Source organism: Streptomyces sp. NBC_01166 (assembly GCF_045039765.1).
Lineage (GTDB): Bacteria > Actinomycetota > Actinomycetes > Streptomycetales > Streptomycetaceae > Streptomyces.
In genome coordinates, this window is the sequence record NZ_CP108613.1 from 2,454,199 (window position 1) to 2,510,376 (window position 56,178).

General features: G+C 71.3%; 48 protein-coding genes and 2 pseudogenes (2 of these 50 cut by a window edge). 24 read left to right on the top strand and 26 right to left on the bottom strand.

The genetic code is table 11. The annotated features are described in order from the left end of the window. On the top strand, nucleotides 1–609 hold the 3' portion of the coding sequence (locus tag OG379_RS11315; protein WP_405661713.1) for a LuxR C-terminal-related transcriptional regulator. The gene continues 39 nt to the left of window position 1, outside the view; the window shows 609 of its 648 coding nt (coding positions 40–648); its start codon lies off the left edge, out of view; its stop codon occupies nucleotides 607–609. Nucleotides 610–626: 17 nt separating this feature from the next. Here OG379_RS11315 and OG379_RS11320 read toward each other — a convergent pair whose 3' ends face one another. Beyond that, nucleotides 627–1,109: a MarR family winged helix-turn-helix transcriptional regulator gene (locus OG379_RS11320; RefSeq protein WP_393766249.1), complete on the bottom strand. Its 483-nt coding sequence runs from the start codon at nucleotides 1,107–1,109 to the stop codon at nucleotides 627–629. Nucleotides 1,110–1,178: 69 nt separating this feature from the next. Here OG379_RS11320 and OG379_RS11325 point away from each other — a divergent pair, with 69 nt between their 5' ends. Further along, nucleotides 1,179–1,724: a carboxymuconolactone decarboxylase family protein gene (locus tag OG379_RS11325; protein ID WP_405661715.1), complete on the top strand. Its 546-nt coding sequence runs from the start codon at nucleotides 1,179–1,181 to the stop codon at nucleotides 1,722–1,724. Nucleotides 1,725–1,823: 99 nt separating this feature from the next. Next, complete coding sequence (locus tag OG379_RS11330) at nucleotides 1,824–3,317, top strand: DUF1996 domain-containing protein (RefSeq protein ID WP_405661717.1); 1,494 nt, start codon at nucleotides 1,824–1,826, stop codon at nucleotides 3,315–3,317. 36 nt (nucleotides 3,318–3,353) lie between these two features. On the opposite strand, the gene OG379_RS11335 is transcribed toward OG379_RS11330, so the two are convergent. Continuing rightward, complete coding sequence (locus OG379_RS11335; protein ID WP_405661719.1) at nucleotides 3,354–3,830, bottom strand: hypothetical protein; 477 nt, start codon at nucleotides 3,828–3,830, stop codon at nucleotides 3,354–3,356. Between the two features lie 108 nt (nucleotides 3,831–3,938). On the opposite strand from OG379_RS11335, the gene OG379_RS11340 reads away from it, so the two are divergent. Together OG379_RS11340 and OG379_RS11345 are read left to right on the top strand one after the other, a co-directional pair. Beyond that, nucleotides 3,939–5,864 carry a hypothetical protein gene (locus tag OG379_RS11340; RefSeq protein ID WP_405661722.1) on the top strand — a complete coding sequence of 642 codons (1,926 nt, stop codon included), beginning with the start codon at nucleotides 3,939–3,941 and terminating at the stop codon, nucleotides 5,862–5,864. Nucleotides 5,865–5,918: 54 nt separating this feature from the next. Then, on the top strand, nucleotides 5,919–6,653 hold the full coding sequence (locus OG379_RS11345) for a TetR/AcrR family transcriptional regulator (protein ID WP_405661725.1): 735 nt from the start codon (nucleotides 5,919–5,921) through the stop codon (nucleotides 6,651–6,653). Here the strand turns inward: OG379_RS11345 and OG379_RS11350 are convergent. Continuing rightward, complete coding sequence (locus OG379_RS11350) at nucleotides 6,638–6,988, bottom strand: 5-carboxymethyl-2-hydroxymuconate Delta-isomerase (RefSeq protein ID WP_405661727.1); 351 nt, start codon at nucleotides 6,986–6,988, stop codon at nucleotides 6,638–6,640. The two genes, OG379_RS11345 and OG379_RS11350, sit on opposite strands and share 16 nt — an antisense overlap. Nucleotides 6,989–7,102: 114 nt before the next feature. Here OG379_RS11350 and OG379_RS11355 point away from each other — a divergent pair, with 114 nt between their 5' ends. After that, complete coding sequence (locus tag OG379_RS11355; RefSeq protein WP_405661729.1) at nucleotides 7,103–7,648, top strand: YciI family protein; 546 nt, start codon at nucleotides 7,103–7,105, stop codon at nucleotides 7,646–7,648. 137 nt (nucleotides 7,649–7,785) lie between these two features. Here the strand turns inward: OG379_RS11355 and pulA are convergent, their stop codons facing one another. Both pulA and OG379_RS11365 read right to left on the bottom strand, forming a co-directional pair. After that, nucleotides 7,786–13,092 (bottom strand): pullulanase-type alpha-1,6-glucosidase, encoded by a 5,307-nt coding sequence (gene pulA / locus OG379_RS11360; protein ID WP_405661732.1) that lies wholly within the window; start codon nucleotides 13,090–13,092, stop codon nucleotides 7,786–7,788. 91 nt (nucleotides 13,093–13,183) lie between these two features. Next, nucleotides 13,184–14,902: a carbohydrate-binding module family 20 domain-containing protein gene (locus OG379_RS11365; RefSeq protein WP_405661735.1), complete on the bottom strand. Its 1,719-nt coding sequence runs from the start codon at nucleotides 14,900–14,902 to the stop codon at nucleotides 13,184–13,186. A 530-nt stretch (nucleotides 14,903–15,432) separates the two neighbouring features. Between OG379_RS11365 and OG379_RS11370 the strand changes: the two genes are divergently transcribed. Then, nucleotides 15,433–16,206 (top strand): alpha/beta fold hydrolase, encoded by a 774-nt coding sequence (locus OG379_RS11370; protein ID WP_405661738.1) that lies wholly within the window; start codon nucleotides 15,433–15,435, stop codon nucleotides 16,204–16,206. A gap of 27 nt (nucleotides 16,207–16,233) precedes the next feature. Here OG379_RS11370 and OG379_RS11375 read toward each other — a convergent pair whose 3' ends face one another. Beyond that, a complete protein-coding gene (locus tag OG379_RS11375; protein WP_405661740.1) occupies nucleotides 16,234–17,226 on the bottom strand; it encodes a GlxA family transcriptional regulator in 993 nt (330 codons plus the stop codon). A 144-nt stretch (nucleotides 17,227–17,370) separates the two neighbouring features. On the opposite strand from OG379_RS11375, the gene OG379_RS11380 reads away from it, so the two are divergent. The 3 genes from OG379_RS11380 to OG379_RS11390 all read left to right on the top strand — a co-directional run bounded on the left by OG379_RS11380 (nucleotide 17,371) and on the right by OG379_RS11390 (nucleotide 19,029). Beyond that, on the top strand, nucleotides 17,371–17,961 hold the full coding sequence (locus OG379_RS11380) for a cysteine hydrolase family protein (RefSeq protein WP_393765101.1): 591 nt from the start codon (nucleotides 17,371–17,373) through the stop codon (nucleotides 17,959–17,961). Nucleotides 17,962–18,085: 124 nt separating this feature from the next. Further along, a complete protein-coding gene (locus OG379_RS11385; RefSeq protein ID WP_405661743.1) occupies nucleotides 18,086–18,580 on the top strand; it encodes a MarR family winged helix-turn-helix transcriptional regulator in 495 nt (164 codons plus the stop codon). After that, the gene (locus OG379_RS11390) at nucleotides 18,577–19,029 is read left to right on the top strand and encodes a MarR family transcriptional regulator (RefSeq protein ID WP_405661746.1); all 453 of its coding nucleotides are present in this window, start codon (nucleotides 18,577–18,579) and stop codon (nucleotides 19,027–19,029) included. The genes OG379_RS11385 and OG379_RS11390 overlap by 4 nt, the downstream gene beginning before the upstream one ends. A 14-nt stretch (nucleotides 19,030–19,043) precedes the next feature. On the opposite strand, the gene OG379_RS11395 is transcribed toward OG379_RS11390, so the two are convergent. The 7 genes and pseudogenes from OG379_RS11395 to OG379_RS11425 form a co-directional block, all read right to left on the bottom strand. Further along, nucleotides 19,044–19,415: a hypothetical protein gene (locus OG379_RS11395; protein WP_405661748.1), complete on the bottom strand. Its 372-nt coding sequence runs from the start codon at nucleotides 19,413–19,415 to the stop codon at nucleotides 19,044–19,046. 71 nt (nucleotides 19,416–19,486) lie between these two features. Beyond that, nucleotides 19,487–19,858, bottom strand: a pseudogene (locus OG379_RS11400) (hypothetical protein); the annotation flags it as partial. A gap of 204 nt (nucleotides 19,859–20,062) precedes the next feature. Next, nucleotides 20,063–21,121 (bottom strand): LacI family DNA-binding transcriptional regulator, encoded by a 1,059-nt coding sequence (locus OG379_RS11405; RefSeq protein WP_405661751.1) that lies wholly within the window; start codon nucleotides 21,119–21,121, stop codon nucleotides 20,063–20,065. Beyond that, the gene (locus tag OG379_RS11410) at nucleotides 21,106–22,782 is read right to left on the bottom strand and encodes a glycoside hydrolase family 13 protein (RefSeq protein ID WP_405661754.1); all 1,677 of its coding nucleotides are present in this window, start codon (nucleotides 22,780–22,782) and stop codon (nucleotides 21,106–21,108) included. The genes OG379_RS11405 and OG379_RS11410 overlap by 16 nt, the downstream gene beginning before the upstream one ends. A gap of 101 nt (nucleotides 22,783–22,883) precedes the next feature. Continuing rightward, entirely contained in the window at nucleotides 22,884–23,777 is an 894-nt protein-coding gene (locus OG379_RS11415; protein WP_405661756.1) for a sugar ABC transporter permease, read from the bottom strand. Further along, entirely contained in the window at nucleotides 23,774–24,790 is a 1,017-nt protein-coding gene (locus tag OG379_RS11420) for a carbohydrate ABC transporter permease (RefSeq protein ID WP_104785003.1), read from the bottom strand. Before OG379_RS11420 ends, OG379_RS11415 begins: the two co-directional genes overlap by 4 nt. A 21-nt stretch (nucleotides 24,791–24,811) precedes the next feature. After that, complete coding sequence (locus tag OG379_RS11425; RefSeq protein WP_405661758.1) at nucleotides 24,812–26,083, bottom strand: extracellular solute-binding protein; 1,272 nt, start codon at nucleotides 26,081–26,083, stop codon at nucleotides 24,812–24,814. 360 nt (nucleotides 26,084–26,443) lie between these two features. Between OG379_RS11425 and OG379_RS11430 the strand changes: the two genes are divergently transcribed. Together OG379_RS11430 and OG379_RS11435 are read left to right on the top strand one after the other, a co-directional pair. Further along, nucleotides 26,444–27,484: a LacI family DNA-binding transcriptional regulator gene (locus tag OG379_RS11430; protein WP_401510637.1), complete on the top strand. Its 1,041-nt coding sequence runs from the start codon at nucleotides 26,444–26,446 to the stop codon at nucleotides 27,482–27,484. A 91-nt stretch (nucleotides 27,485–27,575) separates the two neighbouring features. After that, nucleotides 27,576–28,556, top strand: coding sequence for a phosphatase PAP2 family protein (locus OG379_RS11435; RefSeq protein WP_405661760.1), 981 nt, complete (start codon nucleotides 27,576–27,578; stop codon nucleotides 28,554–28,556). 81 nt (nucleotides 28,557–28,637) lie between these two features. On the opposite strand, the gene OG379_RS11440 is transcribed toward OG379_RS11435, so the two are convergent. After that, nucleotides 28,638–31,634, bottom strand: coding sequence for a bifunctional [glutamine synthetase] adenylyltransferase/[glutamine synthetase]-adenylyl-L-tyrosine phosphorylase (locus tag OG379_RS11440; RefSeq protein ID WP_405661762.1), 2,997 nt, complete (start codon nucleotides 31,632–31,634; stop codon nucleotides 28,638–28,640). Between the two features lie 148 nt (nucleotides 31,635–31,782). On the opposite strand from OG379_RS11440, the gene OG379_RS11445 reads away from it, so the two are divergent. Next, nucleotides 31,783–32,307 (top strand): pyridoxamine 5'-phosphate oxidase family protein, encoded by a 525-nt coding sequence (locus OG379_RS11445; protein WP_405661764.1) that lies wholly within the window; start codon nucleotides 31,783–31,785, stop codon nucleotides 32,305–32,307. Nucleotides 32,308–32,325: 18 nt separating this feature from the next. Here OG379_RS11445 and OG379_RS11450 read toward each other — a convergent pair whose 3' ends face one another. The 3 genes and pseudogenes from OG379_RS11450 to OG379_RS11460 form a co-directional block, all read right to left on the bottom strand. Then, complete coding sequence (locus tag OG379_RS11450; RefSeq protein ID WP_405661767.1) at nucleotides 32,326–33,114, bottom strand: putative protein N(5)-glutamine methyltransferase; 789 nt, start codon at nucleotides 33,112–33,114, stop codon at nucleotides 32,326–32,328. A gap of 171 nt (nucleotides 33,115–33,285) precedes the next feature. Then, nucleotides 33,286–33,435: pseudogene (locus OG379_RS11455) on the bottom strand (helix-turn-helix domain-containing protein); the annotation flags it as partial. A gap of 170 nt (nucleotides 33,436–33,605) precedes the next feature. Continuing rightward, nucleotides 33,606–34,343 (bottom strand): metallophosphoesterase, encoded by a 738-nt coding sequence (locus OG379_RS11460; protein WP_405668478.1) that lies wholly within the window; start codon nucleotides 34,341–34,343, stop codon nucleotides 33,606–33,608. Nucleotides 34,344–34,441: 98 nt separating this feature from the next. Between OG379_RS11460 and OG379_RS11465 the strand changes: the two genes are divergently transcribed. Then, nucleotides 34,442–35,059 (top strand): CGNR zinc finger domain-containing protein, encoded by a 618-nt coding sequence (locus tag OG379_RS11465; protein WP_405661770.1) that lies wholly within the window; start codon nucleotides 34,442–34,444, stop codon nucleotides 35,057–35,059. Nucleotides 35,060–35,075: 16 nt separating this feature from the next. Here OG379_RS11465 and OG379_RS11470 read toward each other — a convergent pair whose 3' ends face one another. The 3 genes from OG379_RS11470 to glnA form a co-directional block, all read right to left on the bottom strand. Further along, nucleotides 35,076–36,653 (bottom strand): hypothetical protein, encoded by a 1,578-nt coding sequence (locus OG379_RS11470; protein WP_405661773.1) that lies wholly within the window; start codon nucleotides 36,651–36,653, stop codon nucleotides 35,076–35,078. A 228-nt stretch (nucleotides 36,654–36,881) separates the two neighbouring features. Then, nucleotides 36,882–37,163, bottom strand: a complete 282-nt coding sequence (locus OG379_RS11475; protein WP_405661776.1) for a hypothetical protein — start codon at nucleotides 37,161–37,163, stop codon at nucleotides 36,882–36,884. A gap of 89 nt (nucleotides 37,164–37,252) precedes the next feature. Then, complete coding sequence (gene glnA / locus OG379_RS11480; protein WP_014156604.1) at nucleotides 37,253–38,614, bottom strand: type I glutamate--ammonia ligase; 1,362 nt, start codon at nucleotides 38,612–38,614, stop codon at nucleotides 37,253–37,255. A 244-nt stretch (nucleotides 38,615–38,858) separates the two neighbouring features. Between glnA and OG379_RS11485 the strand changes: the two genes are divergently transcribed. The 5 genes from OG379_RS11485 (at nucleotide 38,859) to OG379_RS11505 (ending at nucleotide 44,327) form a co-directional block, all read left to right on the top strand. Further along, nucleotides 38,859–39,533 carry a DUF3105 domain-containing protein gene (locus tag OG379_RS11485; RefSeq protein ID WP_393765140.1) on the top strand — a complete coding sequence of 225 codons (675 nt, stop codon included), beginning with the start codon at nucleotides 38,859–38,861 and terminating at the stop codon, nucleotides 39,531–39,533. Beyond that, nucleotides 39,530–40,210, top strand: coding sequence for a DUF305 domain-containing protein (locus OG379_RS11490; RefSeq protein WP_405661779.1), 681 nt, complete (start codon nucleotides 39,530–39,532; stop codon nucleotides 40,208–40,210). Before OG379_RS11485 ends, OG379_RS11490 begins: the two co-directional genes overlap by 4 nt. A 124-nt stretch (nucleotides 40,211–40,334) precedes the next feature. Further along, nucleotides 40,335–40,760: a CBS domain-containing protein gene (locus tag OG379_RS11495; RefSeq protein ID WP_401624266.1), complete on the top strand. Its 426-nt coding sequence runs from the start codon at nucleotides 40,335–40,337 to the stop codon at nucleotides 40,758–40,760. Between the two features lie 152 nt (nucleotides 40,761–40,912). Continuing rightward, on the top strand, nucleotides 40,913–42,481 hold the full coding sequence (locus OG379_RS11500) for a multicopper oxidase family protein (protein ID WP_405661781.1): 1,569 nt from the start codon (nucleotides 40,913–40,915) through the stop codon (nucleotides 42,479–42,481). A gap of 91 nt (nucleotides 42,482–42,572) precedes the next feature. Next, entirely contained in the window at nucleotides 42,573–44,327 is a 1,755-nt protein-coding gene (locus tag OG379_RS11505; RefSeq protein WP_405661783.1) for an NAD+ synthase, read from the top strand. Nucleotides 44,328–44,373: 46 nt separating this feature from the next. On the opposite strand, the gene OG379_RS11510 is transcribed toward OG379_RS11505, so the two are convergent. Further along, nucleotides 44,374–45,177, bottom strand: coding sequence for a hypothetical protein (locus tag OG379_RS11510; protein ID WP_405661785.1), 804 nt, complete (start codon nucleotides 45,175–45,177; stop codon nucleotides 44,374–44,376). Nucleotides 45,178–45,404: 227 nt separating this feature from the next. On the opposite strand from OG379_RS11510, the gene OG379_RS11515 reads away from it, so the two are divergent. Further along, nucleotides 45,405–46,604, top strand: coding sequence for an MFS transporter (locus OG379_RS11515; RefSeq protein WP_405661787.1), 1,200 nt, complete (start codon nucleotides 45,405–45,407; stop codon nucleotides 46,602–46,604). Between the two features lie 3 nt (nucleotides 46,605–46,607). On the opposite strand, the gene OG379_RS11520 is transcribed toward OG379_RS11515, so the two are convergent. Further along, nucleotides 46,608–47,822, bottom strand: a complete 1,215-nt coding sequence (locus OG379_RS11520) for an MFS transporter (protein ID WP_405661789.1) — start codon at nucleotides 47,820–47,822, stop codon at nucleotides 46,608–46,610. A gap of 232 nt (nucleotides 47,823–48,054) precedes the next feature. On the opposite strand from OG379_RS11520, the gene OG379_RS11525 reads away from it, so the two are divergent. Further along, on the top strand, nucleotides 48,055–48,630 hold the full coding sequence (locus OG379_RS11525) for a TetR family transcriptional regulator (protein ID WP_405661791.1): 576 nt from the start codon (nucleotides 48,055–48,057) through the stop codon (nucleotides 48,628–48,630). On the opposite strand, the gene OG379_RS11530 is transcribed toward OG379_RS11525, so the two are convergent. The 4 genes from OG379_RS11530 to OG379_RS11545 form a co-directional block, all read right to left on the bottom strand. After that, nucleotides 48,596–49,792, bottom strand: a complete 1,197-nt coding sequence (locus OG379_RS11530) for a Cmx/CmrA family chloramphenicol efflux MFS transporter (RefSeq protein ID WP_405661793.1) — start codon at nucleotides 49,790–49,792, stop codon at nucleotides 48,596–48,598. The two genes, OG379_RS11525 and OG379_RS11530, sit on opposite strands and share 35 nt — an antisense overlap. Before the next feature lie 318 nt (nucleotides 49,793–50,110). Beyond that, nucleotides 50,111–51,133: an endonuclease/exonuclease/phosphatase family protein gene (locus OG379_RS11535; protein WP_405661795.1), complete on the bottom strand. Its 1,023-nt coding sequence runs from the start codon at nucleotides 51,131–51,133 to the stop codon at nucleotides 50,111–50,113. Nucleotides 51,134–51,300: 167 nt separating this feature from the next. Beyond that, nucleotides 51,301–52,002, bottom strand: a complete 702-nt coding sequence (locus OG379_RS11540; RefSeq protein WP_405661797.1) for a TetR/AcrR family transcriptional regulator — start codon at nucleotides 52,000–52,002, stop codon at nucleotides 51,301–51,303. 106 nt (nucleotides 52,003–52,108) lie between these two features. Beyond that, entirely contained in the window at nucleotides 52,109–53,731 is a 1,623-nt protein-coding gene (locus tag OG379_RS11545; protein ID WP_405661798.1) for an MFS transporter, read from the bottom strand. A gap of 184 nt (nucleotides 53,732–53,915) precedes the next feature. Here OG379_RS11545 and panB point away from each other — a divergent pair, with 184 nt between their 5' ends. From panB to OG379_RS11560, 3 genes are all read left to right on the top strand, one after another. Further along, nucleotides 53,916–54,803 (top strand): 3-methyl-2-oxobutanoate hydroxymethyltransferase, encoded by an 888-nt coding sequence (gene panB, locus OG379_RS11550; RefSeq protein WP_393765166.1) that lies wholly within the window; start codon nucleotides 53,916–53,918, stop codon nucleotides 54,801–54,803. A gap of 121 nt (nucleotides 54,804–54,924) precedes the next feature. Then, on the top strand, nucleotides 54,925–55,944 hold the full coding sequence (locus OG379_RS11555) for an ATP-binding cassette domain-containing protein (protein WP_393765168.1): 1,020 nt from the start codon (nucleotides 54,925–54,927) through the stop codon (nucleotides 55,942–55,944). After that, on the top strand, nucleotides 55,941–56,178 hold the 5' end (the start) of the coding sequence (locus OG379_RS11560; RefSeq protein ID WP_405661801.1) for an ABC transporter permease. The gene runs 620 nt beyond the window's last position; 238 of the gene's 858 nt are visible here — the first part of the coding sequence; it begins with the start codon at nucleotides 55,941–55,943; its stop codon lies off the right edge, out of view. The genes OG379_RS11555 and OG379_RS11560 overlap by 4 nt, the downstream gene beginning before the upstream one ends.

Consider the following 56,178-nt stretch of genomic DNA (forward strand, 5'->3'; position numbering starts at 1 on the left):
GACGGCCTCGTGCGCATGCTGGAAGCCTACGATTTCGAGATCGCGGCGGCAGTCGAGTCCGGGCCCGAACTGACCAAGGCCCTGGTTGAGTTGGAGCCGGACGTCGCCGTCGTCGACGTCCGGCTCCCGCCGTCCCACACGGACGAGGGCCTCCAGTGCGCGCTGGCCGCCCGCCGCCGCAGACCCGGGCTTCCGGTGCTCGTCCTGTCGCAGCACGTGGAGCAGCTGTACGCCCGGGAGCTGCTGGCCGACGGCAACGGCGGCATCGGCTATCTCCTGAAGGACCGGGTGTTCGACGCCGACCAGTTCATCGACGCCGTGCGCCGGGTCGCCGCGGGGGGTACGGCGATGGATCCGCAGGTCATCTCGCAGCTGCTGTCGCGGCGTTCGGCGGACGAGCCGATGGGCGGCCTGACGCCCCGGGAGCGTGAGGTCATGGAGCTGGTGGCGCAGGGCCGTTCGAACGTGGCGATCGCGTCGCAGCTGGTGGTCACGGAGCGGGCGGTGGCCAAGCACACCTCGAACATCTTCGGCAAGCTCGGCCTGCCCGTCTCGGACGACGACAACCGGCGCGTGCTCGCGGTCCTGACCTACCTCGACCGGGGCTGACCGCACGGCCGGCTCGCTCAGCCGGCGAACCAGCGCTCCGCGTCCAGTCGGAAGGCGGCTGCGGGTGCCATCCTCCGCAGGTCCGCCTCCATGGCCCCGACCCGCTCCGCGCCGAGCTCCTCGGCCCACTCCGCGCGGAGCCGGTCGAAGCCCTCGGCGGATCTGACCAGCATGTCGACGCCGCGGGCGGTGAGCCTGACCAGTTTGCGCCGGCCGTCGCCGGGATCATCGACCCGTTCCACGTAGCCGAGGCCCTCCAGCTTGTCGACCGTCTTCCCCGCCGCCTGCTTGGAGACGCCCAGCCGACGGCCGATCTCACTGGCACTCGCGCCCTCCCGCCCCACCGCCTGAAGGGCGAAGCCGTATGCCGGGCGCACGTCCGGGTGGCCGTGGGCGGCCAGGTCGCGGTGCAGGGCGTCGATGATCGACCGGAAGCCCGCGAACAGCAGCAGGGGCAGCTCGAATCCCGCCTCTTCTCCTCCGCTCCTCTCCTCAGCCATTGCACATCTCGACAACCTGGTTTACTTTTTCGACAATCACGTTGTCGAGTTTACCGCGAGGGGACCGCCATGTCCGGTACGCACTTCCCCGATCACACCATCGGCTCGGCGCCGCAGGCGTCCCGCCGCACCATGGAGGCCATGGCCGGCAAGCAGGGGGGCCGTGTCCCGTCCGCCGTGGCCCGGCTCGCCACGTCGCCGGAGACGCTCAACGGCTTCCTCCAGGCGAGCGCGGCCTTCGAGTCGAGCACGCTGGACCCGCTGTCCCGCGAGGTCGTCGTCATGACGATGGCCACCCGCAACGACTGCCACATCTGCGTGGAGATGCACACGGGGAGACTGCGGTCGCTCGGCGCGGCACCCGAGCTCGTCGCGGCGCTGCGGGCCTCCGAGGAGCAGCCTCTGCCGGACGAACGGCTGGAGGGCGTGAGGCGGTTCACCCTCGCGGTCCTGGAGACGGCCGGTGCGGTCGAGGACGCGCGCCTCCAGGATTTCCTGTCGCTCGGCTACACCTCGCGCAACGCCCTGGAGGTGGTTCTCGGCATCGGCGCCTACACGATGTCGACGCTGGCCAACCGGATGACGGGAGCGCCGGTGGAGGCCGTGCCGGTGTAGGCCGCCCCTACGAATTCCGCGGTGTGCTGAACGGGCGGGGCTGCCGGTCCGTATGGGACGTCACGCTTCTGACTCGAAGCACCGAAGCGGAGGAGTTCCATGGGACGCACATCGCGCAAGAAACGTTCGACGCTCGCCGGCCGGGCCGTGGCCGCCGCGGCCGCACTGGCTCTGGGCGGAGGTGGGCTGGTCGCCGTCAATGTCTACGCGAGCGCCGGAGAGGGCGGGTCCGGTCCGCCTCCGGCGCAGACCCGGGACACGGCTCGCCAGATGTCCACCATCGACTGTCCCGACGCGGGGATCGCCCTTCCCGACGTGCCGGACGGGGCGCGGCCGGAGGTCGACCGCGAACTGGCCGCCATGGATACGCAGATCACCGACGCGTACCGGGAGTTCGCGGACCGCAGGGAGCGGATCGCCCGGGATCCGGCTCTCGCCGGGAACGCGGTGCTCGGTCCACTGAGGAGCAGGCGGGCGGCCAGCCTCGAACGGATCCGGATCGCCGTCGAGCGGGCCCGGGGCGAACAGCCGCAGGGCCTGGAGGGGCTCGCGGGATGCAGCCTGCGCGCCGACGACGAGCAGGGCCAGGACGGCGGGGGCGGGGACGGCGACCAGGGCGGCGAGGACGAAGGGCAGGAGGGCGGCCAGGGTGGAGGCCAGGACCAGGGTGACGGCCAGGACCAGGGCGGCGAACAGGACCAGGAGGGCAACGGCCCCGAGGCGTCCGACTTCGTCGACATCCGGTCCGTCCAGCCCGGCACCGACCGCCCCCGTGATCGCAGGGGCGCCTCCCGCGGTACGTTCACCACCGACTGCGGCCGCAACGAGAACGGCAAGTTCAACCCGGACAACGTCATCGCCGCCCCGGGCGTGAGCAACGGCGCCCACCACATGCACGACTACGTCGGCAATCAGGCCACCGACGCGTTCGCCGGCGACGACGACCTGGCCGCCGGGGAGACGACCTGCCGCAACCAGGGCGACCGGTCCACGTACTACTGGCCCGTGCTCCGTCTCCAGAACGGCCAGGACGAGGACGATGTGGACGCGGACGGCGGGGGCAAGGACCAGAACACCGGGGAGATCCAGACCCCGTCCCAGGTCACGCTGAAGTTCACCGGCTCCCCCGCCGGGAAGGTCACCGCCATGCCGCGCTTCCTGCGGATCATCACCGGGGACGCCAAGGCCTTCACCAACGGCGACGCCAATGCCAACGCGTCCTGGAGCTGCACCGGTTTCGAGGACAGGCAGCTGAAGGACAAGTACCCGATCTGTCCGGAGGGCAGTCAGGTGGTGCGGTCCTTCGCCTTCCAGAGCTGCTGGGACGGGCGGAACACCGACAGCGCCAACCACCGCACCCATGTGGCGTTCGCCCAGGACGACGGGCGGTGCCCGGACGGCTTCAGGGCCATCCCGCAGCTGGTCCAGCGCATCGTGTACGACGTCCCGCCGGGCCCGGGCTTCGCCGTCGACTCCTTCCCGGAGCAGCTGCACAAGCCCGTGACCGATCACGGCGACTTCATCAACGTCTTCGACGACGCCTTGATGAAGAAGGTGGTGAGCTGCGTCAACGGCGGGCGTAGGTGCCGCTGACCCTGCGGCCCCTCCCTGCCCCCTCTGCCTGCGCGGTCAGCTCCCGTGGTGACCGGAGTGCCCTTCCTCGCTCCCCCCACTGCCACTGCTCCCCGAGTGGTGCGGCGAGGCGGTCTCCACCGTCCCCCCGAGCCGGCCGCGCAGCGCCGTGACCACGTCCGCGTCACCGACCGCGACCCACTTACGCCCGACCAGATACGAGCCGCCGTAGTCGTTGGCCTCGTTGATCCACTCCCGCTGGCCGCGGTCGGTGGCGAAGGTCGCCAGCACGTAACGCCCGTCGCCCGTCGTGCAGTTGGCTTGCCTGAGCTCCTCGGCATCGGTCTGCATGTCCGGCTCGCAGCGCGCCTTCGACGCGAGCTGCTCCAGGGTCCCGCTCGCGGTGGGCGGCACGGCGGGCTTGTCGTCCCCGTCCGCTCCCCCGCCGCACGCGGTGAGCAGTCCGATCCCCGCCAGCACGGCCACGGACATCCGGCCGGCTCGCCGTAGTCGCCACTCCCGCTGTTCCGCCATGCGGCCATCGTGCCCCGGGGCCCCGGGCTTCCGGGGGGAAACCGCACAACCCGCTCCGGAGCGCGCACGCCGGAGTGACCATCGCACCATTCGCTCGTTCAGCTGAATATGCCCCCACTGCGAGCAGTACCGCCGTCCGCCGGCCGCCCGTATGCGGAGCAGGCCGCCGGGCAGCGGGCCGAGGCCACGCCGGCCGAGCACTACGCCCGGCTGGTGCGGCTCGCGTATCTCGTGCTGGCCCCCTCCCTCGGCCGTAACCGGCGGGTGTTGTCGGCCCACTGGCTGGTCCAGCGGGCCCTGGCCGGAGCGCGGACCGGAGATCCGGGGAGCGCGTACGCGTACGTACGTCTCCGGGTGCTGCGTTCCGCGCTGGAGGCGGGGCTGCCGTTGCTCCGGTTCGGCCGGCCGCGGCGGGCGCAGTTCCCGCCGCTGGTGCCGCAGGTGTGGGGGCTGCGGCTGTTCCCGCACTCCTGCGGCGCGGACGAGCTGGCTCTGGAGCAGGCGCTGGCCGACACGTCGGGGCCCTGCCGGGCCGCACATGTGCTGCGGGGGCTCGAAGGGCTCGACGACGCCGAGGTGTGCCGGGTCCTGGAGGCGGCGGATGTCGACGACCCCCGGGCGGCGCTGCTGGAGGCCGACTCGCTCACGGCGCCCCACGCCCTGCTGGCCTCACCGGAGTTCGACCCGTGCTCGCTGCAGGCCAGGCCGACCGATCCGGTCCGCCGCCGGCGGCGCGGACGGGCCCTTCTGGCCGGTGCCGGCGCCCTGCTGGTCTGCGGGACTCTCGTGCTGATGCCGGGGGACGGCCTGGGCGGACCCGGCGCCTCTTCCGCCCCGCTCTACTCACGCAACCACGCCGCCCAGCAGGCCCTGGACCCGGCCGAGGTTCGCCGGGTGCCCGGCGGGCTCTGGCGGGGCTCCACGCGCAGGGACTTCACCGTCTGGCCCACACGCGGCGACCGGGCCGGGGACACCGGCCTGCTGGGCCGCGCCCTCGCCGCGTGGGCACGGCCCGGCCCGGCGGTGGCCGCGACGGCGACGCCCGGGACGCCCGGCGGGCCGCCGATGGGACCGCCGCAGCTGCTGTACGCGGGCGAGGTGGGCCGGGCTGCCGTGGTGCTGTTCCACGACGGCCTGCGCGTCGTGCGCTACGCCGAGCCCCGCAACGCCGATCCGTCCGGGGGTGCCGCGCTGGACTTCGCCCGGGTGGACGGCGCGGACGCGGTGGCGGCGAGCGCCCTGGTGGTGGAGCGCCGTGCCGGCCGGATCCGCTATCTGACCGCGCCCTGGGTGCGGGACGTCGGCGTACGCGACCTGCTCGCGCCGCACGAGGCGGCCCGGCCGCTGGCCCGCGACCGTCACGGGGTGACGGACCCGCTGACGCTGCCGGAGACCGAGGAGGGCGGCCGGGCCGACTGCCGTTCCTGGCAGGCCCTGGAGTCGCGGGACGGCACCGCGGCGCGGCTGTTGACGGATCTCGGTGAGATCACTCCCGTACGCCTCACCTCCGGTGCGCCGTCGGCCCCGCACGACGTGGCGGGCCGGGCCGAGCGGGAGAGCTGGGCGCGCACGGCCTGTCTGCTGCCGGCGGTGCGGTCCAACGGCGTGCGGTCGGTGAACTCCTGGCAGTACGCGAAGCAGCGGCTGCCGGAGGGAGAGGGGGACGCCCTGTGGTTCTGCACCAGGGCGGACACCTGGCGGGGCACGGGCAGCAGGGTCCTGGCCCAGTTCCAGGCGCCGCCCGAGCTCTCGGGCGGCGCCGGGGCGCCGGCGGCGGTCGCGGCCCGTGCCGTGGACTCGCCGGACTGCGGGATACGCAGGCCCCGGGTGCTGGCGGGCGTGCTCTGGAAGTCGGACGGCGGCCGGTGGTACGTACTGGCGGCGGGCTCACGGCAGTTCGCCGTCCTGACCGCGACCGGAGGTGTGCGGGGCAAGGCGCACGGGCGGTTGCTGGCGCTGCCCGCCAGGGAGGGCGACCGGCCCCGGCTGGACGGGCTGCTGGCGGACGGCAGCCGGGTGGGCTCCCTGCGCTGAGGCCGGGGGCGGGCAGGCGCAGGTCACTTGCCCTGTCCCGTTAGGCTGTTCGGCATGACGACCGGGGTGCGACGCAGGATGGGCGTCGATGAGCGCAGGGCCCAGTTGATCGGTGTCGCGCTGGAGTTGTTCAGTCACCGCTCGCCCGACGATGTGTCCATCGACGAGATCGCGGCGGCGGCCGGCATCTCGCGCCCGCTCGTCTACCACTACTTCCCGGGGAAGCGCAGCCTGTACGAGGCGGCGCTGAAGAGGGCCGCCGACGAGCTTGCGGGCCGCTTCCTGGAGGCGCACGAAGGGCCCCTGGGGGCTCGCCTGATGCGGGTGATGCGCCGGTTCTTCGACTTCGTCGAGGAGCACGGTCCGGGCTTCGCCGCGCTGATGCGAGGCGGCCCGGTGGGCGGTTCCTCCACGGCCGACGCCCTGGTGGACGGGGTGCGGCAGGCGGCGTACGAGCAGATCGTCGCGCATCTCGGCGTCCCGCACCCGCCCGCCAGGCTGGAGCTCGTCGTGCGGTCCTGGGTGTCGCTGGCGGAGTCGACGGCGCTGCTCTGGCTCGACGGGAAGCGCATTCCGCGTGGAGAGCTGGAGTTGCAGCTGGTGCACGACTTCGCGGCGCTGGCGTCGGTGAGCGCCGCGTACGACCAGGAGATGGCCGGCATCATGCTGCGGGTCTTCGCGCAGGAGCCGGCGGACGGCCCGTTCGGTGAACTGCTCTCCAGGCTCTCGGTCCTGGCCCCCGCCGCCCCGGCCGTCCCGCCGCAGCGGCTTCCTCAGTTCTTGCGGTAGGACGCGTCCAGGTCCCGCACCTCGGCCGAGGCGTGGACGGTGATGCCGTCGACCGGCTTCAGGTGCCCGGACAGCAGCTCCAGGACGGCCTCCGTCAGCTGCGCCTTGATCTCGGGGGTCCGGCCGGGCAGCATCGCGATGGAGACGTTCACGATGGAGTCTCCGGCCGGGGCGTCACCGACGACGGAGTCCTCGGCCCTGCGGAAGCGGGTCTTGCAGGCGGGGACCTTGGTGGAGACGGTCTCGGCGACGAGCGGGTGCAGGGCGAGGGCGAAACCGCGGCGGTCGAAGCTGTCGTCGAGCTCGGCGGAGTAGTCGACGGTGATCTGCGGCATCAAGCGCTCCTGGTTGCGGGTGCGGGTCCGTATACATGTACAGCGTGCACGCACGTGTACGGCATCAGCTTCGCGTGATCCCGCCGCCCGCACAAGTGAGCGCAGACTGTGGGTATGGAGTTCTTCTGTTACCACCGCGACCGGCCCGGCTCCCTCACGTTACGCAACGAGCTGGTGGAAGAGCACTGGTCCTACATGGACCGGTACGCCGAGGAGCTGATCGCTCGCGGCCCGACCTTCGCCGACGACGAGACACCCACCGGCAGCGTGCACATCGTCGACCTGCCCGATGCCGCCACCGCCCGCGCGTTCGCATTCGACGAGCCCAACTACCAGGCCGGCGCCTACCGGGACGTACTGCTGCGCCGGTGGCGCAACCTGCTGGGGCGCACCATGTGGGAGTTCCCCGGTGACCGGACCGGTGGCAACCGCTACCTGGTGCTGGGCCTCGGCTCGGGCCGGCCCGCCGACCTCGCGGTGCCGCCCGACCGGGACGAGCTGATCGCGTACGGGCCGCTGCTGTCCGACGACGGCGCCACCTGGCTGGGTACGGCGGTGCTGCTCACGGCCTCCGACCCGGACACGGCGCGCGCCGTCCTGACGCCGGACCGGTATGCCGGCGTGGAAGTTCATGACTGGGACTTCGGCGGGCGCAGGTGATGGGCCGAGGACCGGCGAAAAGTCCGCACCCCCCTGCCGCCGTAGTTTTCACGTGAGCGCGGTCACCACGCAGAACGCGGCCGGCCCCGGCTTCCGCCACGAGAGGCGGGAGCCGGGGCCGGCCGGAGCGGCGGGCGTCAGCTCCGGGTGAACACGGCGACCGTGCGTCCCGGGACGGTGAAGCTGCCCGCCTTCTTCTCGTACGAGGACTTCTTGACGGCGGCGTCCGCGCCCGCCGCCTGGACGGGATGCAGGGCGTACGCCTTCCCGGCGAGCCCGGGGATGTCCTGGCTCTGCGTACCGGGGGTGGCGTTCATGACGACGACCAGGTCGCCCAGGCGCATCGTGATCACGCCGGGGGTCTCCTCCTTGCCGGAGAGCGGGAAGGACAGGGTGTCCTGGACCTGCTCGGCGGTGGCGAGGCCGAAGTCCTTCTCGGTGGTGCGGATGGTGAGCAGGTCCTGGTACGCGGCGGAGGCGCCGGTGATCTGCGCGCACCCGGGGGTGAGCGCGGCGGCGGTCAGCAGCGGTTTGCCGTAGGACCACTTGTCCTTGTTGTCGGCGGCGGGCGGCAGTCCCCGTCCGAAGCCGTTGCCCTTGCGGCAGTCCCAGTGCAGCGCGTTGAACCAGTCGCCGCTGTCGTAGGAGTTGCGGTCCAGCGACTTGGAGCGGAGCAGGTCGGTGCCGGCCTGGGAGAGCGCCGGTCCCTGCGAGAGCACGGCGGTGGCCATCGCCACGACCTGCATGCGGGCCCGGTCGGCGGCCGAGGTGTCCGCCGGGAGCTTGAAGGCGAGGGCGTCGTAGAGGGTTTCGTTGTCGTGGGCGTCGGCGTAGGCGAGCGCGTCACCGGGTGCCGCGGCGTATCCGGCGGGGGCGCCGTTGTAGTCGACGGCCGAGCCCTTGACCGTACGGCCCTGGGTGTCGGTGAAGGTGTAGTCGGCGAGGTTGCCGGTGAGGCCGACCTTGATCAGGTCCTGGTAGTGGAGCAGCCGGGCCTTCTGTTCGGCCTCGGTGCCGTTGGCTGCCGAGGTGTTGGGGTCGGTGTAGAGGCCGGAGGCGAAGCCCTGGACACCGGGGTCCTCGTCGAAGGGGCCGCCGCCGCGCACGGCGTCGCGGGAGCGGTCGGAGAAGGTGGCGATGCCGGTGCCGGCCATGTTCTTCTGGGTGGCCTGGACGAAGCGGGCGTCATCGGCGATCTCACCGAAGTTCCAGCCCTCGCCGTACAGGATGATCTTCTTCCCGTCGACGCCGTCCTTGGCGACGGTCAGCTCGTCGAGGGCCTCCCGGACCGCGAGGATGTTCTCCTTGGGGTGGTGTCCCATCAGGTCGAAGCGGAAGCCGTCGACCTTGTACTCCTTGGCCCAGGTGACGATCGAGTCCACGACGAGCTTGCCCATCATGGTGTTCTCGGGCGCGGTGTTGGCGCAGCAGGTCGAGGTGGCGACGGTGCCGTCCTCCAGGAGCCGCTGGTAGTAGCCGGGCACGATCCTGTCGAGGACGGACTTGTCGTCCTGGCCGGAGGCGACGGTGTGGTTGTAGACGACGTCCATGACGGTCCGCAGTCCGGCGCCGTTGAGCCCCTGCACCATCTGCCGGAACTCGGCTGTGCGCTTCGGGCCGTCGGGGTCGGAGGCGTAACTGCCCTCGGGGACCGTGTAGTGCAGCGGGTCGTATCCCCAGTTGAAGGCGTCCTTCGCGGCGGCCTTCGCGACGCAGGCCTGCTGTTCCTCCGAGTCGGGGGCGTAGACGGACAGGTCGCAAGCCGGCTTCTGCTGGTCGGACTTCTTCTCGGGGATCGTCCCGATGTCGAAGGCGGGCAGCAGGTGGACGTAGCTGGTGCCGGAGTCCGCGAGCTCCTTGAGGTGCTTCATGCCGTCGGAGCGGGTGTCGGTGAAGGCGAGGTACTCGCCGGGGTGCTTCGACGTGGTGTCCGTCACCGAGAAGTCGCGGATGTGCAGCTCCTGGATCTGGGCGTCGCGCATCGGGACGGCGGCGGGCTTCTTCAGGCCGGGCCAGCCGCGTGGAGCGAGCTTCGGGTCGTCGAGGTCGACGACGAGGCTGCGGGCGGAGTCGGCGGTCAGGGCGGTGGAGTAGGGATCGGTCACCTTGTTGGTGACCATCTTCTGGACGGTGGGTGCCCAGACCTGGACGGCGTAGCGGTAGGGCTTGCCGTTCCAGCTCTTCCCGCCGGTGACCGACCAGACGCCGGTGCGGTCGTCGCGCCGCATCGGGACGGTCTTCCCGCCGAGTTCGAGCGAGACGGTGCGGGCGGTGGGTGCCCAGACGGAGAGCGTCGGGCCGCTCTTGCGGAAGACGGGTCCGAGGGCGGCGCCGCTCGCGGCCTTCCCGTACAGGGCGTCCAGCACACCAGCGGTCTGTACGCCGGTGGCGGCGAGCAGGGCGCCGTTGGCGGCGCGCTGGGTGGCGATCAGCTGGCCGCGCAGGGATTCGCGGACCCTGTCCCGGTCACGGGTGTCGACGGTGAACGCCGGATAGTCCTTGAGGTGCGGGTACTTCGCCTTCTGGGCGTCGGTGAGTTCGGTGGCGCCGAGCCGGAGCCACCGCCCCTCGTCGGAGAGGGCGCCGTCGACGACGGAGATGCCGCCGTTCTTGGCATACACGAGCTGCTGGCTTGTGGCGTCGGTGGCCTTCACCTTCCAGACGACGGTGTTCGCGTCGATCCACTGGGCCTCGGCCTCGGTCAGGTCCGGGGTGGGCACGCCGCCGGCCTGCGGCAGCAGGTAGCCGGACTTCCCGCCGAGCATCCAGACCTCGTGCCCGTACGAGGCGATGTCGAGGGACTGGTCGCTCGGGAGGTCCTTCTCGTCGCCCTTGTGGAGGATGTAGCTGAGCGAGGTGGCGCCGTCGGTGAGCGGCACCTCGAAGGTGACGCCGTAGGCGTCGGTCTTCACGGGCTGCAGGGGCTTCGCCCAGTCCGTGGGGGCGGAGGCACCCGTCCAGGTGTGCAGGCCCCAGCCGTCGTAGTCGCCGTCGGCGCGGTGGTAGTGCAGGACGGCCTTGGAGGTGTCCTGCGCCGGGGCCTCGGGAGCCTCGGTGGCCTGCTCGTCCTTGCCCTGCTCGATCCAGACCTGGCCGGTCCTGGCCAGGTCGACGGTGCGCTCGGGGCCGTCGGCCGTGCCGTTCCTCTCGACCGTGTACGGGACCGAGGAGGCACCCTCGTCGAGATCGATCCAGGCGAAGGCTCCGTAGGCGTCCCGGCCGATGAAGTCGGCGCTCTTGCCGCCGGACTTCAGCTGCCAGCCCTCGTAGTCGCCGTCGGCGCGCTTGTAGTGGACGACGGCGTGGTCACGTTCGACGGCGACGGGCTTCGGGGCGGGCGGTGCCTGGCCCGCGGTGGTGGAGGCCAGGGCGCTCGCGGTGCGTCCGGCGCGGTCGACGACCACGGCCTTGTAGCGCAGCGCGGTCCCGGCCTTCACCGACTCGTCCAGGTGCTGGGTGACCTTGTACGGCGCGTGATCGGCGGAGCCGAGGGTGACCCACTTGCCGTTGCCGGTCTGCGCGGCGAAGACGACGCGGTTGAGCCCGCCGCCGTCGACGTCGGCACTGAGCTCGACGGTGCCGGTGGCTCCGGCGGCCGGAGCCTTCAGGGTGACCGACGGCTTGGTGGCGGTGGTGCCGAGCGGCTTGTCGGCGCGGAGCACGACGCTGGACAGCGCGGGCACGGTGACCTCGACGGTCTTGTCGGAGCCGCTGCGGACGGCACCGGAACCGCCGTACAGGGTGCGGAAGTTCATGCCGGCCGACTCGGTGGGCAGCTCGACGGTCTTCGCCTCGGTGGCGTTGTTGGCTGCCACGACGTATTCGTACGGGCGCTTGGCGTCCGTACGCGAGAAGGCGTGGACGGAGTCCTTGGAGTAGCGCTCGGTCTGCACACCGTCGCGCAGCGCCGGGTGCTCCTCGGTGAGCTTCGACAGGGCCGCTATGGAGCGGTAGAGCGGGTGGGTCGTGTCGTAGGCGTCGGAGGCGTGCGTACGGTCGGTGCCCAGCTGGTCGTCGTCGAGGTAGTCGGCGGTCTTCGACGCGAACATCGTCTGGCGGGCGTCCTTGTCGCCGCCCGCTCCGGTGTAGCCCTGCTCGTCGCCGTAGTAGACGACCGGGTTGCCGCGGCCGAGGAACATCAGCTCGTCGGCGAGGCGGGCGCGGTCCAGGAGCTCGGCGTCGCCGGCCTTCGGGTTGTCCTGCTTCAGGAAGGTGCCGATGCGGCCCATGTCGTGGTTGCCGAGGAAGGTGACCTGCTCGTAGGCGTTGGCCTTGTCGGTGGTGTAGCGGTAGTCGTCACCGTAGACCGAGGCGAGCTTCGAGGCCGGGGCGCCCTGGGAGGCGTACTGCCGGGCGGCTTCCTGGAAGGGGAAGTCGAGCGTGGCGTCGAGCCTGCCCCGCGTCACGTAGGGCGAGGTGATCGCGGTGTCGGCGGAGTAGACCTCGCCGAACATGAAGAAGTCGTCGCGGCCGCGCTTCGCCGCGTAGTCGTCGAGGGCGGTGGCCCACCGGGTCCAGAAGTCGAGGTCGACGTGTTTGACGGTGTCGATGCGGAAGCCGTCGATGTCGAAGTCGCGGACCCACTTCTCGTAGATCTTCTCCATGCCGGAGACGACCTCGGGGCGCTCGGTCCACAGGTCGTCGAGGCCGGAGAAGTCGCCGTACTCGGTGGACTCGCCGGCGTAGGTCGAGTCGCCCCGGTTGTGGTACATCGTGCTGTCGTTGAGCCAGGCGGGGACCTTCTTCCCCGTGTTCACCGGGGTGTACGGGAAGGAGCCCGCGTCCACGTCCTCGACGCCCTGGGTGTCGTCGAAGGGACGGCCGTTCTCGTCGAGGTACGGGAAGGCGCCCTTGGGCTTGTAGCCGTACGTCTTCTCGGCGTAGTCGACTGTGTCCGCCGTGTGGTTGGTGATGACGTCGAAGAAGACCTTCATGCCCTTGCCGTGGGCCTTGTCGATCAGCTTCGTGAGGTCGGCGTTGGTCCCGAAGTGCGGGTCGACCTGGGTGAAGTCGGTGATCCAGTAGCCGTGGTAGCCGGCCGACGCGTTGTCGCCCGTGCCCTGGACGGGACGGTTCTTGAAGATCGGGGCGAGCCAGATCGCGGTGGTGCCGAGGCCCTTGATGTAGTCGAGCCGCTGGGTGAGGCCCTTGAGGTCGCCGCCCTGGTAGAAGCCCTTGTCCGTGGGGTCGTAGCCGGTCTCCAGCCGCGAGCCGTTGAGGCCGCCCCGGTCGTTGGAGGTGTCGCCGTTGGCGAACCGGTCCGGCAGCACGAAGTAGAACTGCTCGCGGGTCAGGTCGTTCCTGGCCGGTTCCCCGGCGAGTTTCGCGTCCGAGGGCGGGGAGGGCGGTCTGGGCGCGGCGGACGCGGAGGCCGCCGGCACGACGGGCAGCAGCGCCGCGCACAGTGCGGCGACGGCTCCCCGCCGGAGGGTGGTTCGGGACACGGGCGGGTACTCCTCTTTCGGGGATCGGGCGGTGTGGAGCGGTGCGGGCCGGGGACGCTCACCCTCGCGTCCCCGGCCCGCCGGGTGTGGTTCAGCTGCGCCAGACGTCGGCGGTCAGGGCGGCTTTGCCGGAGGCGGGCACGGTGGCGGTGCGGTTGGCGCCGCTCTCCCAGGTGACGTTGCCGCTCGCGTCCTTGCGGACGTACTTGTACTCGAGCGACGTCCCGGCGGGCAGGGCGACATCGAGCTTCCAGACGGGGTACGTCGCCGGGTCGAGCTTCAGCGCACTGCCGGGCGCCCAGTTGCCGAGCGCGGCCTGGCTGCCAGTGACGTAGACGTTCTGGCCGGGCTGGGTGGTGGCACTGACCCCGAACGAGGCACCGGACTGACCGGCCCCCGGGTCCGGGGTGGTACCGCCGGAGCAGGTACGGGCGTTGACGTGCAGCGCGACGGCGGTGTTCGCGCCCAAGGTGGCGGTGAACTGTCCGGAGCCGTTGACGGTGACGCCCTTGCCGGACTGGACGTCGCAGTAGTCACCGGCGGGCAGCGACGTCTGGAACGTGCGGGTCAGCGAGGAGCCCTCGTGGTTGATGGCGACGTACGCCTTGGAGCCCCGGCCGAAGGCGATCTGGTCACCACCGTTGTCCCACCAGTTCGAGACGCCCTGGCCACGGGCGGCGTTGCGGAAGCCGACCATGGAGGAGATCTCGCGCCAGGCGTGCTGGCACTTCCAGCCTTCGCTGTAGCAGGCGTTGACCTGGCCGCCGCTGGGCGGGCCCGCGTCCTTGTCGGACCACTCGTAGCCGGAGTGGACATCCGGGGAGCCGTAGGGATAGGCCAGCATGAAGACGCTCGCCAGGGTGTAGTTGGCGCCGTCCTTGTAGTTCAGGGTGTCGCCACCGCGTTCGGTGTCGTGGTTGTCGACGAAGACGGCGGACCTGCCCGACTCCATGAAGCCCCAGCCCTCGCCGAAGTTCTTGAGGTTGGCGAGGTTCTCGTTGTTGAACACCTGCTTGAGGCTGCGGCCGTAGCGGAACTCCTGGACGTCGCCGCTGCCGAGGTACTCGGTGGGCGAGACGGCCTCGCCGGCCCCGTAGATGGCCTCGTGCTTCCAGTACACGCCGGGGTTGCTGAGCCTGGACTTGATGTTGGCGAGGTCGCCGGCCGGGATGTGCTTGGCGGCGTCGATGCGGAAGCCGTCGACGCCGAGGGAGAGCAGGTCGTTGAGGTAGCCGGCGATCTTGCCGCGTACGTACTCCTCGCCGGTGTCCAGGTCGGCGAGGCCCACCAGTTCGCAGTTCTGGACGTTGGCGCGGTCGCCGTAGTTGTTGATCTGCGACTGGCAGTCGTTCATGTCATTGACCGAGTACAGGCCCGGATAGTCGTACTTGCTGTACGAGGACCCGCCTGTGCCGGTGCCCGTTCCGGCCGACATGTGGTTGATGACCGAGTCGGCTATGACCTTGACGCCCGCGCCGTGGCACGTGCTGACCATGTTCGCGAAGGCCGTACGGTCGCCGAGACGGCCGGCGATCCTGTAGCTGACGGGCTGGTACGAGGTCCACCACTGGCCGCCCTGTATGTGTTCCTGGGGCGGCGAGACCTGGACGTAGCCGTAGCCGGCAGGGCCGAGGCTGTCCGTGCACGCCTTGGCCACGGAGTCGAACTTCCACTCGAACATCACCGCGGTGACGTCCTTCTCGCCGGGCGGCGCGGCTTGGGCGGTCCCGGCGCCGAACCCGGCGGGGACAGCGAGGACTGCGGCGCCCGTGGCGAGGGCGAGCGCGGCAGACAGGGGTCTGCGTGCCATGACGTTCCTCCTGCGGTGGGGGAAGGTGCGGGGATGGCGGAGCAGCCTCACGTGGCAACGCGCCGTGCCGTCAAGGCTCATGAAGGTTCTTGCAGCAAGGATGCAAAACTTCGTGTGCGGCAGACCGTACGAGCCTGACCTGCCCTGGTCAACCCCCTGGACACGACGCGATTACCTCCCGCTCACATCCTCGAAATACTGGAAAAAGAGTCCTGCAAGGTCTTACGCAAAATATTGCGGGGCTGTTAAGTTCGTCCCGACTCCGGCCCGGCCGGCCGGGGGTCCGGCACCCCGGGCCCCACGCGCCCGGCCGGCCGGGCCGGTCACTGCGCGGAGAGGTCCGGGCGTCGCTTCCCCGCCGGCCCATCCCGGGCCGACGCCGGGGCCTCTCCGGCGACACCGTCATCGGGAGGCTGCGGACAGCCCAGCCCTCCGTATCGGGCCGCTCTCTGTCCGCAAGCTCCCGACGACGCCTCGACGCCGGGCGTCTCGTACGCTCTTCCGGTGAGTCAGGAGTTGGAGGGCGACGCGTGCGCGATGCTGCTGTGACCCCCGGAGGGGACCGGATCCGCTGGGTGGAGCTGCCCGGAGAGGAGCCGGCCCGCGTCCATGTGCACGGCCTCGGCGCCACCTCCCCCGCCTACTTCGCACAGGCCGCCGCGCACCCGCTGCTCACCGGCCGCAGGTCCCTGCTCGTCGACCTGCTGGGGCACGGCATCAGCGACCGGCCGACGGGCTTCGACTACCGCCTGGAATCACACGCCGACGCGCTGGCCACCGCCCTGACGCACGCGGGCCTCATCGGCGCGGAGTTGGTGGCGCACAGCATGGGCGGCTCCGTCGCCGTGGTCCTGGCGGCACGTCACCCGCGGCTGGTGTCACGGCTGGTCCTGGTGGACGCGAATCTCGACCCCGTGACGCCCGTACTCGGCGCCCCGGGAAGCAGCGGGATCGCCGCGCTCTCCGAGGCCGACTTCCTGGCGGGCGGGTGGCGGCAGATCCGCGACCTGGCGGGCCCCCACTGGTGGTCCACGATGCGCCTGGCCGGCCTGGAGGGCCTCCACCGCACCGCCGTGCACCTCACCCGCGGGACCACTCCCACGATGCGTGAGCTGCTGCTGGAGCTGACCGTCCCCCGTACCTACCTGTACCCGGAGGCCGACGGCGCGCCTGCCGGGGCCGGGGCGCTCACCGAAGCCGGTGTGCGGCTGGTCCCGGTCCCGGACTGCGGGCACAACATCATGCTGGACAACCCTGACGCGTTCGCACGGGAGACCGCCGCCGCGCTCTCGGCTTCCGCCTGAGACCGCCGGGGGCCGAGGTGGCGCCGCTCAGGCCCTGCCGGTCCGGAAGCGGCGCCGGTACTCGGTCGGTGTCGTGTCGAGTCGGCGGCGGAACGCCCTGACGAGGGTGTCCACGGTGCCGAATCCGCACGCGGACGCGACGCGTTCGAGGGTGGCGTCGGTGGATTCGAGCCGGCTCCGCGCCGCCTCGACACGGGCCGATTCGATGTAGGCGTGCGGAGTCGTGCCGAGTTCGGTCTTGAAGATCCGGGTGAGCTGCCGGTCACTGATGTGGGCGTATTCGGCTAGGTCCGCGACGGTGAGCGGCTCGCCGATGTTGCGCATGATGTGGTGGCGGAGGTCTTCGATGCGCCGCGTCGTGGACAGTTGCTCCAGGGGAACGCTGAACTGACTCTGCCCGCTCGGCCGTTTCAGGTACATCACGAGTTGCCGCGCGACACTCAGCGCGATGGCTTCGCCGAGGTCGTCCGCGACGAGGGCGAGTGAGAGATCGAGGCAGGCGCTGATTCCCGCGCCGGTCCACACATCGCCCTCGCGGACGAAGATCGGATCGGCGTCGACCTCGACGGCCGGGTGGTCGGCGGCGAGCTGCTGCGCGGTCGACCAGTGGGTGGTCGCGCGCTTTCCGTCGAGCAGGCCGGCGGCCGCCAGGATGTGCGCTCCGACGCAGACGGAGGTGACCCTCCGGGTGCGGTCGGCGAGTTGCTTCACCCGCGCCACCACGTGGGGGTCGGTGAGCGGGTGCACGCGGCGACGGCTGTCGATCTCGACCGCGCCGGGCACGATCAGGGTGTCGATGCGCTTCGTGGACAGATCGTCGAAGGTGACGTCCGGGAGGACGCGTACCCCGGCGCCGGTCGTGACAGGGGCCATGGTCTCGGCGGCGAGGACCACGTCGTAACCCGCCGCTTCGTCCGACTCGCGTCGCGCGAGGGAGAACACCTCCGGGGGGCCGGTGACGTCGAGCAGGTCGACGCCGGCGAAGAGAACGATGACGATCAGCCGTCTGACGGTGCTCACGAAACTCCCGGGGCCGGTGAAGTCGATGTCGGTTTCTGCAGGTTAGACGACATTGCCGACACACGGTTGTGGCCATAGCGTCATAGGCGCAGGTCACCGCACCGGTGAGCTGCTCTCCGACATTCGATCCCCAGGTGGTTCCCCATGCCCAGAACGACGCTGCGCCGGCTCAACGGTCTCGACGACACCCCCGCGAAGCTCGCCGGATCGACCCTGGTCCTCATCGACTACCAGAACACCTACACGACCGGTGTGATGGAGCTGGACGGCTGGCAGGCCGCACTGGACGCCGCGGCCGAGCTGCTGGCCCGGGCCCGCCAGGAGGGCACGAAGGTCATCCATGTCATCAACGACGGCGGCGAGGGCACCCCGTACGACATCCGGGCCGAGATCGGCCGGATCCACCCCCGCGTCGCACCGGTCGACGGTGAGCCCGTCGTCGTGAAGCGGGCGCCGGACGCCTTCGTCGGGACGGACCTGGGCCGGCACGTCGACGATGCGGGCAACACCGATCTGGTCATCGCGGGTTTCATGACGCACATGTGCGTGGCCTTCACCGCCCAGGGCGCCTTCCTGCGCGGCAACCGCCCCACTGTCGTGGCCGACGCCAGCGCCACCCGGGCGCTGCCGGTCGCCGGAACCGAACTGGACGCCCACCAGGTGCACTACAGCGCGCTCGCCACCATCGCCGACCTGTACGGCGTCGTCGTGCCGTCCCGGAAGGAGCTCGCCTGAAGCGGCTGTTCCGTCCCCTGTCGCCGCCCGGGCCGGCAGACGGAGCCGTACCCGCCGATCGGACCGCCGTCCCACCCGCCGAAAACAGTAGCCATGGACATAGTAGCTAAGTACTCTATTCGACATGAGTAAGGGTTCGCCGGGCCCCACACCCGGTTTTCTGGTGTGGCGGCTCGCCAACAAGTGGCGTGTCGCGGTCGATCGCGCGGTGGCACCGCTGGGCCTCACCCACGCGCAGTACGTACTGGCCGCGTCACTGCACGGCTTGCAAGGCGTCGGCGAGCGGCCCAGTCAGCGCCGGCTCGCCGACCACACCGGCTTGGAGGCGCTGTACGTCTCGAAGCTGGCGCGCGCCCTGGAGTCGGATGGCCTGATCGAGCGCACCCGAGATCCCCGCGACCCGCGCGCCGTACAGCTCGCCCTCACGGAGCAGGGCCAGGCCGTCGTGCAGCGGGCCATCGTGGTGGTCCAGGAACTGCTTCAGCAGGTGCTGGAGCCGCTCGGCGGCCTCGACGCCCCGCGGACGCGCGCGTTCACCGACGAGCTGCTGACCCTGCTCGATGCACCCATCGCTCCATCCGTACCGAACGACGAGAGCACTCAGGGGACACCACCATGACCGATACGTCCACCACCGGACCCGTCGCCGACGCCCGCACCCTCGGCCTGGCCCACTACGCCGCCCGCGGCGTCCTGGAGCACGTCCTGGCCCGGCACGGCAGCACGTTCCAGGGGCAGATCGTCCTGCGCGCGGCCATCACCACCGACGCCCCGCAGACGCCGGACGATCTCGTCGCCCAGGTCCAGGGCTACCTCAAGGCCGATCCGGCCGGCATCCGCGCCACCCTCGACGAACTGATCGCCGAGCAACTGCTCGATGCGGACGGCGCGCACCTTCGCCCCACAGACGCGGGACGCGAGCTGCTCGCCTCCGTCGGCGCGGAGACCGCTCCCCTCAGCGCCCGCATCTGGGGCGGGATACCCGCCGAGGACCTGGCCGCCGCCGGACGCGTCCTCGCCCTGGTCACCGAGCGCGCCGACGCGGAGCTTGCGGCGCTGACCGTCTGACCTCCCGGTGGCACTCAGGGGCGTGGCAGTGGCTGACGCCAGTCGCCCAGCGTCGCGAGGAGGATCTGGCGGGCGAGATGGCGTATCTCGCTCCACGCCGGATCCGCGGACAGCGCGTCGGCCCAGCGACCGGTCCGGGAGGTGGCGTCGATCTCGCCGAGGCGACGGCCTATGGCCCGGAAGGAGCACAGGTCCTCTGGCTCGAAGGCTCCGCGCTCCGCGAGCCCTTCGGAGATCTGGCAGATGAGCTCCAGCTCGTCGACGACGTCCTTCGTCTCCAGCTGACGCTCGCGCAGCCAGGCAAGCTGATCCTGGGTGTCGGCGGCGAGGAGCGCCATGAAGCGCAGCGTCCAGGTGCGCAGGTTCGCGTCACCGAGGTGGTTCATCCGTGCACGACCACGGCTATCGGAGCGGTCCTTGCATGCAGATCACGTGCCGTCCAGGATGGACGATCGGCGGAGGGCTCCTCACCGAAGATCTCTTCGGCGGTGGTGGCACGGATGGCGCGGACCAACCACTGGCTCAGAAGTTCCGGATCGGTGCAGGCCGTGACCTTCTCGCGGGTTCCGTCGCTGATCTCGATGCCACGCACGCCAAGGACGAGCAGGACGTCCTCGGCTCGGCCGTGCGCGAGGCCCTGTGCTCGGCCTTCGTCGCGGATCTCCTCGGAGAGCGGCGAGGTGCAGAAGGAGAGATCCACGGCCACCAGGTTCCTCCACTGTTGCGCGGCAGAGCGGTTGCCCAGCCTGTCAGCGTGTGTGATCGCCGAGAGCGTCGCGAGCGCAAGGTCCTTCCGGGCTTCGGCCACATTCATGATGACGGGCATGTTGAAGCACCTCGTGGCCTCCCTTGACGCCGTGCACTGCTGTGCCTCCGTCACTGTGAGGAGACGGACCAAAATGCGGGCGTTATGTCCGATTCTGATGTCCTCTACTTCCCAACGACGGTCATCAGCACCGCCGCCGGGGCCCACCGGGCGCGAGTCGGTGCCGGGTCCCCCCTCCGGACCCGGCACCGTCGACGCACCCGCGCTTCAGGCGGCGCGCGCCGCCGCGGTGGACCCCCGTACCACCAGTTCCGGCTGGAACACGTACTCCGTACGCTGCACGGGACTTCCCGCGATCTCCTCCAGCAGCGCGCCGACCGCCGCCGCCGCCATCGCCTGCACCGGCTGGCGCACCGTGGTCAGTGGCGGGTCGGTGAAGGCGATGAGCTGGGAGTCGTCGAAGCCGACGACGGAGACGTCGCGGGGTACGTCGAGGCCCCTCCCCCGGGCCGCCCTGACCACGCCGAGCGCCATCAGGTCGCTGCCGCAGACGATGCCGGTGCAGCCCGCGTCGAGCAGGGCGCCCGCGGCGACCTGACCGCCCTCGACGCTGAACAGGGTGGAACAGACGAGGAGTTCGGCCTCATCGCGGTCCATGCCCAGCAGAGAGACGGCCGCGTCGACGAAGCCGTCCCGCTTGCGGCGCGAGGGAACGTAGCGCTGCGGCCCGATCGCCAGGCCGACCCGCCGGTGACCGAGCTCGGCGAGATGGCCGACGGCCATGCGTACGGCGGCCTGGTCGTCGGGCGAGACGAACGGGGCGCTGATGCGCTCGTTGTAGCCGTTGATCAGGACGAACGGCACACCCCGGTCGGTGAGCGCCGCGTAGCGCGCCGGGTCGGCCGAGGTGTCGGCGTGCAGCCCGGACAGGAAGACGATGCCGCCCACGCCACGCTCGACGAGCTGTTCGACGAGCTCGTCCTCGGTGGCGCCGCCGGGCAGCTGGGTGCAGAGCACGGGCGTGTAGCCGTGCCCCGCGAGCACCTGCTCCACGGACTGCGCGAACGCCGGGAAGATCGGATTGGTGAGCTCGGGTGTCACCAGCCCGATCAGTCCGGCGCTGCGCTGCCGCAGCCGTACGGGCCGTTCGTAGCCGAGGATGTCGAGCGCCGCGAGCACCCGCTGACGCGTGGTGTCCGCGACGCCCGGCTTCCCGTTCAGCACCCGGCTGACGGTGGCCTCGCTGACCGCGGCCTGACCGGCGATGTCGGAGAGCCGCAGCGCCGGTCCGGTCCTGGGTGCGGGGACGGTCACACCGTCCACCACACCGTGGTGTCGGCGGGCAGCTCGGCCGTGTCGCCGTCGGTGGTCACCGGGCCGCTGGCGAGCAGCAGGGTGCCGGGGGCGGGGATCCGCACCGGCTCGCCCGTCGTGTTGACGGTGCAGACGAAGCCGGGGCGGCCGAGGGCGAGCACGCCCTCGGGGGCGTCCAGCCACTCGACGTCCGTGCCGGCGCCGAGGCCCGGGTGCTCGCGCCGGGCGGCGATCGCGGCGCGGTACAGCTCCAGAGTGGAGCCCTCCACACCGGTCTGCGCCTCGACGGAGAGCCCGCCCCAGCTGTCGGGCTGCGGCAGCCAGCTGCCTCCGTCGCCGAAGCCGTACGAGCTGCCCTCGCGGGTCCACGGGATCGGCACCCGGCAGCCGTCGCGGAAGCCGTCCTGGCCCTCGGCGCGGAAGAAGGACGGGTCCTGGCGGGCCTCGTCGGGCAGGTCGGTGACGTCGGGCAGGCCCAGCTCCTCGCCCTGGTAGACGTAGGCGGAGCCGGGCAGGGCCAGCATCAGCAGGGTCGCCGCGCGTGCCCTGCGCAGGCCGAGCTCACGGTCGCCGGGGGTGCGGATCTGGGTGCCCAGGCCCGGCGGGTTGCCGAAGCGGGTGGTGTGCCGGGTGACGTCGTGGTTGGAGAGCACCCAGGTGGTGGGGGCACCCACCGGACGCATCGCGTCGAGCGAGGAGTCGATGACGGTGCGCAGCTCGGCGGCGTCCCAGGCGGTCGACAGGTACTGGAAGTTGAAGGCCTGGTGCATCTCGTCGGGGCGCACGTAGTTGGCGGTGCGCTCGACGGTGGGGGTCCACGCCTCGGCGACGAGAATGCGGTCGCCGGGGTACTCGTCGAGGATCATGCGCCAGCTGCGGTAGATCTCGTGCACACCGTCCTGGTCGAAGAACGGCATGACATCGTTGCCCAGCAGCTTCAGCTGGTCGTGCGATCCGAGGTCCGGCAGGCCCTCCGCCTTGACGAGGCCGTGGGCGACGTCGACGCGGAAGCCGTCGGCGCCCATGTCGAGCCAGAAGCGCAGGATGGAGCGGAACTCGTCGGCGACAGCCGGGTGTTCCCAGTTGAAGTCGGGCTGCTCCGGCGCGAAGAGGTGCAGATACCAGTCGCCGGGGGTGCCGTCCGGGTCGGTGGTCCGGGTCCAGGCGGGGCCGCCGAAGATGGACTCCCAGTCGTTGGGCGGGAGTTCGCCGTCGGTGCCCTTGCCGGGGCGGAAGTGGTAGCGCTCGCGCAGGGCGGAGCCGGGGCCCTCGGCGAGGGCGCGCTTGAACCACTCGTGCTGGTCGGAGGAGTGGTTGGGGACCAGGTCGACGATGATGCGCAGGTCCAGGCCGTGGGCCTCGCGGATCAGCGCGTCGGCGTCGAGGAGCGTACCGAACATCGGGTCGATCGCCCGGTAGTCGGCGACGTCGTAACCCGCGTCGGCCTGCGGCGAGGCGTAGAAGGGGCTGAGCCAGACGGCGTCCACACCGAGGTCCCGGAGGTACGGGAGCCGCGCGGTGACACCCGCGAGGTCCCCCATGCCGTCGCCGTTGCCGTCGGCGAAGCTGCGCGGGTACACCTGGTAGATCACCGCGTCCTGCCACCAGCCGGTGCGGTGGCCCGGGGCGTCGTCGGACGTGCCGGTGGAGGGGGCAGCGAGGTGCTGGGTCATGTCGTCCCTGGGGTGTCTGGGGTGGGGGGCGGCGCCGGGACCGGGTCGGGGAACCGGCGCCGCCGTGACGGGTGCGGTCGTACGGTCGTGCGGACTGTGCGTCAGCCCTTCACGGCTCCGGCGGACATGCCGGTGACCAGGTGCTTCTGCGCGAAGAGGAAGACCAGCGCGGCCGGGATCGCGATGAGCACGGACGCCGCGGTCATCGGGCCCCATTGGGCTCCGTACTGGTTGACGAACTTCTGCAGTCCGCCGGCGAGAGTGAGGTTCTCGTCACCGACCATGAACGCGGAGGCGTACGCCACTTCGCCCCAGGCGGTGATGAAGGAGTAGAAGGCGGTGACGGCGAGGCCGGGCTTGGCGAGCGGCAGGATGAGCCGCCAGAACGTGCCGAACGGGGTGAGCCCGTCGACCTGGCCCGACTCGTCGATCTCGCGCGGGATCGTGTCGAAGAAGCCCTTCATCATCCAGGCGCAGAAGGGCACCGAGATGGTGAGGTAGGTGATGACGAGTCCGGCCGGCTGGTTGAGCAGGCCCATCGTCGACATGATGTTGTAGATCGGCACGATGAGGACGGCCACCGGGAACATCTGGGTGACCAGCAGGGTCCACATCAGCCCACGCTTGCCGGGGAAGCGGAAGCGGCTGACGGCGTAGCCGGTGGTGGCGGAGACGAAGACACCGATGACGGTGGAGAGCCCCGCGACGATCACGGAGTTGGCGAACCAGCTCAGGAACTCGGTGTCCTTGATCAGGTTCGTGTAGTTCTCGAAGGTCGTCTCTTTGAAGAAGTCCGTGGTGGACGCGAACTTCGCGGGCTTCAGCGAGGTCAGCAGGACCCACAGCACCGGGAAGACCGCGATCACCGACGTGATGATCAGGGTGAGGTGCAGGGCCAGGGAGGCGACCGGCGAGCGGTCGCCGCGCTTGCGGGGCTTGCGGGCGCCGTGCCGGGCGGGGGTTGCCGTAGCGGGGGTTGCCGTAGCGGTGGTCACCAGTTGTCTCCCTGCGTGCGGAGCACTCGCCGGTACACCATGGCGAAGAGCATCAGGAGTACGAGGATCAGCACGCCCCAGGTGGAGGACTGCGCGAAGTCGCGCGGGCTGATCTCGAAGGAGAATTTGTACGCCTGGGTCACCAGGATCTGGGTGGCCTCACCGGGTCCGCCGCGGGTCAGCAGGAAGATCACCGGGAACATGTTGAAGGTCCAGATGGTGGAGAGCAGGACCACCGTGGTGGAGACCGGGCGCAGTCCGGGGAGCGTGACGTGGCGGAAGCGCTGCCAGGCGGTGGCACCGTCCATCTCCGCGGCCTCGTACTGCTCCGAGGGGATCGACTGCAGTCCGCCGAGCAGGGCGACCATCATGAACGGCACACCGAGCCAGACGTTGACGGCGATGACGGAGAACTTGGCCCAGGTGGGGTCGTTCAGCCAGGGTATGCCGTCGATCCCGGCGCCGCCGAGGATCTTGTTGAGCAGCCCGTTGTTCTCGTTGTAGAGGAAGCGCCAGGCGAAGACGGAGACGAAGCCGGGGATGGCCCAGGGCAGGATCAGCGCCATGCGGTAGGCGGAGCGGCCGACGATCCTGCGGTTGAGGATGTTGGCCAGGGCCATGCCCAGGCAGAAGGTGATGGCCACACAGGAGACCGTCCACACCAGCGTCCAGCCCAGGGTCCCGAGGAACTGGCTGCCGGTCAGGGCGTCGGCGTAGTTGTCCAGGCCCACGAACTCGTAGGTGGCGGGCATCTCGTTGACGCCGATGGACCGGGCCACGTTGCGCTCGTTGGCGTCGGTCAGCGACAGCCAGATACCGCGGACCAGCGGGTAGCCGATGATCACGCCGATCACGAGCACGACCGGGGCGACCATGGTCCAGGCGTACCAGTGGACCGAGAGGGCGCGCCGGAGCCTGCTCGGCGGCGGGGGGTTACCAGTACCGCGGCTCCGGCCGCGGGCGACGTCGTCGCCCGCGGCCTTCGCCACCGACTGGCTGGTGTGGACAGCCATCAGTCGGCCTGCCTTCCTGAGTTACTTCCAGCCCTTGAGGAGCTTGCGGTAGGAGTCGCCGGTCGCCTCGGCCGCCTTCTCGGGCGTGGTCTGGCCGGTGAGGACCTTGGTGTACTCGACGTTCAGCGGGGCGAAGAGGCTGCCGGTCTCCGGGATCCAGGGACGCTCGACCGCGGTCTCGACGACCGGCTTGAAGAACTGGACGATCTCGCTGTCCACGGCCTCCTTCTTGGCGTACGCGGAGGTGCGGGTCGGCAGCAGGTTCAGCTCACCGGCGGTCTGGGCCTGGGACTCGACCGAGGTCATGTACTCGACGAAGGCATAGGAGGCGTCCAGGTTCTTGGAGCCCGCGTAGACGCCCAGGTTGTGGCCGCCCTGCGGCGCGCCCTGCCCGGCGGAGCCGGCCGGCACCGTGGAGATGCCGAGGTTCGCCTTGTCGGTGAACTCCTTGCCGGTCAGCGTGTCGGCCACGGCCCAGGGGCCGTTGATCATCATCGCGACGTCGCCGTTCTTGAACGACGACATCATGTTCTCCCAGCCGTCCGTGGCGTCGGTCTTGGCCGCCCCGGAGTCGACGAGGTCCTTCACGACGCCGAACGCCTTGGTGCCTTCGGCGTTGTCCACGGTGACGGTCTTCGAGTCGGCGTCGACCAGGTCGCCGCCCTCGCCGTAGAGGAAGGAGAGGAAGTAGTACGAGTCGTCGCCGCGCAGGTAGAGACCGGTCTTGCCGGTCTTCTCCTTGATCTTCTTGGCGATGCTCTTCAGGTCGGCGATCTTCGCGGGCGGCTCGACGCCGGCGTCCTTGAACATCTTCTTGTTGTAGAAGATGCCCATGGAGTCGATCACCTGCGGGACGGCGTACGTCTTGCCCTTGTACTCGGTCGACGCGGCGGCCTGTTTGAGGAAGTCGCCCTCGTCCTTCAGCGCCGCGGTGCCGTCCAGCGGGGCCAGGTAGCCGAGGTCGGCGAACTCGGGGGTCCAGGCGACCTCGGAGCGGATGACGTCGGGGGCGCCGGAGTTGGCCTGGGCCGCGTTCTTGAACTTGTTCTGCGCCTCGCCGAAGGGGACGTTGACGTACTTGACGTCGACCTTCGGGTGCTTCTTCTCGAAGCCCTCGGCGATCTTCTTGAAGACCTTGTCCTCGCTGCCGACGTTCGAGGTGTCCCACCACGTCACCGTGCCGGAGAGCTCGCCCGAGCTCTTGCTGCCGCCGGACTCGTCGTCGCTTCCGCAAGCGGTCGCCGCGAGCGCCAGGGTCGCGACCAGGGCGGTGGCCGTTATGCCACGTCGCATCTGAACTCCTTCAACTGCCGTACCGCTCCGTCGCGGCGCCGGGTCGACGTGAACGTAACAAGGATGAAAGACGACCGAAAGACCTTGCGGAAGATTTCTGCAAGCGCTGCTGATCGTTACATTGGCGTGTCCGCAAGGTTGCCGTCAAGCCTCTTGACGAGAGCTCCTTCAACCTGCCCGCGCCTGGCCAGACCGTTGTAGCGGCTGTACGACGATCCGACCTGTGCGGCCGGGACGGGGACCGCAAGGCCTTGCAAGATGTTGCTGCGGGGAGGGCTCCGACCGGTGATCGCCGGGGCGGATGGCCCGAATCCCGTGCACGGTGGGCAATCCGACACGCGCCCGGTACAGTCCAGTGCCATGACCGCACGGCTTGCCGATATCGCAACTCAGGCGGGGGTCAGCGAAGCGACGGTCAGCCGCGTTCTGAACGGCAAGCCCGGTGTTGCAGCGGCCACCCGTGAATCCGTCCTCGCGGCGCTCGACGTCCTCGGGTACGAACGCCCCGTCCGGCTGCGCCGGCGCAGCGCCGGTCTCGTCGGGCTGATCACGCCCGAGCTGGAGAACCCGATCTTCCCCGCGCTGGCCCAGGTCATCGGCCAGGCACTCACCAGGCAGGGCTACACGCCGGTGCTGGCGACGCAGACGCCGGGCGGCTCCACCGAGGACGAGCTCACCGAGATGCTGGTCGACCGCGGCGTCTCGGGGATCATCTTCGTCTCCGGACTGCACGCCGACACCTCCGCCGACATGCAGCGTTACGAGCAACTGCGCGCGCAGGGCGTCCCCTTCGTGCTGGTCAACGGCTTCTCCCCCAAGGTGCAGGCTCCTTTCATCTCCCCCGACGACCGGGCGGCGATGCGGCTGGCGGTGACGCACCTGGTGGCGCTGGGGCATCAGCGCATCGGTCTGGCGGTCGGGCCCAAGCGCTTCGTGCCGGTGCTCCGCAAGATAGAGGGATTCCACGCCACGATGCAGGAGCAGCTGGACCTCACGGCCGATGCCGTGGAGGAGCTGATCCAGCACTCCCTGTACACGCTGGAGGGCGGCCAGGCGGCCGCCTCGGCGCTGATGGAACGCGGCTGCACCGCGGTGGTGTGCGCGAGCGACATGATGGCGCTCGGCGCGATCCGGGCGGCCCGCCGGCTGTCGAAGGAGGTTCCGCGCGATCTCTCGGTGGTCGGGTACGACGACTCGCCCCTCATAGCCTTCACCGATCCGCCGCTGACCACGATCCGGCAGCCGGTGACGGCGATGGGCCAGGCCGCGGTCCGCACCCTCCTGGAGGAGATCGGCGGCACGCCCGCACCGCACAGCGAGTTCGTGTTCATGCCCGAACTGGTCGTACGCGGTTCGACCGCCTCGGGCCCGGGCCCCTCCCCGGCACGCCGGGCGGTCTAAAGTACTGGATGTGCGACCGGAACCCGACCGGAGGATCATCGGGCAGAGGGGGACGTATCTGGCAGACTCTGCGCCTATGGGTGAATCGCACGTGACCACACAGGAAGACCGCACGGCGGCCACCCCGTCACCCGTCGCGGACGGAACGACGGCGTCCGGTTCGACGAGAGCGATCACCCCCTCACATATGCGCCACCCCTACCTCTCCCTCCGTGCGCTGCGCGCGCCGCGCCGCCCGCGCCTCTGGTTCGAGATCCTGCTGATCGCGGTGAGTTACTGGCTCTACTCGCTGGTGCGCAACGCCGTTCCGGAGCAGAAGGCCGCGGCCCTGCGGAACGCCGACTGGATCTGGTCGCTGGAGCACACCGTCGGCCTCGCCTTCGAGGAGACGGTCAACCAGGCCGTCAATTCGGTGACATGGCTGATCGTGTCGATGAACTATTACTACGCGACCCTGCACTTCGTCGTGACCATCGGTGTGCTCGTCTGGCTCTTCCGCTGCCATCCGGGCCGCTACGCCGCCACCCGTCTGGTCCTTTTCGCCACCACGGCGGTGGCCCTGCTCGGCTATTACGTCTTCCCGCTGGCACCGCCCCGGCTGATGACCGGCGGCGGCTTCATCGACACGGTGATGCTGCACCAGACGTGGGGCTCGATGGCCTCGGGCAACTTCAAGCACATGTCCAACCAGTACGCGGCGATGCCGTCCATGCACATCGGCTGGTCCCTGTGGTGCGGTCTGACCATATGCGTCCTGGCCAAGGCCCCCTGGGCGCGCATCCTGGGCGCCCTCTACCCCGTGGCCACGCTGGTCGTCATCGTGGCGACGGCGAACCACTTCTGGCTGGACGCGGTGGGCGGGATGGCCTGCCTGGCGTTCGGTATCTCCCTCTCCTACGCCTGGTACGGCTCGCTGCCGCACCGGCTGCCGAAGCGGGTGGGGCGGCGCCCCTCCGTGAACCGTCTGCGTGCCCTGAGGAGGCCGCCCACCCGGGTGCCCGAGCTGAGCCCCAGGGCCGGCACGGAAGCCGCAGAGCCCGGGGCCAGGGCGTCGAGCCCGGCCGGCGACTGAGGGCATACGCCGGCCGTCGCGGGGTGAGCGCCCCGGGCTCAGCCTTCCGGGGCCACACCCGGTGGGCTCAGCTTTCCTGGGTCACCCCCCGGCGCCGTAGAACCGCTCATCCACGACGGCCCGCGCACGCCGGGTGATCCGCCGGTAATCCTCCAGCATGTCTCCCACGTGCCCCGGCTCGTAACCGAGGTACCGGCCCACCGCCGCCAGCTCACGCGGGTTCGAGGGGAACGTGTCGCCGGGCCGCCCCCGCACCAGCATCACCGCGTTGCGCACCCGCGAGGCCAGCACCCACGCCTCGTCCAGCGTCTGGGCCTCCTCCGCCGGGATCAGCTCCGCCGCACACGCCGCCGCCAGCGCCTCCCGCGTACGCGGGGTCCGCAGGCCGGGCTCCGACCAGCCGTGCTGCATCTGGATCAGCTGGACCGTCCACTCGACGTCGCTCAGGCCGCCGCGCCCCAGCTTGGTGTGCAGCGTCGGATCGGCGCCGCGCGGCATGCGTTCGGACTCCATCCGCGCCTTGAGCCGCCGGATCTCCCGGACCGCGTCGTCCCCCAGCCCTTCCATCGGGTACCGCAGAGGGTCTATGAGGTCGACGAAGGCGCGGCCCAGCTCCTCGTCCCCGGCCACCGGGTCGGCGCGCAGCAGCGCCTGGCTCTCCCAGATCAGCGACCAGCGCCGGTAGTAGGCCTCGTACGACTTCAGGGTGCGGGCCAGGGGCCCGGTCTTCCCTTCCGGACGGAGGTCGACGTCGATGAGGAGCGGCGGGTCGGCGGTCGGCAGCTCCAGCAGCCTGCGCATCTCCGTGACGACGGCGTTCGCGGCCCGGGCCGCCTCCTCGTCGCTGACGCCCTCCCGGGGTTCGTGCACGAAGAGGACGTCCGCGTCCGATCCGTAGCCCAGTTCGTGCCCGCCGAAGCGGCCCATGCCGATGACGGCGAACCGGGTCGGCAGGGTGTCCCCCCACTTGTCACGGACGGCGGCGCGCAGCGCACCGGACAGCGTGGCGGCGTTGAGGTCGGTGACCGCCGAGCCGACCCGGTCGACGAGGGCGCCCGGGTCGGATTCGGCCGGGTTGTCCTCGGTGCCGTACGAGCCGATGATGTCGGCCGCCGTCGTACGGAACAGCTCCCGGCGCCGCACTCCGCGCGCCACGGCGACCGCCGCTTCGGCCCCGGGCGCCCGGCCCACCGCGGCCAGCACCTCCTGTTCCAGGTGGTCCCGGCTGCGCGGCTTCAGCCCTTCGGGGTCGCCGAGGATGGCGACGGCCTCGGGAGCGCGCATCAGCAGGTCGGGGGCGAGACGGCCGGCGGAGAGGACCCGGGCGAGGTTCTCGGCCGCGGCGCCCTCGTCGCGCAGCAGCCGCAGATACCAGGGGGTCTTGCCGAGGGCGTCGGACACCTGGCGGAAGCCGAGGAGCCCGGCGTCCGGGTCGGCGGAGTCCGCGAACCAGCCGAGCAGTACCGGCAGCAGCGTGCGCTGGATCGCCGCCTTGCGGGAGACGCCCGAGGAGAGGGCTTCCAGGTGCCGTAGCGCGGCGGCGGGATCGGCGTAACCGAGGGCCTCCAGACGGACCACGGCGGCCTTGGCGCTGAGCCTGCTCTCGCCGGGGGCGAGCTGGGCGACGGCGTCCAGGAGCGGCCGGTAGAAGAGCTTCTCGTGCAGCCGGCGCACGACGGAGGCGTGCCGCCGCCACGCCCGGTTGAGCTCGGCGACCGGGTCCGTACGCAGCCCGAGGGAGCGCCCGAGCCTGCGCAGGTCGGCGTCGTCCTCGGGGACCAGGTGGGTGCGGCGGAGCCGGTAGAGCTGGATGCGGTGCTCCATGGCCCGCAGGAAGCGGTAGGCCTCGTCCAGCTGCGCGGCGTCGGCGCGCCCGACGTATCCGCCGTCGGCGAGGGCCCGCAGGGCCTCCAGCGTGGAGCCGGCGTGCAGGGTGCTGTCGCTGCGGCCGTGGACGAGCTGGAGCAGCTGGACGGCGAATTCGACGTCCCGGAGCCCGCCGGGGCCGAGCTTGAGCTCCCGGTCGACGCGGTCGACGGGGATGTTGTCGACGACGCGGCGGCGCATCTTCTGTACGTCGCCGACGAAGTTCTCCCGGTCGGCTGCCTGCCACACCAGCGGGGACACGGCCTCGACGTAGGCCGCGCCGAGCTCGGGGTCCCCCGCGACCGGCCGGGCCTTGAGCAGGGCCTGGAACTCCCAGGTCTTGGCCCAGCGCTGGTAGTACGCGAGGTGCGAGGTCAGGGTGCGCACCAGTGGCCCGTTGCGGCCCTCGGGGCGGAGGTTGGCGTCGACGGGCCAGATCGTGCCTTCGACGGTGGTGTCGGAGCAGATCCGCATCAGGTGGGCGGCGAGCCGGGTGGCGGCCTGCATGGCGCCGCTCTCCTCCGCGCCGTCGACCGGCTCGGCGACGAAGATGACGTCTACGTCGGACACGTAGTTCAGCTCGTGTCCGCCGCATTTGCCCATCGCGATGACGGCGAGCCGGCACTGCGCGGCGTCCGAGGGCGCGGCGGCGCGGGCGATGTCGAGCGCCGCCCGCAGGGTGGCCGTCGCCAGGTCGGCGAGCTCCGCCGCGACCTCGGCGACATCCGTCGTCCCGCACACGTCGCGGGCCGCGACGGACAGGAGGGACCTGCGGTAGGCGACCCGCAGCGAGTCCGGGTCGACGGCGTCGCCGAGCATCTGCTCGAACTCGGGAACCCCGGGGTGCAGGTCGGTGGCCTCGTAGGTGACCAGCACCTGCCAGTCGCGCGGGTGCCGCGCCAGGTGGTCCCCGAGCGCCTCGGAGGCACCGAGGGCGCCGAGGAGCCGGTCCCGCAGCGGCTTGGCCGTGATGAGCGTGTCCAGCAGGATCTGCCGCTCGTCGGCCTCCTCGGCCTCGACGAGCCGCACGAGGCCGTGGAGGGCCAGATCGGGGTCGGCGGTCGCGCCGAGCGCCTCGAAGAGGACGGGATCGGCCCGTACGGACGAGAGCTCGGGCAGGTCGAGCAGCCGTTCGGCGGCGGACGGATCGGTGAAACCGTGCCGCAGCAGTCGGGTGAACGTACTGCTCCTGCGTCCCGGCACCGTCGTCATCCCGCGTCTCCTGCCGCCGATCCCACGTATTCGCCCTTCGAGCCTAGCCCCGCGCCGATGAATCCGACGCCGGAGCGGAGTCCGCACTACAGAGGCAGGATCGACGAAAAGACCACGCCCACCGCCATATCGCTCCTGGAGGCCCGAAATGCCGGAGAAGGACGCCGCCGCCCCTGAGACCGCCCTGGACCCGCACTACAGCAGCGAGGGCGCCGCCGCCCGCCCCTGGGCGGAGGCGGTCTCCCTGCTGGAGCGCGCGGAGCTGTACTGGCTCTCCACGGTCCGCCCCGACGGCCGCCCGCACGTCACCCCGCTGATCGGCCTCTGGTCGGACGGCGCGCTGCATTTCTGCACCGGGCCCTCGGAACGCAAGGCGCGCAATCTGGAATCCAACCCGGAGGTTGTCCTGACCACCGGGGCGAACACGCTGAACGAGGGGTTCGACGTGGTGGTCGAGGGCCGGGCCGCCCGGGTGACGGACGAGCGGCGGCTCATCGCGCTGGCCGAGGCCTGGGAGGCGAAGTACGGCGCCGACTGGCACTTCGGCGTCACGGACGGCATGTTCTCCAACGGCGCGGGCGGCCGTGCGGAGGTCTTCGCGGTGACCCCCCGCACGGCCTTCGGCTTCGCCAAGGGCGACCCGTTCGGCCAGACGCGCTGGTGCTTCGCCTGAGCCGCTCCCTCCGCCCTGCTACCGGGGCCGGGTCCCGATGACGACGGTCGCGTACAGCTCCTCGGAGGCGACGACACGCGCCACGAGGCCGCTGCTCCCGACCGTCTCCTCGGCCCGCGCCGCCTGCCGCTCGCTCGCCTCGACCAGCAGACTGCCGCCCGGGGCCAGCCAGTCGGTCGCCTCGGCAACGACGCGCCGCATCACGTCGAGCCCGTCGCCGCCTCCGTCGAGCGCGACGCGCGGCTCGTGGATCCGCGCCTCGGCGGGCAGCAGCTCGACGTCGTCGGTCGGTACGTACGGCACGTTGGCGAGCAGGACGTCGACCCGTCCGCGCAGCGACCGGGGCAGGGGCTCGAAGAGGTCGCCCTCGTGGACGGTCCCGTGTCCTCCCACGTTGCGGCGGGCACAGCTCACGGCGGCGGGTTCGACGTCTGCGGCGTGCAGTTCGACCTCGCGCAGCGACGACGCGAGCGCCCTGCCGAGCGCACCGGTACCGCAGCAGAGGTCGACGACGACCGCGCGGTCGGGCGCGAGTGCCGCGGCCTGCCGTACGAGGAACTCCGTACGCCTGCGGGGCACGAAGACCCCGGGGTCCACGGCGATCCGCAGCCCGCAGAACTCGGCCCAGCCGAGCACGTGTTCAAGCGGCAGACCGGCTACGCGGCGTTCCAGCATGGTGGCGAGTTCGGCGGGGCCGGTCGCCGTGGAGAGGAGGAGTTCCGCCTCGTCCTCGGCGAAGACACAGCCGGCGGCGCGGAGCGTGGTGACGAGCGTGGAGAGAGTGAGCGGCGGAGCGAATTCCTGCATGGGGCGGAGCCTTTCGGGATGACCGATGGGCGCTCCGCGATCGCTCAGGCCCGGTGGGCCACGCGACGGCGAGGGGTGAGCGCCCAGCCTGCTGAAGCGGTAATGGGTCTCACCTCCTGGGTCGGTCCCGTTCTCGGGATGGGTCACACTACCGGAACCGCGCCCCGTGGCTCACCGTCCGCCCGTTCCTCCCGGGGACCGGTGGGCGCCGGGCGTGTGCCCGTAGGCCTGGCGGAACACGTCGATGAAGGCGCTGGCGGACGACCACCCGCATGCGTGCGCCACGGTGGTGACGGGGGTTCCCCCGGCGAGGGGCACGAGCGGTGCGGAACGCCGCGTGGACGGGTGGCACAGCCCCCGACACGCCACGGCCACGTTCGGCTTCACGGCCGGCGGAGGATCCACCGGAGCGCCCGGCGGCTCGCCTGCACCAGCACTTGCCCCTGCGGCCCCGGCCCTGCCTGCGCCTGCGCGGCAGGGGCGGGTGCCCCTCAGATCACGACGCGGTAGTGGGTGGTCAGCCGGCCGTCGTCACCGAGGACGTGGAAAGCGAGCCCGGGAGGCTGGTCGCGGTCGGCGGCACTGTCACCCTCCCACGGCATCCGCAGCGTCCAGGTGATCGCCGGTCCCACGATCAGAGGGCGCCCCGCGAAGGTGGAGGCCGCCGCCGTGTGGGCGTGCCCTGTGAGGACGGCGGCGACCTGCGGATGCGCGTCGAGCAGGCCCGCCAGGTCACCGGGGCGTTCGAGCATGCAGGAGTCGGGCAGCGGGTGGTGCAGCTCGACGGGCGGCTGATGAAAGGCGACCAAGGCCCGTGCGTCATCCGGCAGTTCGGCGAGGGTGGTGTCGATCCAAGCCAGGGTCTGCTCGTCGAGGCGCCCCTCGTCGCGTCCGGGGATGGTGGAGTCGCACATCAGAATCGCGACGCCCCCGATGTGGTGCACCCGGTTGACGGGTCCGGCGTCGGGCGACTCCCCCAGCAGGGCCTTCCGGTACGCGGGACGCACGTCGTGGTTCCCGGGGCACGGGAGGACCGGGAAGGGCGCGGCCAGGATCCTCGCGGCCTCCTCGTACTCCGCCTCCGCACCGTGGTCCGCGATGTCCCCGGTGACGAGCACGGCATCGACGGGGCGGGGCAGGGCCCGCAGGTGGTCCATGACGCGTACGGCGCGGCGGGTCGCCCTCTCGCTGCCGTCCATATGCAGGTCGCTGATCTGCGCGAGCAACACGGTCACGTCTCCCCCTAATGGTTATTTCCAGTTATCCGTTAGGGACCATAGAGTGTGCGTGCCATCTCGATCAACAGGTACGGGCAGGAGCGGGACCCATGGAGCGCTGGGCGGCACTGGAGCTGGCGAGCACGATCCGCCACGACGGCGAGGGCAGTGTGGCGGACGATCTGGCCACCGTCCAGGGCCTGAAGGACTGGCTCCGCCGGCATCAGGCACTGCTGGACGGTCACACCCCCGCCGACGAGGGGACGGTGGACGAGGAGCTCAGGCTCCGTGTCGTCGAGCTACGACGCGCGGTGCGCGCACTGTTCGCCCGCGCGGTCAGCCCCGCGCGCCCCAGCCCCCCGGACGCCCACCGGCTCATGCCGGCCGACCGGGCGGTGGACCACCTGAACGCGGCCGCCGCACTGGTGCCCGTGGTCCCCCAGCTGGACTGGCCGCTCGAAGGCCCCCCTGGAGCGCGCCTGTCGGCCACGCGGGACGACCCGGACACCGTGCTCCTCGCGGCCCTCGCGCGGGCGGCGGTCGACTTCCTCAGCGGCCCGCTGCGCGAACAGCTGCGCGCCTGCACGGCGCCTCGGTGCGTCCGCTACTTCGTGAAGGACCACGGCCGCCAGGAGTGGTGCAAGCCCTCCTGCGGCAACCGCGCCCGCGCGGCCCGCCACTACGACCGCCACCACCGGGCACCGGGCGGGACGGCTGTCTCGTCGTGAAACCGCGACCGCCGCGTCACTCCCCGTCCGGGGCACCTCCGGAGGCAGCCCCGACACCGCCCGTGGGTGTGGCGGCCAGCGTTCCCACCTGCTCGCGGGGGTCCGGCGCGGCACGGCGCTCGACGCCCGCCACATCGAGCAGCCGGTGCATGAGCCCGGCGGGCAGTGCGGGGTTGCCGGCCGCCGAGCGTGGCAGCCCGTCCCCGCCGAGCAGTTCGACGAGCCTCGGGAGAGGAAGGCGCGGGTCGGCCGCCGCGTGGCGGCGCACCATGTCCTCCTCGTCGTACGAGAGCCGGCCCACGAGCTCCGGTTCCGCCTCCGGGTCGAAGAGGGCCGCGTACCGCAGCCGGTAGTTCGGGTCATCCGCGAACCGGGCCAGGCCGGGGCGCGCGAAGTTCCGGCGGTACGCCAGCATTCCCCAGCTGAGCCCGCGCCAGTCGGCGAACATCTCCACCAGCAGCTCGTGCGGGGCATGGTCGTTCTCGCAGAGCATCAGCCGGACGAAGTAGTCGTCGTCGGCCGCCAACCGCTCGACCACATCAGCGGGCAGCTCCCGTGCGCACGTGACGCCACGTCGCAGCAGGACGTGGCCGGAGGCCGCGATCTCCCGCAGCGCGTCCAGGTCGCCGAAGCGTTCCTCCACCCAGGGCGGCACCGGTGCACGGCCCAGCGGCAGGGTGTAGTCGATCGCCGCCCGCTGCGCCTCGGTCACATCCGGGCGGAGGGACACCGCGAGACGGACGGAGGACTCGGGGTCGGCGGCCAGCCCGAGAGCGAGGGCGGTGGGCACGTGTGGGTTGCGGGCGGCCGCGCGACGCAGCGAACTGTCCTCGTGGGCCGCGAGGAGCTCGGCCAGACCGGTCTCGACGGGTGCGGTGGACGCGGCGTCAATGCGGCGGCGTTCGTCCGGCTCGGCGACGAAGCCTTCGGCGGTCGCCGGCAGGGGTACGTCGACGCGGGTGGCGCGTGCGACCGCCTCGCGCACCTGGGGATCGGGGTCGGCCTCGGCCGCGGCCCGGACCTCCGGGCGCAGCCGGGGCCAGCTCCAGGAGTCGATGGCGGCGGCACGGACGCGGGGATCGCAATCCTCGGCCAGCACGAGCCTCGCCTGCTCGGGCAGACCCCGCAGACCGGCGGCCCAGTACCGCATCCGTGCCTCCGGGCCGGTGGCGAGGCGCAGGGTCAGCTCGGCCGGCAGCTCGACGCCGAACTCGCACGCCGTCATCACCGCGATGCGTCGCACTCTCGGTTCCGGGTCCTCGACCAGCACGGCGAGCACAGCCGACGGCAGGGAGCGGTTCTCGGCCAGCATCGCGCGGACCCGCGGGTCGGGGTGCGCGACGGCGGCCCGCGCCGCCTGGGACGGCAGCCGGTAGTAGGGCAGCCAGTGCCGGGCCTCGGGCAGTGGGTCGACCGTGAACACACGCCGCAGCACCTCGTCAGGGGCCGCGCGGTTCATGGCGAGCCCCAGGATCCACTGCGCATGGAGATCGCTGTCGGCTTCGAGCAGTCGGAGGGCATCGGCGCGATCCGCTTCCGTCGCCTCGGACACCCCGAACGCGACCCGTGTCAGCTGATCACCTTTGTGCGCCATGGAGCGATCTCCTCAAGGAGGGGTGGGCGATCCTCGACAGTACGGCGGTGCGACGCCGCCGGCCCGAAGCCGCAAGGTTTCCCGGCCAGTTGGCTCGGGTGGTGGCATCCTGGGCTGTGTTCTCGACCGACCGCGCAGGCGCACTGTTCTTCGACGTCGACGACACCCTCGCCCCACGAGCTCGTCCGTCTCCCTGGCCGACTGGGACTGGCTCCGCGCCGACAACGGCTACAGCCCGCGAAGTGCCTCGCGGAGATCGTCGTAGCTGCTCCAGCAGATGATGCTGCCGTCGTCGTTCAGGCTGCCCATGTGCCAGAGCTCGTCGTCGACGGCTTTTACGACGCAGAGTCCGTGGAAGCCCAGGACGATCTCCGGGTGGAGCACTTCGTCCTCCATCGGCCCCGTCACCCTGCGGGCGGTGTCGAGAGGTGTGGCCTCCCGGTCGCCGGAGACTCGCCGGATCTCCTCAAGGGTCCAGCCCGCCGGTAGCCGCTTGTCTGTCGTCGTCATGCGCCACAGTCTCTCCCGGCCACCGGAACGGTTTCGGGCCGGCGGTGTGTCACCGCCGGCCCGAAACCGTTCACGTACAGCGGGTTCCGCTACAGCACCGGCAGCAGGTTCTTCAGCTCGAAGGCCGTGACCTCGCTGCGGTACTCCTCCCACTCCTGCTTCTTGTTGCGCAGGAAGAAGTCGAAGACGTGCTCGCCCAGCGTCTCGGCGACCAGCTCGCTCTTCTCCATCAGCGAGATCGCCTCGCCCAGGTTCTGCGGCAGCGGCTCGATGCCCATCGCGCGGCGTTCCGAGTCGGAGAGGGCCCAGACGTCGTCGTCGGCGCCTGCCGGGAGTTCGTAGCCCTCCTCGATGCCCTTGAGACCGGCGGCGAGCAGCACCGCGTACGTCAGGTAGGGGTTGGCGCCGGAGTCGATGGAGCGGACCTCGACGCGGGCCGAGCCGGTCTTGCCGGGCTTGTACATCGGGACGCGGATCAGAGCGGAGCGGTTGTTGTGGCCCCAGCAGATGTACGAGGGGGCCTCGCCGCCGGCGCCCGCGGAGCGGCTGGAGCCGCCCCAGATGCGCTTGTACGAGTTGACCCACTGGTTGGTCACGGCGGAGATCTCGGCGGCGTGCTTGAGCAGGCCCGCGATGAAGGAGCGGCCCACCTTCGACAGCTGGTACTCGGCGCCCGACTCGTAGAAGGCGTTGCGGTCGCCCTCGAAGAGGGAGAGGTGCGTGTGCATGCCCGAGCCCGGGTACTCCGAGAACGGCTTGGGCATGAAGGTGGCCTGCACGCCCTGCTCCAGCGCGACCTGCTTCATGACCAGGCGGAAGGTCATGATGTTGTCGGCGGTGGAGAGCGCGTCGGCGTACCGCAGGTCGATCTCCTGCTGGCCGGGTGCGCCCTCGTGGTGGCTGAACTCGACGGAGATGCCCATCGATTCGAGCATGGTGATGGCCTGGCGGCGGAAGTCCATGCCGACGTTCTGCGGGGTGTGGTCGAAGTAGCCGGAGCTGTCGGCCGGGGTGGGACGGCTGCCGTCGACCGGCTTGTTCTTCAGCAGGAAGAACTCGATCTCCGGGTGGGTGTAGAAGGTGAAGCCCAGGTCGGAGGTCTTCGCGAGGATCCGCTTGAGCACGAAGCGCGGGTCCGCGAAGGAGGGCGAGCCGTCCGGCATCAGGATGTCGCAGAACATCCGGGCGGTCCCGGGGGCCTCGGCGCGCCACGGAAGGATCTGGAACGTGCCGGGGTCCGGCTTGGCGATCATGTCCGATTCGTATACACGGGCGAAGCCCTCGATCGCGGAGCCGTCGAAGCCGATGCCCTCGTCAAAGGCCTGTTCGAGCTCGGCCGGGGCCACGGCGACGGACTTGAGGTAACCGAGAACATCGGTGAACCACAGCCGTACGAAGCGGATGTCGCGCTCCTCAAGCGTCCTGAGGACGAATTCCTGCTGCTTGTCCATAGCCACATCCTTGCAGTTCAGACGGTCCGTGCACCACCGCCCGGGGTAGGGGAGACACCTCAGTATCACGACCCGGGATTTCACCCAGATTACGCACACGGTGTGAGAGAGAGCACGCGGCCACCCACTACGATCGGCGCCCATGGTGTGCAAGGGCTGTAGCCGTCCGGCCACGGCCCGCCACAGCCAGGTTTCCCGTTCCGCCCTCGTCCCTCCCGACCCCTTGGCAGAAGGGCCCGACGTCATGAGCTTCGACCGCAGGAACCGCATAGAGCAGATGCGCAGTGCCGACCGTGCGCGCGACCGCCGCAACCGGGTCGTCGCCATAGGCCTGAGTGCCGTCGTGGTCGCCGGGCTGCTGGGTTTCGGCTCGTACATGCTCCTGGAGAAGTCCGAGGCGAAGGAGAAGACCGAGGAGACGCAGGCGCAGGACTCGAAGCAGACCGAGCAGGAGAAGAAGGAGCTCGCCGCCGAGCCGATCGCGGGCGAGAAGACATGGGACGCGGCGAAGCTGAGCCGTGACCACGTCACCACCGACGTGAAGTACCCCATGGAGCCGCCCGTCGGCGGGAACCACAATCCGGCCTGGCTGAACTGCGACGGCGTCGTATACGAAAAGGCCGTCCCGAACGTCAACGCCGTGCACGCCCTGGAGCACGGCGCGGTCTGGGTGACGCACTCCGGAAAGGCGTCCGGGGACGACGTCGCCGAGCTCGCGTCCCGCGTGAGGAGCACCCCCTACTCCCTGATGTCCCCGTACGAGGGCCAGGCCGGGGCGATCATGCTGAGCGCCTGGGGCAAGCAGGTCACGGTGGACAGTGCCGACGACCCCCGGGTGGCCACCTTCTTCGCGAAGTACGTCCAGGGCGCGCAGACGCCCGAGCCGGGCGCGCCCTGCACCGGCGGGGTCGACGGGTGAGCCCGTCGCGCAACCGGCGTACGCAGTGGGTCGCGGGGTCCGCCGTGGCCCTCGCCCTGCTGTTCGCCGGCGCGGCGACGGTCGCCTCGGCACGGGGCGAAGCGGAGACTCCCGGGCCTCGCACGCCCTCGGCGCGGTCCGCGGACGCGGGCTTCGCGCGGGACATGGCGGTCCACCATCAGCAGGCCGTGGAGATGTCGTTCATCGTGCGGGACGTGACGGGGGACGAGGACGTACGGCGTCTCGCGTACGACATCGCCAACACGCAGGCCAACCAGCGGGGCATGCTGCTCGGCTGGCTGGATCTGTGGGAGCTGCCGAAGACGGCGCCCGACGGGCAGGGGCCGATGGCCTGGATGCCGGGCGGCGGCCACAGCGGCCACGACATGGAGGGCATGGAAGGCATGGATCACGACGGCGCCCTCATGTCCGGCATGGCGACCAGGACCGAGCTCGACCGGCTCCGCGCCGCCCGCGGCAAGCAGGCCGAGGTCCTCTTCCTGCAGCTGATGACCGACCACCACAAGGGCGGCGTCGCGATGGCCCGTGGCTGCGCCGAGCGGTGCACCGTGCCCGCGGAGAAGCGCCTGGCCCAGGGCATGGTCGAGGCCCAGCAGTCCGAGCTGGACCTGATGGCGGACATGCTCGCGGCGCGCGGGGCAGCGCCCCGTCCCTGAGCGCGGGACCGGCTCGGCGTACGCCCGAACGGGTGACAGCGTTCGCGTACGCCGGGCGGGCCCGCCATGGTGGAAGGACTCGGGGACGTACAGCAGTGCCCATCGGCACGCAGGAGGCAACCCCATGACCACGGCCAAGGACATCATGCACACCGGGGCCCACTGGATCCCCGCCCACGAGACGCTCGACCGCGCCGCCCAGATGATGCGCGACCACAAGGTGGGGGCGCTCCCCGTCTCCGCCAACGGTGAGCAGGACCGGATGGTCGGGATCATCACCGACCGCGACATCGTGATCGGGTGCGTGGCGTCGGGGCACGATCCGTCGAAGGTGACGGCGGGCGAACTCTGCGAGGGCACGCCGCGCTGGATCGAGTCGTCGGCGGACGTCGACGCGGTGCTGGAGGAGATGCAGAGCCACCGCATCCGCCGGCTCCCGGTGATCGAGGACAAGAAGCTGATCGGCATGATCAGCGAGGCCGATCTGGCGCTCCACCTCTCGGACGAGCAGGTCGCCGGCTGGGCGGAGATGGTCTACGCCCGCGCCTGACCCCTGCCCTCGGTGCCGTCCACCCGCCCCGCGCGCACCGCGCCGGCCCGGCCCCCTCCGACGTGAGGAGCGCCGGGCCCTCGGGTGTCGGGGCCCGGGGCGTCGGGTGTCGGGGCGGCACGCTTATACCCGCCAGGGGTACGGTGCGCAATATGTCTGAAATGCCCTCTCGCCGCGCCGTACTCGGCGCAGGTATCGCCCTCGCGGGAACAGCAGGCCTCGCCTCCCGGGCCGTCGCGTCCCCGGCCCGCACCTCGCCCGTCCGCGCCCCCTCCCCCACGCGCGCCGCGGACCAGTACGTCACGCCCGACGGTCCGGAGGTCGTGGATGCCGAGACCCGGCGGGGCGCGGGCCCCCTGCGGAAGGTCTCGCTCACCGCCGCCGCGTCCCGCTTCGAACTGGGCGACGGTCTCACCGTCCCCACCTGGGCGTACGGGGACCGGCTGCCCGGTGAGGCGATCCGGGTCACCGCGGGCGACACCCTGGAGCTGGCCCTGGCCAACCACCTGACGCAGTCCACCACGATGCACTGGCACGGCCTCTCGATCCGCAACGACATGGACGGGGTGCCGGGGCTGACCCAGCAGCCCGTCAAGCCGGGCGCCGAGTTCACCTACCGCTTCGCGGTCACCCGTCCGGGGACCCACTGGATCCACCCGCACTCCGGGGTCCAGCTCGACCGTGGGCTGTACGCGCCGCTGATCGTCGACGACCCGAAGGAGCCGCTCGCCTACGACAAGGAGTGGATCGTCGTCCTCGACGACTGGCTCGACGGGGTGGACGGCTCCACCCCCGACGCGGTCCTCGACGAGCTCACCAAGGGGCGGGGCGGCAGCCACGAATCCGCCGGTCACGACGAGGCGGCGGCCACCGGGGGCGAGGGCCCCTCCCGCCTGCTGAAGGGGACGGACAGCGAACTGCTCGGCGGCCACGCGGGCGATGTCGACTACCCCCACTACCTGGTCAACGGCCGCAGGGCGGAGGCGCCTTCGGTCTTCGAGGCCCGGCCCGGCGACCGCATCCGGCTGCGTGTCATCAACGCCGGCGGGGACACCGCGTTCCGGCTGGCGCTCGGCGGCCACCGGATGACCGTGACGCACACGGACGGCTTCCCCGTGCGGCACACCGGGACGGACGCCCTGCTGCTCGGCATGGGCGAGCGTTACGACGTGCTGGTCACGGCCGGGGACGGGGTGTTCCCGCTGACCGCCCTCGCCGAGGGCAAGGGGGCGGCGGCCCTGGCCGTGCTGCGGACGGCGGCGGGAGCGACACCCCCGGCCACCGTGCGGCCCGAGGAGCTGACGGGCGAGCTGATCACGGCCGACCGTCTGGCCCCGGACGAGTCGGTGGCTCTGGCGGAGCGCGAACCCGACCGGACCGTGCGGATCGCGCTCACGGGCTCGATGGAGGCGTACGACTGGGCCTTCGACGGCAAACGCTACGACCCCGCGGCGCGGCGGCCCGTCCGGGCCGGGGAGCGGGTGCGCCTGGTCTTCACCAACCGCACCTCGATGTGGCACCCCCTCCACCTGCACGGCCACACGTTCGCGCTGGCCGGCGGGGCCGCCCTCGGAGCCCGGAAGGACACCGCCGCGATCCTCCCCGGGCGCTCGCTGACGGTCGACTTCGACGCGGACAACCCGGGGCTGTGGATGCTGCACTGCCACAACGTCTACCACGCCGAGGCGGGGATGATGACGGTCCTCGGCTACCTGCGCTGAGCCGCCCGGCCAGGCGCCGTCCGGAGGTGGTGCGCCGCCTCCGGACGGGAACGCCAGGACATCGCGTCAGTCAGACGATTACACTGGCGGGGTGCCTCAACTACGTCTCGCACTCAATCAGATCGACGCGACCGTCGGAGACCTCGCCGGCAACTCCGAGTCGATCGTCCACTGGACCCGGCACGCCGCCGAGCAGGGCGCCCACCTGGTGGCGTTCCCCGAGATGGTGCTGACCGGCTACCCCGTCGAGGACCTGGCCCTGCGGTCTTCCTTCGTCGAGGCCTCGCGGAAGGCGCTGCGCGCGCTCGCCGCCCGCCTCGCCGACGAGGGCTTCGGGGAGGTGCCGGTCGTCGTCGGCTATCTCGACCGCTCGGAGCACACCGCGGCACGCTACGGCCAGCCCGCGGGATCCCCGCGCAACGCCGCCGCGGTACTGCACCGCGGGCAGGTCGCGCTGAATTTCGCCAAGCACCACCTGCCCAACTACGGCGTCTTCGACGAGTTCCGGTACTTCGTGCCGGGCGACTCGATGCCCGTCGTGCGGGTGCACGGCATCGACGTGGCGCTCGCGATCTGTGAGGACCTCTGGCAGGACGGCGGCCGCGTCCCCGCCGCGCGCGCCGCGGGGGCCGGGCTGCTGCTGTCCATCAACGCCTCACCGTACGAGCGCGACAAGGACGACACCCGGCTGGAGCTGGTCCGCACGCGGGCGCGGCAGGCCGGATGCACGACGGCGTACCTGGCGATGATCGGCGGCCAGGACGAGCTGGTCTTCGACGGGGACTCGATCGTCGTCGACAAGGACGGCGAAGTCATCGCCCGCGCGCCCCAGTTCGCCGAGGGCAGTGTGATCCTCGATCTGGACCTGCCGGCCGCCGCGGCAGAGGCTCCGTCGGGGGTCGTGAACGACGGACTGCGGATCGACCACGTGGTGCTGAGCGAGAAGCCGCTGCCCGCCTACGAGCCGGAGCTGGCCGGCGGCTACTCGGAGCGGCTCGACGACGACGAGGAGCTGTACTCGGCACTGGTCGTGGGCCTGCGCGCGTATGCCGCGAAGAACGGATTCAGCAGCGTCCTGGTCGGGCTCTCGGGCGGCATCGACTCGGCGCTCGTCGCGGCGATCGCGTGTGACGCGCTGGGGGCTCAGCACGTGTACGGCATCTCGATGCCCTCGAAGTACTCCTCGGACCACTCCAAGGGCGACGCGGCGGAGCTGGCCCGGCGTACGGGGCTGAACTTCCGCACCGTACCGATCGAGCCGATGTTCGACGCGTACATGGGGTCGCTGGGGCTCACCGGTCTTGCCGAGGAGAACCTCCAGTCGCGCCTGCGCGGCACGCTGCTGATGGCCGTCTCCAACCAGGAGGGCCAGATCGTGCTGGCGCCGGGCAACAAGTCGGAGCTGGCGGTGGGGTATTCCACTCTGTACGGCGACTCCGTCGGCGCGTACGGGCCGATCAAGGACGTGTACAAGACGTCGGTCTTCCGCCTCGCGAAGTGGCGCAACCGCGCCGCCGAGGAGCGCGGGCAGACCCCGCCCATCCCGGAGGCGTCCATCACCAAGCCGCCGAGCGCCGAACTGCGCCCGGACCAGGTGGACACGGACTCGCTGCCGGACTACGACGTGCTGGACCGGATCCTGGAGCTGTACGTCGACCGGGACCAGGGCCTGGACGCGATCGTGGCGGCCGGGTTCGACGAGGCGCTGGTGACGAAGACGCTGCGGATGGTGGACACGGCGGAGTACAAGCGGCGGCAGTACCCGCCGGGCACGAAGATCTCGCCGAAGGGCTTCGGCAAGGACCGCCGGCTGCCGATCACCAACCGCTGGCGCGAGTCGGGCTGAGGCTGGGGGCGGAGGGTGTGCCGGGGCGGGCGGCCTCCGTGGCGGCTCAGCGGAGCAGGGCGCCCCGCAGGGTGATGCCGTGCCGCGTGCGCAGCCGCCGCAGCTCCCACAGCGCCAAGGCGGTGACGGACAGCGGGCCTCCAAGGGTGAGAACCAGCCGCACGGCGAACGGCACACTCCCGTAGGCGCCCTGGAAGATGTCGAAGAGCGCGACCTCCCAGACGAGCAGCGTCGCGAGCAGCGGGGGGACCGTCTCGTGGAGGTCCGCCGTCCGGAAGACGTGCACGAGCGACTGCGCGATGCCGTAGAGCACGAAGGGGGCGAGCCACAACAGCCAGGCGCCCAGGGCGAACAGCAGCACGACCCGCTCCGGCGACGCCGTCCAGTCCGTCTCCTCGGTGACGAGGCCCAGCCCGGTGATCAGTCTCGGCGCGGCGAGAGCGACGAACAGCGCGAGCAGCGCTCCGGCGGGCTTGGCCACGCGGCGCAGGAACAGGCCACGGTTGGGCGGGCGGGCCGCCGCGATGAATACGGCGACGGCGACCGGGAAGGTCACCGCCAGCACGATGAGGGTGGTGCGGATCTGGGCGAAGCGGTCGTCCACCACGGCGTCGGCGTCCGATGCCAGACCGTAGGACACCAGCATCCACACGATGGCACCCATGCCGAGGACCGTCCGCAGGATCTGCGCCTTCTTCACCGCCGGGTCGTGCACACGGTCCGGCCGGGACGGCGTGAACACCGCGCGGCCCACAGCGATCGGATTGAAGAGACGTCCGAAGGTCAGCCGGCGCGCCGGCTGTCCACCCCCGTACGGATTCCACGGCGCTCCGCCCCCGTTTGAGCTCATCCCCCGGCCTTCCTGTCGCCAGCTTGTGGACCTCACCAGGAGAATACGCACGTCTCAGGGCGTGAAACCGCCTCTGTTCCGCCGCAGTTGCGCTGCGGTCGTGTACCGAAGGCGAGCGGTGATGCCTAAGGCATCTGCCCGATGCAACCGCACCACCTCAGTCACCAGCGTGGTCAGGAGCGCGCCCCGGCCGGGAGCGCGGGCCGGCAGGGTGCGGGGGGTGGACGGTGGCATCGGTCGCGGTGGTACGGGATCGCACGGCCCGGCTCTGCCTCACGGGTCTGCTCGTGTCCGGATTCGGCACGTCGGCGATGTGGCTGACCGCGGGCATCTGGGTCAAGTCGCTCACCGGGTCGGACAGTCTGGCCGCCCTGACGGTGTGCGCGATGTGGGCACCGGTCCTCGTGGGCCCCTCCCTCGGGGCGGTGGCGGACCTGGTGCCCCGCAGGCTCCTGCTGATCACGGTGAACCTGGTGATGGCGGGGCTGATGGCCTCGCTCCTCCTGGTCGGCCCGGACCACCGGATCGGTGCGCTCTTCGCGGTCCTGCTCGTCTACGGCGTGAGCGGCGTGCTCCTGGACGCGGCGGAGGCCGCGCTGGTGGCCCGGGCGGTCGACGTCCGGTTGCTGGGCGACTTCAACGGGCTGCGCACGACGGTGAACGAGGGCATGAAGCTGCTGGCGCCCCTCGCGGGCGCCGGGCTGTTCGCGCGGTACGGCGCGGTCCCCGTGGTCGTCCTGGACGCGGTGACGTTCGCCTTGGCCGCGCTGGTCTTCGCGCGGCTGCGGGTGCGGGACCCGGCCGGGGCGGCCAGGAAGGGGGCACGGCGGGGCGGTACGGCGGCGGGGATACGGCTGCTGCGCGGCTCGTCGGCCCTCCGGCCGCTGGTGTACGCCGGAGCGCTGACGATGCTGCTGGCGGGGCTCAACGGCGCGGCGGTGTACGCCGTCGTCGAGATGCTCGGCCGTCCGCCGGCGTACGCCGGAGTGCTGTACGCCTTCCAGGGCGCGGGCTCCGTGGCCGTCGGGCTGCTGGCCGGACCCCTGCTGCGCCGGATGCCGGAGCGGGGCTTCGCAGCGGCGGGGATCGCGGTCTTCGCGGTGGCCGTGGGCGCCCGGGCGCTGGGCGGTGACGCGGTGGCCCTCGCGGCGAGCGCGGCGATCGGAGCCGGGCTGCCCTGTGTGCTGATCGCCGCGATGACGGCGGTGCAGCGGGAGGCTCCGGACGCGGTGCTGGGCCGCACGGCGGCGGCTGCCAACTCGCTGATGATGGTGCCGAACGCGCTGGCGCTGGCGGGTGGCGCGGGGCTGGTCGCCGTGGTGGACGTCCGGCTGCTGCTCGCGCTGACGGGGCTCGCGGGGCTGGTCACGGCAGCCCGGCTGGGCTCCGGCCGGCGCGTGTCCCGCGCCGGCCCGGAACCGTCGTAGCCCTCAGGAGGAGTGCGTCTCCACCGACTCGCGCGCCTCGGCGCGGGCGCCGGACGCCACCACGCGCGAGGTGCCCGGGGCCCGGTCGAGGAAGCCCGCCGTGACCGCCACGGCCAGGCCCGCCACGGCCAGCACCGCGCCGACCAGCGCCGGAGAGGTCCAGCCCCAGCCCGCCGCGATGGCGACCCCACCGAGCCAGGCGCCGCCCGCGTTGGCGAGGTTGAAGGCGGAGTGGTTGGAGGCGGAGGCCAGCGTGGGGGCGTCCTTCGCCTTGTTCATCACCAGCATCTGCAGCGGTGTGGTCGTCATGAAGCCGATGCCGCCGAGCAGCACCACCATGACCAGCGCCGCCCACTGCACGTGCACGGTGAAGGGGAAGACGACGAGGACGACGGCCAGGGCCCCCAGGGAGCCGTAGAGGGTGGGACGCAGCGCCCGGTCGGTCAGCGGACCCGCCGCCAGGGCGCCGAGCGTCATCCCGATGCCGAAGAGGGCGAGGACGAGCGTCACGGAGGACTCGCCGAAGCCCATCGCCTCGGTCGTCATGGACGAGAGGTAGGAGTAGACGGCGAAGACGCCCGCGAAGCCGAGGACGGCGGTGAGCAGGCCGAGGATGACCTGCCGGTTGCCGAGCGCGCTCAGTTCACGGCGTACGTTCTGGTGCGCCTCGACGGGGATCTGCGGGACGAGGCGGGCGAGGGCGGCCATCGCGGCCAGCCCGATCACGGCGACCACCATGAACGTGGCACGCCAGCCGAGGTGCTGTCCCAGCAGGGTGGCCGCGGGGACACCGACGATGTTGGCCACGGTCAGGCCGAGGAACATCGTGGCGACGGCGCGCGCCTGGCGCCCGTCCGGCACGAGGCGCGCGGCGACGACCGCGCCGACCCCGAAGAAGGCGCCGTGCGGCAGCCCGGCCAGGAACCGGCCGGCCAGCAGCCAGCCGAAGTCGGGGGCGAAGGCGGAAGCGAGGTTGCCCACGGTGAAGACGGCCATCAGCAGCAGGAGCATCCGCTTGCGCGGGATCCTGGAGCCGAGACCGGTGAGCAGCGGGGCACCGAGGACGACGCCGATCGCGTACGCCGAGACGAGGTAACCGGCGGTGGGTACGGACGTTCCCAGATCGTCCGCGACGTTGGGCAGCAGCCCCATCATCACGAACTCGGTGGTGCCGATGCCGAAGGCGCTCACAGCGAGGGCGAGCAGGGCCAGGGGCATGGAGAAGACCTTTCGGGCAGGGTGACCACACGGGCCGTGCGGCGGCCGGGTGGCGGGCGGTGTGTGCGGGAGCGTCGGCTTCGTTGCCGGGACGGGTTATGTACCCCGTCGGAACAAAGTCTCTCAGACGTTTTATGCCCGGACGTGAACATGCCGTTGCGTCGGGGTGTGATGTCTGCGTCACTCGGTGGGACCGGCCGCCACCCGCCCGCCGCTCAGGGAGGCCGCACACATGCCCCCTACACGCCCGGGAGAGCGAACCGCACCTCCCCTTCAGTTGCTCGCCCGCAAGGGATTCGACGCGGTCACCGTCGACGAGATCGTGGCCACGGCGGGTGTCTCGAAGCGGACGTTCTTCCGGTACTTCGCGTCCAAGGAGGACGTGGTCGTCCAGTTCCTGACCGACATGGGCAGCGGCATCCGGGCGGAGCTCGCGGCCCGCCCCGCCGGCGAGCCTCCGTCCGTGGCGCTGCGGCACGCGGTCCACGTACCCCTCGCCGAGTGCGCCGGCCACTCCGACCGGGCCCTGCGCGTGGTGCGGCTGATCCTGCGTACGTCCGCCCTGCTGGCACGCTTCCTCGAGCGTCAGGAGCAGTGGCGCGAGGACCTGGCGTCGGAGCTGGCGCGGCGCGAGGGATCCGGCGCGGAGGCCGGCCTCGCTGCCCAGCTGGCCGCCGGGACGGCCCTGGTCGCCTTCAACACGGTGCTCCGGAGCTGGTGCGACGGCGACGGAGCGGAGGACCCGGCCGCTCTCACCGACCGGGCCTTCGCGGTCATCGCTCCGGCGCTGGACGCCTCCGGGCGCTGAGGTTCCCCCGTACGGCGTCCGAGGACACCGACAGCACCCCCGCACCCGCGAGCGCCAGGCACATCAGCAGGGCGCTCACCCATACCGGGGCGCGGAAGCCGAAGCCCGCGCCGAGGGCCAGGCCGCCCAGCCAGGGGCCGGCCGCGGCGCCCACGTTGAAGGCGGCCGTGGCGAAGGAGCCGGCCAGCGTCGGGGCGTCGGGAGCCAGGTGGAAGACCCGGGTGATCAGCGTCGTTCCCGTGCCGAAGGCGAGCGCCCCCTGGAGCAGGACGAGGGTGAGGGCCGCCACCGGGTGGGCCGCGGTCAGGGCAAGTGCGGCCCAGCCGGCGGCGAGAGCCGTCATGCCGAGCCCGATGACCGCGTGCGGACGGGCGTCGGCCAGGCGCCCGGCCAGGGTGACACCGGCGAACGAGCCGACGCCGAACAGCGCGAGCACCACGGGCACCCAGCCCGCACCGAATCCGGTGACGCGGGTGACCAGCGGTTCCAGATAGGAGAAGGTGCAGAAGGTCGCCCCCTGCACGAGTGCCATCACCAGCAGGGTCAGCAGCAGCCGGGGCCGGGCCAGGGCGCGCAGCTCGCTCCGCGCGCTCACCTGCTGCGGTGCGTCGTCGGGCCGGCCGCCCGGGACGGCCACCAGCAACGCGACGGCGGCCGGCACGGAGACGAGGGCCACGGCCCAGAACGCCGAGCGCCAGCCCCACAGTTCACCGAGCGCCGCCCCCGCCGGCACACCCACCACGCACGCGACGGTGACTCCGCCCACGACCACGGCGGTGGCCCGCGCCCGCTGGTGCGGGCCGGCCATGGCCAGCGCGGTGACCAGCGCCACCGCCCAGAAACCGGCGTTGGCCAGCGCACCCGCGACCCGGGTGGCGAGCAGCACTCCGTAACTGGAGGTCAGCGCGCCGACGACATGGGCGGCGACGAAGACGCCGAGGAAGAACAGCAGGGCCCGGCGCCGGGGCCAGCCGCGGCCGGCCAGTGCGGTGAGCGGCGCGCCGACCACCATCCCGACCGCGAAGGCCGAGGTCAGCAGCCCGGCGGCACCGAGCGAGACGTGCAGGTCACCGGCGATGCCCGAGAGCAGGCCGGAGAGCATGAACTCCGAAGTGCCCTGGGCGAAGACCGCCAGCCCGAGGACGTGAACAGCGATTGGCATGAGAAGGGACCCCTTGTACGGAACCGTCGGAGGGACGAGCGGTGTGCAGGGGGATGCGGGCCGCGCCCGTCGTCACGCGCGGAGGCGCGAGGACGGCGACACGGTGGAATGTCCGGTGTTCCTACGGGACATGAGAACCGGCCCACACCGCCGCGGACGATCCGGCGGTGGTCGACGACGCGACGGGGCGAAGCCCGGTGACCGCTGGGGTCGGAGGCTTACGGCGTCACGGACGGGGCCACCGGCGGACCGGCGGCCGGAGTCTGTCGGACTCGGGGCTGGACATGGGGGAGAGCGTACCCCCGGAAGCGGCCGCGCTCAGAGCTGCACGCGGGCGGCGATCGGGAGGTGGTCACTGTCCGTGGCGGGGAGGGTCCAGGAGGCGAGGGGTTCGACGCCCCGCACCATGATCTGGTCGATCCGCGCCATCGGGAAGGCCGCGGGCCAGCTGAAGCCGAAGCCGTCGCCCGCCGCCCCCTGGGTGGAGCGCATCTGGGAGGTGACCGCGTGCAGCGAGCGGTCGTTCATCGTGCCGTTCAGGTCGCCGAGCAGGACCACCCGCTCCAGCGGCTCGTCTGCGATGGCCTCGCCCAGCGCGTCGGCACTGTCGTCCCGCTGGTTGGCGGTGAAGCCCGCGTTCAGTTTGACCCGTACGGACGGGAGGTGGGCGACGTACACCTTGACCGGGCCCTCGGGGGTCGTGACCGTGGCGCGCATCGCGCGGGTCCAGCCCAGCTTGATGTTGACCGGGCTGGAGTCCGTGACCGGGTACTTGCTCCACAGGCCGACGGTCCCCTGGACGGAGTGGTGCGGATAGCGGTCGGCGAGCGCGTCCTCGTACGCCGCCACCTTGCCGCCCGGCAGCTCCTGCAGGGCCACGATGTCCGCGCCGGAACCCGCGACCTGCTGGGCGGTGCCCGCGGGGTCGGGGTTGCCCGCGTTGACGTTGTGCGTGGCGACGGTGAGGTCCCCGCCGGTGCCCGACTTGTCGTCGAAGAGCAGGCCGCCGAAGAGGTTGAGCCAGACCGCGACGGGCAGGACGAGGGCGATCACCGCCGTCGCCGAACGCCGGACGAGACCGAGGACCAGCAGCAGCGGCACGAACACGCCGAGCCAGGGCAGGAACGTCTCGATGAGGCTGCCCAGGTTGCCGACGGTGTTCGGGATCTCGGCGTGGAAGACCATCACGACGGTCAGCAACACCGAGCAGAGCGCCAGGATGATGCCGCGCCGCCAGAGGCCCCGGTCGGAGGCCAGTCTGTGACGCAGGGCCCGGAGCCGGGAGCCCGGCTGCGAACCCGCGCCGGTGTCTTCGGTGTCCGCCCTGTACGCCTGCACCATTGCGCTCGTCCTCACTGCCTTGCCGTACACATCACCGCGCCTCACGACCCTAGGCGATGCGCGACGCGGTTCTCGCCGTCGACGACGGCCGTACTGCCATCAGGACGATCGGACCGGACCGGCGAGTTCCGGCCATGGTGGCGGATGGGCGGCTTGTGACAGAACCCTCACACCGGAGCGGACGTCGGTTCCACGGCTGTGACCTGCGCCTTCGGCGAGCGCGGCGCCAGGCCTTGGAGGAGGGCCGCGATGATGCGGTCGGCGAGGTCCTCCGGCAGGGGCGCCTCGGGGCGGTGCACGGTGCGGACGAGCATGGGCCCCAGGAACAGGTCGTTCATCAGCTCCGCATCGAGGTCGCCGCGGAGCTCCCCCGCGTCCACCGCCCGCTGCACGGCGGCCAGCATGGCGGCGCGTCGCGGGCCGAGGACGGTGGTCTGGTACTCGGTCCAGAGCCTCGGGTGCTTCTTCATCTGCACGAACACGTTGTGCAGGAGGGCGGAGGAGCGCTGCGCGAGACTCCGCGTACGCAGGGACTCCAGCATGATGCGCAGATCGTCCAGGCCGGCGGTCCCGGAGACGGTGGGGTCGGCGGGCTCCATGTCGCGCAGGACGTCGACGAAGAGCTCCTCCTTGCCGCTCCACCGGCGGTAGATGGTGGCTTTGCCGACCCCGGCGGTACGGGCGATGCGCTCGATGGACAGCCCGTCCAGGGTCTCCCCCGTCTCCAGCAGCTCCACGACGGCGTCGAGGATCGCCCGCTCCACGGCCGCGCTGCGGGGGCGGCCCCGGCGCGGCTCCGCGTCCTGGCAGGGCGGGCCCACCGGTCCCTCGGCCGGGTCCTGCGCCGGGTTGTGTGCCGCCTGCCGCACGTGGGCCGCCTCTCGCTGCGCCGTCCGCCGTTCACTGTTCGCCGTACGTCCCGATTCTCTCCGACCGGCCGGGGGGTGTGCGACTCCCCCGGCCGGAACGGCGGGGTCAGGACCGGCGTGCCGGAACCTCGGTGGCCTCGGGCGCCCGGCCGGGGCCGGCCGGTTGCGGCTTCAGCTGCGCGTCCTGCCGGCCGGGCAGGAAGGCGGCGACCACCGCCGCGCCGATCAGGGCGACCGCCGCCGAACCGAGGGCGGTGACGTGCATCGCCCCGATGAACGCGTCGTTCGCCGCGGCGATCAGCGGCTTCCCGGCCGGGCCCAGTTTCTGCGCGACGCCGAGGGTCGCCTCGATGGACTCACCCGCGACGTCCCGCGCGGCGGCGGGCACGCCGTCGAGGTGGCCCTCGATGTCACCGCGGTAGACGGTGGAGAGCACCGAGCCGAGTACGGCGATGCCGAGAGCCCCGCCGACCTGGCGGAACGTGTTGTTGATGGCGGAGCCCGAGCCCGCCCGCTCGCGGGGCAGGGCCTGCATCACGGCGACGGTGACCGGCGGCATGATGTGGGCCATGCCGGTGCCCTGGACGAAGAAGACCAGGCAGAGGACCCACAGCGGGGTGTCCGCGTCGAACAGGGCGAAGGCCGCGAGACCGGCCGCGACGAGGAGCATGCCGACGGTGCAGACGGCCCGTGCCCCGAACCGGTCGACGACCAGCCGGGCGCGCGGCGCGAAGATCATCTGCGCGGCGGCGAGCGGCAGGATCAGCAGTCCGGACTCCAGCGCGGTGTAGCCGCGCACGCTCTGCAGGTAGAAGGCGGAGAAGAAGGTGACGCCCATCAGCGCGAAGAAGACCAGCGCGATGGCGGCGACCGCGGCGGAGAAGGCGGGCTTGCGGAAGTAGGAGATGTCGATCGACGGGTGGGGGCTGCGCTTCTCGTGCCATACGAAGCCCGCCAGCACCAGCAGACCGCCGATCAGCGGTGCGAGGACGGTGACGTCGGTGAAGGAGGCGAGTTCGCCGCCGCGGATGATGCCGTAGACCAGCAGGACCAGGCCGACGATGGACAGGACGACCCCGAGCGGGTCGACGCGGCCGGGAGCGGGGTCCCGGGAGTCGGGCACGAGGACGGCCATGGCGACGAGCGCGACGACCACCACGGGCACGTTGACCAGGAAGATCGAGCCCCACCAGAAGTGCTCGAGGAGCACCCCGCCGGTGATCGGGCCGATCGCGATGCCGAGGCCGACGCTGCCGGCCCAGATGCCGATGGCCTTGGGCTGCTCGTCACGCTCGAAGACGTTCATCAGGACGGCGAGGGTGGCGGGCATCACGAACGCCGCGCCGAGGCCCATCAGGGCGCGCCAGGTGATGAGTTCGCCGGGCGAGGAGGAGAGGGCGGCCAGGGCCGAGCCGATGCCGAAGACCAGGATTCCGGCCAGCAGGACCTTCTTGCGGCCGATGCGGTCGCCCAGCAGGCCGGCGGTGAAGAGCAGGCCGGCGAAGACGAGCGTGTAGGAGTTGATCGCCCACTCGAGCTCGCTCTGGGTGGCGCCGATCCCGGTCGGGGCAGGGCTCGCGATCGTCTTGACCGCGACGTTCAGGATCGAGTTGTCCAGAACGACGATGAGCAGGCTGAACATGAGGACGCCGAGGATGATCCAGCGGCGGCGGTGGACCGCCTCCGGGACGCGGGGCGCGGCGGCAGGGGCGCCGGACGGTATGGACATGGCTCAGACTCTAAACGAATTCCAATACGAGACCGTCTCGTATTGGAAAGACTTTACCCGGTTGCCGGGTACCGTTCACCGGGCGCGGTGGGCCCACTTCCCGGGAACGCTTCCGGGATGCCACCATGGAAGGGATCCGGGGACGCCGTCAGGGCGCCTCGAGATGACGAAGGAGCCGTTGGCCATGTCGCTTCAGGCTGCGCAGAACCAGTCCGCCACACCTCCGGCGGGCCCCACTCCCGGTGCCGGTAAGGCCCTGTACGGGGGGAAGAGCACCCGCCGCATCACCGTCCACGACATCACCGCCGCCAGTGAGCGCGGCGAGAAGTGGCCGATGCTCACCGCCTATGACGCGATGACCGCGTCCGTCTTCGACGAGGCCGGCATCCCGGTCATGCTCGTCGGGGACTCCATGGGCAACTGTCACCTCGGCTACGAGACCACCGTGCCCGTCACCATGGACGAGATGGCCATCCTCTCGGCCGCCGTCGTGAGGGGTACCAAGCGCGCCCTCATCGTGGCCGACCTGCCCTTCGGGGCGTACCAGGAGGGGCCGGTCCAGGCCCTTCGCAACGCCACGAGGCTGATCAAGGACGCCGGTGTCGGCGCGGTCAAGCTGGAGGGCGGCGAGCGCTCCCACGAGCAGATCCGGCTCCTGGTCGAGGCCGGGATCCCGGTCATGGGCCACATCGGCCTGACCCCGCAGTCCGTCAACGCGATGGGCTACCGCGTCCAGGGCCGGGGCGAGGAAGCGGCGCAGCAACTGCTGCGCGACGCGAAGGCGGTGCAGGACGCGGGCGCCTTCGCCGTCGTGCTGGAGCTCGTGCCGGCCGAGCTGGCCGCCGAGGTGACCCGCACACTGCACATCCCGACCGTCGGTATCGGTGCCGGGCCCGACACCGACGCGCAGGTGCTGGTCTACACCGACATGGTCGGCCTGACCGGCGGCAAGGTCCCGCGCTTCACCAAGCAGTACGCGAACCTGCGTCAGGTGATGGCCGACGCCGCGAGGGAGTACGCCGAAGAGGTCGTCGGCGGCACGTTCCCGGCGGCGGAGCACACCTTCCACTGACGCCCTCACGACCACTGCCGCACCACCGACAGCCCGCCGACTTCCCCCATCGGCGGGCTGTCGCCTGCTGTCGGCCCGCTGTCAGCGACATGTCGGTGACTTGTCGGTGACGGCTGGTCTGATGGTGTCCATGACGCGAAACGACAAGAACCTCAGCGACGGCAGGAACGCCGTCGAGGTGCGGGGGCTGGTCAAGCACTACGGCGAGACCAAGGCGCTGGACGGTGTGGACCTCGACGTACGCGAGGGCACCGTCCTCGGCGTGCTCGGCCCCAACGGCGCCGGGAAGACCACCCTCGTACGCTGCCTGTCCACCCTGATCCTGCCCGACGCGGGGCACGCGGTGGTGGCGGGCTACGACGTGGTGAAGCAGCCCCGGCAGCTGCGCCGCACCATAGGCCTGACCGGGCAGTACGCCTCGGTCGACGAGAAGCTCTCCGGCTGGGAGAACCTCTACATGATCGGGCGGCTGCTCGACCTGCCGCGCAAGAAGGCCAGGTCCCGCGCCGACGAGCTGCTGGAGCGCTTCTCCCTCACCGACGCGGCGAAGAAGGCCGCGATGGACTACTCCGGCGGCATGCGGCGCCGGCTGGACCTGGCCGCCTCCATGATCGGCAGCCCGGCCGTCCTCTACCTGGACGAGCCGACCACGGGACTCGACCCCCGTACGCGCAACGAGGTCTGGGACGAGGTGCAGCGGATGGTCGCCGAGGGGGCGACCGTGCTGCTCACCACCCAGTACATGGAAGAGGCCGAACAGCTCGCCAGCGAGCTCACCGTCATCGACCACGGAAAGATCATCGCCCGGGGCGGTGTCGACGAGCTCAAGGCCAAGGTCGGCGGCCGCACCCTGCAGATCCGGCCCTCCGACCCCGCCGAACTGGCCGCGATGGCGCAGGCGCTGCGCGAGACCGGTCTCGACGGCGTCGCCGGCGCCCAGGCGGTCCCCGACGAGGGACTGCTCTACGTACCGATCCTCAGCGACGAGCAGCTGACCGCCGTGATCGGCCTGCTCGGCACCCGGGGCTACTCACTCGCCCATGTCGCCACCGCGCTGCCCAGCCTGGACGAGGTGTTCCTCGCCATCACGGGCGACAAGGCCACCGTCACCGACACGATTCCCCAGGAGGTCGCGGCATGAGCACGACGACTCTGACGCCCGCCCCCACCGACGCGGCCGCGTCCGCACCGGCCAGGACCCTCCACGACGAGGGCCGGATCGGACTGCGGAACAACCTGCGCCACATCGGGGCGCTGGTGCGGCGCAACCTGCTCCAGATCAAGAAGGATCCGGAGTCGATGTTCGACGCGCTCCTGATGCCGGTCATCTTCGTGCTGCTGTTCGTGTACGTCTTCGGCGGCTCCGTCGGCAGCA

Bases quoted from the DNA above. Each gene is read 5' to 3' on its own strand.
- OG379_RS11520 (WP_405661789.1), bottom strand. From the start codon at position 47,822: ATGCCCCTGGCCCTGCTCGCCCTCGCTGTGAGCGCCTTCGGCATCGGC.
- OG379_RS11465 (WP_405661770.1), top strand. From the start codon at position 34,442: ATGGAGCGCTGGGCGGCACTGGAGCTGGCGAGCACGATCCGCCACGAC.
- OG379_RS11390 (WP_405661746.1), top strand. From the start codon at position 18,577: ATGACCGATACGTCCACCACCGGACCCGTCGCCGACGCCCGCACCCTC.
- OG379_RS11510 (WP_405661785.1), bottom strand. From the start codon at position 45,177: ATGAGCTCAAACGGGGGCGGAGCGCCGTGGAATCCGTACGGGGGTGGA.
- glnA (WP_014156604.1), bottom strand. From the start codon at position 38,614: ATGGACAAGCAGCAGGAATTCGTCCTCAGGACGCTTGAGGAGCGCGAC.
- OG379_RS11425 (WP_405661758.1), bottom strand. From the start codon at position 26,083: ATGCGACGTGGCATAACGGCCACCGCCCTGGTCGCGACCCTGGCGCTC.
- OG379_RS11430 (WP_401510637.1), top strand. From the start codon at position 26,444: ATGACCGCACGGCTTGCCGATATCGCAACTCAGGCGGGGGTCAGCGAA.
- OG379_RS11365 (WP_405661735.1), bottom strand. From the start codon at position 14,902: ATGGCACGCAGACCCCTGTCTGCCGCGCTCGCCCTCGCCACGGGCGCC.
- OG379_RS11545 (WP_405661798.1), bottom strand. From the start codon at position 53,731: ATGTCCATACCGTCCGGCGCCCCTGCCGCCGCGCCCCGCGTCCCGGAG.
- OG379_RS11420 (WP_104785003.1), bottom strand. From the start codon at position 24,790: ATGGCTGTCCACACCAGCCAGTCGGTGGCGAAGGCCGCGGGCGACGAC.
- OG379_RS11450 (WP_405661767.1), bottom strand. From the start codon at position 33,114: ATGCAGGAATTCGCTCCGCCGCTCACTCTCTCCACGCTCGTCACCACG.
- OG379_RS11325 (WP_405661715.1), top strand. From the start codon at position 1,179: ATGTCCGGTACGCACTTCCCCGATCACACCATCGGCTCGGCGCCGCAG.
- OG379_RS11350 (WP_405661727.1), bottom strand. From the start codon at position 6,988: ATGCCGCAGATCACCGTCGACTACTCCGCCGAGCTCGACGACAGCTTC.
- OG379_RS11530 (WP_405661793.1), bottom strand. From the start codon at position 49,792: ATGCCAATCGCTGTTCACGTCCTCGGGCTGGCGGTCTTCGCCCAGGGC.
- OG379_RS11385 (WP_405661743.1), top strand. From the start codon at position 18,086: ATGAGTAAGGGTTCGCCGGGCCCCACACCCGGTTTTCTGGTGTGGCGG.
- panB (WP_393765166.1), top strand. From the start codon at position 53,916: ATGTCGCTTCAGGCTGCGCAGAACCAGTCCGCCACACCTCCGGCGGGC.
- OG379_RS11555 (WP_393765168.1), top strand. From the start codon at position 54,925: ATGGTGTCCATGACGCGAAACGACAAGAACCTCAGCGACGGCAGGAAC.
- OG379_RS11495 (WP_401624266.1), top strand. From the start codon at position 40,335: ATGACCACGGCCAAGGACATCATGCACACCGGGGCCCACTGGATCCCC.
- OG379_RS11345 (WP_405661725.1), top strand. From the start codon at position 5,919: ATGACGACCGGGGTGCGACGCAGGATGGGCGTCGATGAGCGCAGGGCC.
- OG379_RS11525 (WP_405661791.1), top strand. From the start codon at position 48,055: ATGCCCCCTACACGCCCGGGAGAGCGAACCGCACCTCCCCTTCAGTTG.
- OG379_RS11355 (WP_405661729.1), top strand. From the start codon at position 7,103: ATGGAGTTCTTCTGTTACCACCGCGACCGGCCCGGCTCCCTCACGTTA.
- OG379_RS11335 (WP_405661719.1), bottom strand. From the start codon at position 3,830: ATGGCGGAACAGCGGGAGTGGCGACTACGGCGAGCCGGCCGGATGTCC.
- OG379_RS11330 (WP_405661717.1), top strand. From the start codon at position 1,824: ATGGGACGCACATCGCGCAAGAAACGTTCGACGCTCGCCGGCCGGGCC.
- OG379_RS11320 (WP_393766249.1), bottom strand. From the start codon at position 1,109: ATGGCTGAGGAGAGGAGCGGAGGAGAAGAGGCGGGATTCGAGCTGCCC.
- OG379_RS11440 (WP_405661762.1), bottom strand. From the start codon at position 31,634: ATGACGACGGTGCCGGGACGCAGGAGCAGTACGTTCACCCGACTGCTG.
- OG379_RS11395 (WP_405661748.1), bottom strand. From the start codon at position 19,415: ATGAACCACCTCGGTGACGCGAACCTGCGCACCTGGACGCTGCGCTTC.
- OG379_RS11445 (WP_405661764.1), top strand. From the start codon at position 31,783: ATGCCGGAGAAGGACGCCGCCGCCCCTGAGACCGCCCTGGACCCGCAC.
- OG379_RS11485 (WP_393765140.1), top strand. From the start codon at position 38,859: ATGAGCTTCGACCGCAGGAACCGCATAGAGCAGATGCGCAGTGCCGAC.
- OG379_RS11470 (WP_405661773.1), bottom strand. From the start codon at position 36,653: ATGGCGCACAAAGGTGATCAGCTGACACGGGTCGCGTTCGGGGTGTCC.
- OG379_RS11500 (WP_405661781.1), top strand. From the start codon at position 40,913: ATGTCTGAAATGCCCTCTCGCCGCGCCGTACTCGGCGCAGGTATCGCC.
- OG379_RS11475 (WP_405661776.1), bottom strand. From the start codon at position 37,163: ATGACGACGACAGACAAGCGGCTACCGGCGGGCTGGACCCTTGAGGAG.
- OG379_RS11535 (WP_405661795.1), bottom strand. From the start codon at position 51,133: ATGGTGCAGGCGTACAGGGCGGACACCGAAGACACCGGCGCGGGTTCG.
- OG379_RS11340 (WP_405661722.1), top strand. From the start codon at position 3,939: ATGCCCCCACTGCGAGCAGTACCGCCGTCCGCCGGCCGCCCGTATGCG.
- OG379_RS11380 (WP_393765101.1), top strand. From the start codon at position 17,371: ATGCCCAGAACGACGCTGCGCCGGCTCAACGGTCTCGACGACACCCCC.
- OG379_RS11410 (WP_405661754.1), bottom strand. From the start codon at position 22,782: ATGACCCAGCACCTCGCTGCCCCCTCCACCGGCACGTCCGACGACGCC.